The sequence below is a fragment of the Helicobacter valdiviensis genome (genome assembly GCF_003245365.1).
In the GTDB taxonomy this organism is placed as follows: Bacteria; Campylobacterota; Campylobacteria; order Campylobacterales; family Helicobacteraceae; genus Helicobacter_D; species Helicobacter_D valdiviensis.
Genome location: NZ_NBIU01000016.1, coordinates 1 through 42,704 on the forward strand (window position 1 = coordinate 1; position 42,704 = coordinate 42,704).

Genomic DNA, 42,704 nt, shown 5'->3' on the forward strand with positions numbered 1-42,704 from the left:
TAATTTCTCATACTCATACTCTTATTCATTCTAAAAGAAATCATTCTTTTAGAAAAACTCTTAGTATTAGTATAGTTACTTCTATACTTTTATCTAATCAAATGTTACTTGCTAATCCTAATTTACCAAGTGGAGGTAAATTTACAAATGGAAGTAGTGGAAGTATTAGTATAAGCAATGGAGCTAATTGTAAGAATTGTGTGATGAATATTAAAGGAGATAATAAAAATAATGTAATTGCTTGGGGTGGAGGATTTAATATAGGTAAAGGCTATGAAGTTCATTTTGAAAAAGGAAAGAATGGAGGCAATAATTATTTAAATTTAGATTATTCTAAAAATCCTTCTACAATTGCAGGATTATTACAAGGAAACAATAATAATGTCTTTATTGTTAATCCTAGTGGGGTAATAGTAACAGAGAGTGGAAGTATTAATGCTAATAAGTTTGGTATTTCTACATCTCCTATTGATACAGATACACTTAATGCTTTTAAAGAAGCTAATAAAGCTAATAATGGTGTAGGTGTATTAGTGCCTTTCTCTCCTGTGTTTAAAGCAAATAGCACTAGAGGAGATATTATAAACAAAGGAAGCATTCAAGCTAATGAAGTAGTAATGGTGGGGAATAGAGTAATCTTACAAGCCGGAGTAAATTTACAAGAAGATGGAAAAATAGGTGTTAATAAAATTAATGCAAATAATATTAATATAGAGGGAAATACTATTAATATTGATGTGGCTACACTAGAAAATAATCCTACTCTAAATCTAAAAGCAAATAAAGATGGAAATCTTTATCTAAGTGCTACAGGATATTATTATAATACAAATGCTTGGAATAATACATATAGCTCTTTTACAAATATTAAAGACACACATAACCAATACATTTCTATTGGTAGTGATGTAGATTGGTGGCATTTTGCAAAGGGGTGGAATGAAAATAAAGATGGTAATTTTAAAAATGCAACTGATTTTAAACTTACAAGCGATATAGATTTTCAAGGAAATAAAGGAATAGGAGTAGTAGGAAAAGATTGGCAAAACTATGCAGATTATTGCATTAATGGGCTTGGTTGCACGAGTATGATTGTGGGGGATGATTATGATAATGCTTTCACAGCCAACTTTGATGGACAAGGATATACACTAAAGAATATTAATATAGATACTACAATTACTGTGGGTTATAAACCTGAAAATGTTGGGATATTTGGATATATTAGGAAGTATAATGATAATGAAAATTCAACTATTAAAAATATCAATGTGGATTATATGGGTGGAGGGATAAAAGCTGATAATGCTAGGTTTGTAGGTAGCTTTGCTGGGTATATTGACAGTGGAATGTTTAGTAACATTGTTCTTCAAGATATTGGTGAAATGCTAGTTGAAACAACAAGTGAGAATTTTCAAAGGATATATGCTGGAGGATTTGCAGGATATATAACAAATGGAAAGTTTGATAAAATTTCTCTTAATAAAATAAAAAGTATTTTAGTGGATAATAGGCAAGGCACTTCTTTCGTTGGAGGTTTTACAGGAAGAGTTGTGAATAAGAAAAGAGATACAAAATTAACAAACATTACAATTAGAGATATAGACAGTATTATTGCTAAATCTGATTATGATGGGAATGGAGGTGATAGCAATGCGGGTGGATTTGTAGGATATATGGATGGAGCAGAACAAATAAAAAATATAGAGATAAGCAACATTGGGGAGATCAAGGCAGAAACTGAAGCAAAGGAAAGTTTAGCAGGAGGGTTTGCTGGAAGAATAGTAAATAGTGGAAGCAATGTATTTTCCAATATAGTGATTAACGATATTGGGAGTATTAGTTCATTAGGAAAAAGCAAGTCATTTGCAGGTGGATTTGTTGGGCTTCTTGATAGTGCAACTTTTTTAAATATAACTCTTAATAATATAGGAAATATTTTAAGTAGTGGCAACGGTCCTTATCAAGATAGTGATGCGGGTGGTTTTGTCGGGTATATTTGGTATGCCAATAAAGGAACTTTCTCAAACATCTATATTAATTTTAAAGATAATGCTACAATTATGGCTATTTCTGAATTATATCCAGATTATGCTTATGTAGGCAAGTTTTTTGGAAACGACAATGGTAATATTTCAAGCGATAAACTCTCCAACATCCACATCTATTACAATGGAAGTAAAGAAGCACTAGATAATCCAAACTCTATAGCTAATGCTACTAATGATAAAGAAAAACCTTTTTACAATAATGGAATTACATTACACCCTTATACAGATAAGCAAGAAGACTTTATAAATGATGTCTTAAACGATGAAGCACTAAAACAAGCAGGAATCTACAAGGATGAAAATGGTAATCTAAGTTTCTTTAAGCCTTTTGATAATAGTGGAGACAACGGAAACAATGAAGATTCCAACTTCATTGATAAAAATAAAGATGGCTTAAATGATGTAGAATTAAGCAGTGATGATTTCTCTAATAAATTAGTCAATAATATCATTCAAGATTTACTAGATGAAAAACTCATTCTTAGTTTAGATGCCAATAAACTCTTTATTATTGCAAATGGAAAAGCAACATTAAATACAAACTATCTTAAAGGACTTCTTAGTAAATATAAAGAAGATACTAAACTCTCACAATCTCTAAACTTCCTTTTAGCATTCTATGGAGAAGAAGTAGATAATAATGGATTAGGATTAGGAAATGAATTAGCAAACAAAGATAAAAATGGAGTATGGAACACTACTAAACAAAGAGTAGAAAAAATCAAACATTCTAAACAAGAATTAGAAAACTTTATAAAGGGTAATAATAATCCAAACTATACAGCAGGAGGATTATTAGGACTTATGAGTTTCTTTGCAGAATGGAAAGATAAATATGAGCTTTATACTTCAGGACTTGCTACAGAAGAACAAATGAAAAACTTAGAGAGTTGGTTTAAAAACAATGGAGCAAATCTAAAAGCTTACCAAGCATTATTAAAAGATAAAGTTCTAAAAGAATTTGCTTATGATGATATTGCTAATATAGATGTTAAAGGTTCATTAACATTTATAGGTGGAGAATGGATAGCTAATCTAAAAGAACCAGAATACAAAGATAATGGAGGAAGTGATCAAACTATCAATTCTCCTCTAAAAGATATTAATGCTTCTATGCTAGATAAACAACAAGTAGTCTTAATAAAACCAGCAGAAGAAGAAAAAGAAACACTAGATGAAGAAAAAGGAGTGTTAAACCAAAGAACTTGTGTGGTGAGTGAAAACTTTAAGACAAATAATCCTTGTATGGCACAAAGGATATAGAAGAAATTCGTATTGGAGTAAGCATTTAATAGATTTTAAAAATTTTATAGGGTTCGCAGATTATTTATCTAGCCTCACCCTAAAAATTTTTAAAAAACTCCTAAAGCCTTACTGCCACTACTAGAATTTAACTTTAATTCTTATAATCCTTTCAACCTCTTAAAATTTCATAAAAAGCTAAAGCTATATACCGTAACTACTGGAATTTATTACATCTTTTTTATTTTTCAATTTGGTTTTATCCTAAAAATTTTTAAAAAACTCCTAAAGTCTCACTGCTACTACTAGAATTTATTGAGTTCTTATAATCCTTTCAGCCTCTTAAAATTTCGTATTGTTTTTACTGTTTCTTAGGCTATTTGCTGTGCTTGTCGTATCAATGTATTACTAGGGGATAGCTACCTTTTTAAGCTTTATAGAAAAGCTATTTGTAGTATTTAAGACTTAGTGCTGTAGAGTTTTTGTATCTATAAATTTTTTATGTTACTAAAATATACATTTGAAAATCTTCTAAAACGCACTTGTATTTATCTTTGAATGCTTTTTGGGTTTAAAAAGTTTTAGAAAATACTTATTATTTCTTAATAAACTTGACTATTTTCTATAAAAGTTATAGATTTACAAAGTAAATATAAAAGTTAAATAAATTTTACGCATTAAAAATAGAAAGGAAAAAGATGAAAAAGCTTATTTTAGGAACACTTGTAAGTTTTGCTTTGAGTTCTGCACTTTTTGCAGGAGGGATTGACACTAAAAGTGCAAAGGTTGAGTTTGAGGGCTATAAAACTCCTGCTATGGTAGGCACAAAAGGTAGTTTTAAGAGTGCTAAATATACTTTTGGCAAAGATGCTTCTAGTCTAAAAGGACAGCTTGAGGGTGCTAAGGCTGTGATTTCTCCAAATGATGTAGATATGGGAGAAAATAACGAAATTATCACAACTAATATTATTGAAACCTTTTTTAAAACCTTAAACGATAAAGGTGATATTAAAGTGATGTTTAAAAATGTCGTAGAGGGCGATAATAAAGGTGTGATTTCTGCTAAAGTTACTATTAATAAACAAAGCACAACAATTCCTCTTATTTATACAGTAGAAGGGGATAAATTCATCGCTAAAGGACAGCTAGATTTGCACCATTTTAGCAATAGTGTAAAAGCTCTTAAAGCATTAAGTGATGTAGCACCTGGACACCAAAATATTAGTTGGTCGGTTGTGGATATTACATTTAGTGCAGATATGAAAAAATAGCTATCTCCCTTTTGGGAATAGCTAGAAATATGCTTTAACTTCTTCTAAAACAAACATAAAAAGTCCATAGGCGATAAAAAACATAACCCCCGCACTAAAAAGATTGACAATCACCCAACTTAAAGGCTTTTTGAAAAGTTCGCTTGCTTTAAATGAGGCAAATCCTAAGCATAAAAACCAAGCACAAGAAGCGCCAATAATTCCTAAAGAAAAAAAGATTTTTTCGCTAAAATCATAACGCAAAGAAGTTGCTCCTAAAATCACAATAGTATCCAAATAAACATGAGGATTAATAAGTGTGATGATGAGAGTTTGTAAAATTGTTTTTTGTAAAGAAGATTTTTTTTCTGCAAAGCTTAGATTTAAACTTGTAGTCTGAAAAGCAGATTTTAGAGATAAAAGCCCATAGAAAAATACAAATATAGCCCCTATAACTCCTAATAAAATCATAAAAATCTTATTTTGTGAAAGTAGTTCTCCCACTCCAAAAATTCCTAAATTTACAAGAATAATATCGCAGGCAATGCAACACAAGCACACCCATAAAATATGGTTTTTCATAATTCCTTGTTTTAAAACAAAGAGATTTTGAGCACCAATTCCTGCAAAAAGTGAAAAAGCTAATAAAAATCCAGTAATTGCAATATCCATTGAAGTATCCAGTTACTTTTTTAAACCTGAAAGAAGCAAGGCTAAAAATGAATCTTTATCTATCTTGTTTGTATTTTGAGTTTGCGAGTTTTCTAAATCTTCTAAAATTTCTAAATCTTGCTTTTCTTGAAGTTTTAAAAGATTGATAATGGCTTCTTGGCTAAGGTTAAATTCTTTTTCTAACCATTCACTTTTTGAAAGAAAAAGCGAGCTAAACGCACTATTAGAGCTAGGAGGAATGTAGGAGTTAATATCTCCTATGGGTTTTTTTAAAGGAGGATTTTTAGGCACAGAGGCTTCTATTTGTGTTTCTTGGTTTGGGTGTGGTGGTTTTGGTTTGTGTGTAACTGTTTCTTTATAGGCTTGTGTGTCAATTTTGAACGCCATTTTCTCGCTCCTTTTAAGGCAAAGTGTATTAAATGCTTATGCAATTTTACACCATAGAGGATTATATTATGCTATAATGCTAAGTTTTGATAGAAAAATAAGGGATAAAGCGTGATTTTAAGTCATGAAATACCAAAAGGCTCTAAGCTTTATTTTGGTAAGGAAGCAAAAAGAAAAAGAGAGCTAGAAAATCTTATAAGCAATCTTTTGTATCAAGATGGCTATGAGGAGATAAGCACCCCTAGCTTTGCATATTTAGAACACCAAAGAGATACGACAAGTAGGGAAGTTGTTAGGATTGTTAATCAATACAACCAACAAATTGCTTTAAGAAATGATTCTACCATTGATACTTTACGGCTTTTAAGCCCACATATTAAGGAAGAGAAGGTGGGTAAAAAGTGGTTTTATATCCAGCCAGTTTTTACTTATCCCACAACAGAAATTAACCAAATAGGTGTAGAAAATTTTGAAAGCGATTGTGTTTTGCCACATATTCAGCTATGTTTGGAGTTTTTAAAAAAACTTTCTCTTAGCCCACTTTTGCAAATTTCAAATGCAAAAATACCTAAACTTTGCACACAAGAATTTGATGTAGAGCTAGAAGATTTTGAAAAAATCAATTTAGCAAAAATTCAAGATACCCATCCTTTTTTAAAAGCACTTATGGGGGTGCAAACTTTAAAAGATTTGGAAGTTTTATTAAAAGAAGCTCCAAATGCTTTAAAAGAAGAGCTAAAAGAGCTTTTAGAACTTGCTAAAAGCCTAGAGTATGAAAGATTGATTTTAGCACCTCTTTTTTATGCACCTATGCCTTATTATGATGGAATGCTTTTTAGGTTTTTTATGTATAATAAAACTATAATTTTAGGCGGTAGTTATAAAATCAATGATGAAAAAGCTTGTGGCTTTGGAATCTATACAGATCATTTATTAAGTATAAAGGAGTAAGACTTGCAGACAAAAGCAGATTTGATTGTAGGAATCCAGTGGGGAGATGAGGGCAAAGGCAAAATGGTAGATTTGTTAGCTCAAGATTATGATTATGTTGTGCGTTATCAAGGAGGACATAACGCAGGACATACTATTGTAGTGGAGGGCAAAAAGTATGCCTTGCATTTAATCCCATCAGGTATTCTTTATCCAAAATGCAAAAATGTTATTGGTAATGGAGTGGTGATTAACCCAGAAGCTTTGATTGAAGAAATGAAACAATTTAACAATTTAGAAGGAAGATTGTTTATTAGCGAAAAAGCACATCTAATCTTACCTTACCATGAGATTTTAGATAGATTAAAAGAACAAAATTCACAAAAAGCTATAGGAACGACAGGTAAAGGCATAGGGCCTGCATACACTGACAAAGCTTCAAGAGTAGGCTTTAGAATGATAGAATTAAAAGATACTAAAGCTCTAAGTGCAAAAATTTTAGAGCATATTAAGGATGCAAGATTAGAGCTTTTTGGGATTACACAAGAGAGTTTGCAAAATTTAGAAAATAAGCTAGAAGAATATGCAAAAATACTTACACCCTTTTTGGCAAATACAACTTCTATGCTATGGAAAGCAATGGATGAGGGCAAAAAGATTTTATGCGAGGGTGCGCAAGGAAGTATGCTGGATATTGATCATGGGACATATCCTTTTGTAACAAGTTCTACAACAACTGCTTCAGGTGCTTGTAGTGGGAGTGGGATTTCTCCTAGAGAGTTAGGCGATGTGATAGGTATTACTAAAGCTTATTGCACAAGAGTGGGTAATGGACCTTTTCCAACAGAAGATTTGGATAAAATCGGTGAGCTTTTAAGAGAAAAGGGCGGAGAATTTGGTGTAACAACAGGAAGAGCAAGAAGATGTGGATGGCTAGATGCAGTAGCGGTAAAATATGCTTGTAGGCTAAATGGTGTAAATGCACTTGCTATGATGAAACTTGATGTTTTAGATGGTTTTGAAGAAGTTAAAGTATGTGTGGCTTATGAGAACCAAAAAGGCGAGATTTTAGAAACTTTCCCAAGTTGTATTGAAGGGATTAAACCTATTTATAAAAGTTTTAAAGGTTGGGATAAGAGTGCAAATATTAGAAAATTTGAAGATTTGCCTAAAAATGCACAAGACTATATTTTAGAGCTTGAAAAGTTTATCGGCGTGAAAATTAAGATGATTTCTACAAGTCCAGATAGAATGGATACAATTTTTCGCTAAGTAATGAAGACAAAATTCACGCAACTTGTCATTCTTAATAAACGCAAGGTAGAAGAAGTAGAAATGGAGCTTCAAAAGAATGCAAAGAGCATTGAAGTTAAGCAAGGTGAAATTGATGCTTTGGTGCGGGAATTTGCGACTTTACAAGAGCCAAGAAGCGGGATTTATCAAGAGTTTTTAACCTTTTGTCATCATAAAGAAGAATATAGAAATTATATTGATGATAAGATGAGAGAATTAGCATTTTTAAAGCAAGATCGCAAAAAGCTTCAAGAAGCCTTTAAGCTTGCAAATATTGAATATGAAAAGGCAAAATATTTAGATGAATTAGAGATTAAAAAAATGCTAGAAACTGCCAAAAGGCTTGAGGGGAAAAACCTTGATGAAATTTCTGTAATGCTTTATGCAAATAAGGGGTTATCATGAGAATTTTAATTTTAATGTTTTTTAGTATGGTGCTTAGTTTTGGTGCAGAAGTAATAGATTGTAATATTATTTTTGAGCAAAGAAAGGGAGAGATTTTAAAGGAGCTTGATAAGATTAATGAGCAACAACAAGCTTTACAAGCCTTGCAGAGTGCGACGCAAAATATCCTAGATCAAAAGGAAGCAGAACTTAAAAAACGCGAAGAAAAAGTAGCGCAAATAGAACAAGATATTAAAAACACAGAAGAAAAAATCAATAAAATGCTAAAGAAAAATGAAGAGATTTTAAAACAAATCCAAAATGCTACAAAAACAAAAATGGGTGAAGCTTATACAAGTATGAAAGATTCAAAGTCCGCAGCAATTTTGGAGAATTTACCAGAAGGAGAGGCTGCAAATATCCTTTTTGGGTTGGATACCAAAGTAGCAAGTAAAATTTTAGCCAAGATGAATCCGCAAAAGGCAGCAAGTCTTACGCAACTTATTGTCAAAGGACCTCCTTTTACACAAGAAGAAACCAAACAAGAGCAAAAGCCACAAGCTCCACAAGAAGTTCAGGCTATGCCCCAAGAAGCACCTACAAGCAATACATTATAGAGAAGAAAATGTTTGAAGCTACAATTAACGCTTGTAAAAATGAGAGCATTAATCTAAGCAAATCATTAATACAGCTATTAAAAGATGAGGGGATAAGTGCAAATTATGCGGAATTTTCCCTAGAAGATAGTGGGATTTATTTTATTTTGCCTAATGGAGATAAAATTAAGGTTTTGTTCTATCAAGCAAAAATCCAAGAGAGTGCATTTAAAAGCAAAGGCGATCCTTTTGTGCATCTTTTTTCTTGCGAGGAAGTGAGGGAAAATCTAGCCAATGAAGAGTTTAGAGCCATCTATAAAACAGAATTAAAGTTTTTTTTGGGGGTTTATTCTCATAGGGTGCAAACAAAGTTTTTTTACAATAAGCCTTTGGAGCTTTGTCCAAGTTGTAAGCAAAAGCTTTTAGGCAAAAGCCTAAAAGAGTTTATGGAGGGCTAAATTACCACAACAATCCTTTAAAGAAAAGTGTTAAAAAATATCCTGCAAATATAAGGATAAAACACAAGCTAAGAGCTAAACCAAATGCTTTACCACCAGTTTTAATAAACTTTTTAAAATCAATTTGCAAACCAAGTGCAGCCATTGCAAAAACAATACAAATAGAGCAAAGCAATTTTCCAAAATTAAGTAAAGATTCTATGCTAATGCCTAGAAAGATTATTTCTTTATGCTCGGATAAAAATGTATTTAACACAATCACACCTAAAAACATAAATGCAAAATAGGGGATTTGGATTTGTTTTTTTGCATGGGATTGTGTAGAGCTAAGGGTATTGCTTCTAGCTACATAATAAGAAACAATCAGTAAAAAAGGCACAAGCATAATCACACGCATCATTTTTAAAATCACAGCAGCATTTGCAGCATTTTGAGAAAATGTAGGCGTCATATCTTTTGCCATTTGTGCAGCACCTGCAACATTTGCTACTTCATGTAAGGTAGCACCCATATAAATTCCCATACCGCTTCCATTGATATTTGGGATTAATCCAGCACTAAAAGCTATGGGATATAAAAACATACAAATTAGCCCAAAAATCACTACAGTTCCTACTGCAACTACTCCTTTAAAGGTGTCAGATTTTAAAACAGATTCTAAGGCTAAAACCGCAGCGGCACCACATATCGCACTACCTGCTCCTACTAGCATAGAAGTTTCTTTATCTAGTTTGAAAACTTTTATTCCTAAAAATATTGCACTAAAAAAGATAAGGCAAATAATAATAATAGCTAGTAGAACTCCATAAATCCCAATATTTGCAAGTTCGCTAAAGGTTACATTAAAACCATAGAGGATAATTCCAAGTCTTAAAAGCTTTTTTGCACTAAGTTGCACTCCTGCTTGTAAAGTGTGCTGGTATTTAAAAAACCAAGGCGACATAAGTGCTCCAATTAAAATAGCAAACGCAGTAGCTGCTAAATGTGTGCTTTCATAAATGGTTTTAGAATTTGCGAGTAAAAAAGCAGCAATTACAATACAAGATACAAATGCTAAACCTCTTAAATTAGAAAGAAAAAATAATTTAAATGTGTGAAGTTTCATTGTGTTGTCCTAAAATTTTTTTATGATTATATAGGATTTGCTTTAATTAAAAAAATATATTTATTTTATTAAAATGATTAGAAAAATAAATTTATAGGGGTGAAGTTATGAAGATAAGGGATTTGGAGATTTTTTTGGATTTATTAAAAACTAAAAGTCCTACAATCACTGCACAAAATTTTAAAATCACACAGCCTAATGTATCTGTGATTATTAAAAATATTGAAAATATGATAGGCACTCCGTTATTTGAACGCTTAGGCAAGAAACTAATGCCAACGCCCAAAGCTTTATTTTTAGGAGGTATGTGGCTTGAGGTGGTGCAAAACTATTATAAAAGCTTAGAAGTGCTCTTAGAAGATGATTTGTGTTTAGGAGAGCTTAAAGTCGCTTCTACGCATACTATAGGGGAATATTTTTTGCCTAAAATTCTTTTTGATTTTGCCAAAAAGTATCCCAAAGTAAAGATTAATGCCCAAATTTATAATACGCAAGAATGTTTGAAGCTTTTAAAAATGGGGAATGTGGATTTAGCTATCATTGAGGGAGAAATCAGTAAAGAACAAGCAAAAAGTGAGGGTTTTAAACGCGAAGTTTTGTGTAAAGATGAGCTTGTTGTAGCAACGAGTGATTTTATTTTGGCCTCACGCGAACATTATATTGATGCATTGCTAGACAAAGCGTGGATTTTTAGGGAATATGGTTCAGGGCTTAGAGAGCGATTTTTGCGAGAACTTGGGAATATTGGAAGAGAAATTCCTATTTTTTTGGAGCTAGATAGAATTAGTGCAATTAAGGATTTGGTAATTTCTCGTGGGGCCTTGGCGGTTTTTTCTAAAATGGCAATTAAAAAGGAGCTTGAAGAGGGCATACTCTTTCCTTTGCAAATTATAAATTTAGATTTAGAAAGAGAATTCCTTATACTAGAGCGAGAGAGCCAAATTCCAAATGGAGCTTTGGAGCGTTTTAGAGAATTTTTGGAATCTTGGATATAAATTCTAAGATTAGGCTTGCAAAATTTATGAAATTTCACAATTTTCATTTTAGATTTTAGGCAATGGGTTTTAAAAAGCAAAATGTTTGAATGTTAAAATTTTAAAAGGAACTGCCAAAATTGTGATGATTTTAGAAAATAAATTTTAATGGCAAAAACAAAATATAAAACTAATTGCAAGAAAATTAAGGTTTTAAATTTTGGGAGTTTTGATTTATGGGGTGGCTTGTAAAAATACAGCAACTTTTTATCATGAATGTAAAATGATATTGTTAGAAAGGGTGTGGGTAAAGATTTTAATGGGGTTTAAATAAGCCCCATTTTTTCTTTTGCTTCTTTATAGGTTGCTTGTGCGATACTTCTTGCGTGTTCTGCACCTTCTTTTAGAATCTTTTGCAAATATTCTTTTTCGTTTGTGAGTTTTAGATAAGTTTCGCGAATGGGTTTTAAACCTTCAATCACAGCTTCAGCAACTTTTGTTTTTAAATCTCCATAGCCTTTACCTGCAAAATCGCTTTCAATTTTTTCTTTGCTTTCTTTAGTGAAGCATTGATAGATAGTAAGGAGATTATAAACCCCAGCTCTTTCTTTATCAAATGCGATAATTCCCTCGCTATCTGTAGTGGCTTTTTTGAATTTTTTTATAATTGTGTCGCTATCATCTAAAAGTGCGATGAGGTGATTTGGTTTATCTCCAGAGCTTTTACTCATTTTTTTAGTAGGATCATCTAGTCCCATAATCCTTGCACCCTCACTTTGAATGAGAGGTTCTGGAACGATAAAGAGTTCTCCATAATCGCGATTAAATTTAATTGCCGTATCCCGTGCTAACTCTATATGTTGTTTTTGATCCTCACCTACAGGAACAAGATGGCTTTTATAGAGTAGAATATCTGCACTCATTAAATTAGGATAATTAAACAATCCTGCAAAAATATTTTTTGGATTTTTTTGACTTTTGTCTTTAAATTGTGTCATACGGCTTAAATCCCCCATAGGAGTGATACAAGTTAGCAACCAAGCAAGCGAGGTGTGTTCTTGCACTTCAGATTGGATAAAAAGGGTGGATTTTTTAGGATCAATCCCACAAGCTAGGAGCATTGCACAAAGCTCATAGGTTTTTTCTTTTAAGATTTTTGGATCTTGAGGGATTGTGATTGCATGGGAATTTACTACACAGAAGATGTTTTCATATAAATCTTGACGATCCACCCAGTTTTTTACAGCACCTAGATAGTTTCCTAGATGGATATTGCCTGTTGGCTGTATGCCTGAAAATACTCTTAATTGTTCTTTTGACATTGCTTTACCTTGAAATTGAATGAATTTTTGCTAGGGATTATAACTAAATTTTATTGAAACAAAACGCAAAAATAAAATGGTTGCTTAATGGTTTAGGAAAATTTTGTATGATTTATGATTAATTTTTAAAAAGAGCAGAGCATGAAATCATATTTTTATAAAAAAGCAGATAAAAAAGAATTAACCAAAATTACACAAGAGAATATTTTTAACAAAAGGCGTGAATTTTTAAAACTGGGTGCTGGAAGTATGGCGGTTCTCTTAGGCTTAGAAGAACTTTTAGCAAAAACCCTAGATACTAAAAATATTATAAATCCTTTCCATTACGAAGCTTTTAGTGAGGCTGAAGCATTAAGGATTAATGGAGGGATTTTAGAGCCTACCTTAGAAGAGATTGCTACAAGCTACAATAATTTTTATGAATTTGGTTACTCTAAAAGTGATCCTAAAGAAAATTCTAAAGATTTTAAAAGCACTCCTTGGAAAATAGAAGTAACAGGCGAAGTTGAGAAGCCTTTTAGCATAGATTTAGAAGATTTGATAGCAAAAATGCATTTAAAAGAACGCATATATCGTTTTAGATGTGTAGAGGCTTGGAGTATGGTAATACCTTGGATTGGGTTTGAGCTAAGGGAATTTATTGAGTTTGCAAAGGTAAAAAGTAGTGCAAAATATATAAAATTTAGCACTAAATACGATCCTAGTATGTTTCCTATGCAAGGAAGTGTTTTGGGTGTGAGTAAGAGTTTTTTGCCTTTTCCTTATGAAGAAGCATTAAGATTAGATGAGGCAAAAATCCCATTAACACTTTTAGCAGTAGGTATGTATGGTAAGCCATTAAGTCCGCAAAATGGAGCACCTATAAGACTTGTTGTTCCTTGGAAATATGGCTATAAGATGATAAAATCTATTGATAAAATTGAGTTTTTAACCTCACAACCTCTTAGCACTTGGGAAGCACAAAATCCAAAAGAATATGGCTTTTATGGGAATGTAGATCCTAGTGTCTCTCACCCTAGATGGTCGCAAAGTAGCGAAAGAGTAATAGGTCAAAGAGGGCGTGTAAGAACGCTTTATCTAAATGGTTATGCAAAAGAAGTAGAGCATCTTTATGCGGGGCTTGATAGAAAAAAACTTTATTAAAAAGGTTGTAAATTGGCAATAAGAAAATGGGTGGAGATTTTTTTAATCATTGGTATTTGTTATCTTGCATGGCAGATAGTTTTGAAGCTAGAAGCACAAAATGCAACTTTGATAGATCCTTTAGCAAGTTTATATGTATATAGTGGTTGGATAGGTTTTATATTAATTGTGGCTTCTTTAATAGTATTTGCTCCTTTTAAGAAAAGCTTTGGAATTTTGGGGTTTGTTAGTGTTTTTATCCATTTTTTAATTTTTCTCTACCTAGATTTTAATTTTGATTTTGCCTTAATTTTGGAGGAATTAGGGGGTAAAACTTATCTTTATTTTGGGATTTTTAGCTTTTTATTTTTGTGTATTTGTATGGGGGCTACATTTTTTAAGGTTTTTAGATTTTATTATCTTGTTTATGGGGCAATTTTTTTAGCAAGTTTGCATATTGTTTTGATTCAAAAAGTGCTAAGCTTAAAAATTATAGGGATTTTTAGTTTTGTGGGAGTATTGCTCTTATACAAGATTTTAAAAGCTTACAAAAAGATAAATTCAAAAACATTTTAGACTTCTATTATAAAATTTTTGCTAGAATGGCAAGAATTTTTTTTAGAAGGTTATTGATGATTAGCATTTTATTGGTGTTGCAGTTTGTTTTAGCGGTAATTATTACTATTGTGGTTTTATTGCAAAAGAGTTCTAGTATTGGATTAGGTGCTTATAGTGGGAGCAATGAAAGTTTATTTGGAGCAAAAGGGCCTGCAGGGTTTTTAGCAAAGCTCACTTTTGTTTTAGGGGTTTTATTTGTGATAAATACAATAGCTTTAGGCTATTTATATACAAAAGATTCCAAAAGTTCTATTGTGGATAATATGGTTGTGCCTAGCACACAAGCACCTGTTGCACCAAGTGTGCCAAATGTGCCTGTAGCTAATGAAGGAAATACTACTAGCACACAAGCGCCTAGCACACCGAGTGTAGCTCCACAAAACCCATCACAAAATTAATTTTTAAGGAAAATAAATGAGTTTGCAAGAGATTTATACCCATACGCAAGATACGATGAATAAGAGCATTGAGGCTATGAAAAAAGAGTTTGGAACTCTTAGGAGTGGTAAAGTGTCTATTAGTATTTTAGATCATATTAGGATAGATTATTATGACACTCCAACACCTCTTAATCAAGTGGGATCAGTAATTGCACAAGATGCAAGCACGATTGTAATTACTCCATGGGAGAAAAATTTACTTAAAGATATTGAAAGAGCTATCCAAGAGGCAAATATTGGAGTAAATCCTAATAATGATGGTGAAACTATTAAATTATTTTTCCCTCCTATGACAAGTGAGCAAAGAAAAGAAATTGCAAAAGAAGCTAAAAATATCGGTGAGAAAGCAAAAGTAGCTATTAGAAATATTAGAAAAGATTCTAATGACAAGATAAAAAAGCTAGAAAAAGATAAAGCAATTAGCGAAGATGAATCCAAAAAAGGACAAGATGAAATCCAAAAATTTACCGATAATGCAGTCAAAAAAATTGATGAGCTTGTAAAACATAAAGAAGAAGAATTGCTAAAAATTTAAGGGGATATTATGGATATTGCAAAAATTTATAAAGATGCAAATGCACTTTTAGAAGGGCATTTTTTGCTTAGCAGTGGCAAGCATTCTCCTTTCTATCTACAGTCTGCAAAAGTATTAGAAAATCCACAAATTGCTGAAGTTTTAGCAAAAGAGCTTGCAACAATTATCCAAAAAAGTGGAATACAAATAGATTGTGTTTGCTCTCCAGCCCTTGGTGGAATTTTAGCAGGGTATGAGCTTGCGCGTGCTCTTAAAGTGCGTTTTATTTTCACAGAGCGTGTGAATGGTAAAATGTGTTTAAGAAGAGGATTTGAGGTTAAAAAGGGAGAAAAAATCTTAGTTTGTGAGGATATTATCACTACAGGAGGTTCTGCATTAGAGAGTGCAGAAGAGGTGAGTAAATTAGGAGCACAAGTGGTTGCTTATGCAGCTTTGGCAAATAGAGGGATTTGCACCCGTTATGAAGGAGAGAAAGGAAGTGGAGAGGGCTGTAAATTAGATTCTAATTTACCTCTTTTTGCTTTGGGTGATTTTGTCTTTGAAACTTATGAAGCAGATAATTGTCCTCTTTGTAAAGAAGGTAGTGAAGCATATAAGCCAGGAAGTCGCGGTAATTAATGCAAAACCTTAGATGGCGTGAGCTAAAGAATTCTAAAACCCTTAAAAACTCTAAAGAAGTGCAAAATAAAGATGATAGGAATTTTGCCACTTTTATAGAGAGAGGAAAAGCACAAGTTATTGATACTTTTATGATTTATCTTCCTCTTTTGTATTTTATGACTTATGTAGTTGTAGGAAGTGCTAAAGGGTTTAGGGACTCTCCTTGGGCGCCTTTAGCGGCAGTTTTGGTTTATGCACTCATTGCTTCTATACTTTTGGCTTATAAAGGGCAAACTCCAGGGAAAAAGGCTTATGATTTATGGGTTGTAAGAGAAGATGGTAAAAAAGTAACCTTTCTTTTTGCATTTCTTAGATTTATTGCTTTTTGCCTTTCTGGAATGAGTCTTATAGGGATTTTAATGCCTTTATGGCGTAAAGATAAAAAGGCATTGCACGATTTTTTGTTAAAAACTGTAGTAATTAAAAAAGGTTAATTTTTTATTAAAAGTTTTTAGGGCATAATGCCTATAACTTTTCACAAATTATTTGGAGATATGAATTATGGATGGTAGATTATTTACATTTGCTGGGCTAATAAGCCACGATCATGATTTTATTATTGCGATACACACGGTTTTGATTGCAATTATTGCATTAATTTTAGCTAAACTTGCCACTTCAAAAATGCAAGTTGTTCCAGGTGCTATCCAAAATGTATTTGAGACATTTTTGGGCGGTGTTATTTTTATGGCAAAAGATGTAATTGGTGAAGAAAAGGCTAGAAAATACTTGCCATTAACTGCTACTTTAGCGTTTTTTGTGTTTTTGGCTAATTTTATTGGTATTATTCCAGGTTTTGAAGCACCTTCATCAAGTCTTAGTTTCACCCTAACTTTAGCGGCTTTAGTTTTTGTGTATTACAATTTTGAGGGAATTAGAACTTTTGGTGTTGGAAAGTATTTTGCACATTTTGCAGGACCTGTAAAAATGTTAGCACCTTTGATGTTTCCTATTGAGATTATTTCACATTGCTCAAGATTAGTTTCGCTCTCTTTCCGTTTGTTTGGTAATATTAAGGGCGATGATATGTTCTTGCTTGTAATGTTAATGTTGGCTCCTTGGGTTGCCCCATTACCAGCATTTTTAATTCTTACATTTATGGCTTTTTTGCAAGCATTTATTTTTATGATTTTAACTTATGTATTTTTAGCAGGTGCTGTTTTAGAGAGTGAAGAGGCACATTAAAAGCTATCTTATTAGTGATCCAAATTTATATCCCAAAGAACAAAAGGAGTTTTGCTCCTTTTATAGTAAGATTTTAGATACTTACCAAATAGATTTTGCTTGCTATCGCGATAAAAGCGGGCAATACAATCTAAAACTTCTTGAAACCTTTTTAAAACTTAATGCAAAATACAAAATCCCCTCTTTGATAAATAGTGATTATGATTTAGCATTTAGGCTCGGTTTTGATGGGCTACATTGTAATTCTTTGCAAATAGATTTGATACCGCAAGCAAAAGCAAAAAATCTTTTAGTTTTTTTTAGCGCACATAATGAAAATGAGCTTAAAGAAGCCTTTAAAAAAGGAGCAGACGCCATTACTTTTAGTCCTATTTTTCATTCTCCAAATAAGGGGGAACCCTTAGGAGTGGAGGAGCTAGAAAGAATTGTCAAGAATAATCCTCATATAAATATTATAGCCTTAGGTGGTATTGTTAGCAAGGAGCAAATACAAAAAATCTCACATATTCCACTTTTTGCTTATGCTTCTATTAGATATTTTGTTTCTTAAAATTTTGTTTGTGTAGAGAGTAAATATTTAATGGAATATTTTGGTATAAAGATAATCGCATTTGTTTATTATTTTTGTATGGCACTATTTTGAAAATATTCCTCTAAAATTTTTATAATTTTTTGTATTTGCAGGGCTCTTGAATCATTTTTTATAATCCAATTTTCTAATTCTTTTGGCTTGTCTAGCAAGTCTTTGGGAAGATTTTCATTAGGATAATCTAATAAATCTTGCACATAGGCTTTAAAATCTTCTTTGGCTTTTGTAATGTCTTCTTTTCTAAGTTCCACCCCATTTTGTAAAAGTTTTTTTAAATCTTGCATAAAATCTTCATTAAGCCCAAAACATATTACAATCTCCTCATCGCAATCTTGTGCTTGGATGTATAGAGGTGCTATTTGTCCTAAAAGTTTTTCTAATTTTTCTCTTTTGGATTTAAAGAGATTTTTTAGTTTTTGTATCATGTTTTATCCTATGATATGATTTTTAACATTTTAAAATTATCTTTGCTAATATTCATTGTAAAGTGCTTTACAACTTTCTAGATTTTATGATATTGGCAATATTTTACATTGCTATCCTTATATCTTTTATTTTTTGTAGAAAATTATATCAAAAAACAACATGATAACCTATGCAAACTATTTTTATTTTTTCTTTTGTGTGCTGTGATAATCATATGGCTAGTAATAATGTAATTTGTGTATGTTGTTTAGTATGCTAGATTTCTATCGCTTTGGCAGTAAGTTTAGGTGTGTATATGTGTGAAAACTAGAATATTTTCAATTTTGGCAGAATAAAGACATTTGCGTTTTGATGGCACAAAGATTTTTCCTCAAATCCCGTAAGTCACAATCCTCCCCTAGGTCTCTAGGAAATAGGCTTTTTAGAATTAGATTTTGCAAAATTGGATCTTTTAAAATCATGATTTTTAGAATCAAGTCCTTTGGAATCTTGATGGGCTATCTCGCACTCTTTTTCACCATGTTTGCCCCCGCGGAATTTTGCTTTTCTTGCAGGATGTGGGCGATGCCTACACAGCCAAAAGTATCATCAATAAACACTCTGCTTTAAGTCAGCCATTTTTAGGGCAAATCAAACATGTCCTAAAACCTGCATCACTCAAGTCCTATTTCTTCTTAAAAAGTGCTAAAACTTCTTCTTTACATGGGCTTTTTTCTAGAATCTCATAAAAATTTTTATTTTCATAAGTCCCAAGCTTTTCTACATCGACATTATGACTTGCAAATTCTTTCAAAATATCTTGCATTGGAAATTCTTCATCGTTAAGATTTAATTTATCCTTAAATAGCGATAGAAAAATAAGCAGTGCAGGAGCTTTAACCGCAGCATATTCCACAATAGTATCAGCACGTACTGATAAATTATGCCCTAAAAGCTGCAAAAATCTTGATAATTTCCCTTTTGGCTCATAACGATAGCCATATGGGCTTAAATAATGCTTGCCAATGATTTTAGGATTATAGGGCACATCTTTTAAATCCACTTCCACCCCATGCTTAAACAGCAAGTAAATCAAATCAAGATTGACAAAAAGGCTTAATAGCTTCTTATCAGTCATTTCTTTTGGATAACGCTTTAAGAGCCCTTGAAAGAAAAAATCAAGCGATTCTTCATTGAAATCATTAAATCTACCACGAATATATGGATCTTCAAGATTAAGATAGCTAAAAAATGCGATATTAATTGTATTATCAAGATGATCAAGCGTAAATTCTAAAATCTCTTTAATTTCTTCGCTCAATTCTGAACCAAGTGCGACGCTTACGCCAAAGTTATTTTGCTCATCAATAGTTACTTTGTAACCTAGTGTGGTGAGGAATTTTGCATATTCTAGCCGATTAAAACGCAAGCAAGTTTGCATAACTTTATTGCTGATAGGGACATGAAAGCCTTGCGATTTTGCACTTTCTACAAAAGCGCTAAAAAACTCTTCATCAGGCATTGCATTGCTCACGGTGCCACTTGGCACATAAAAGCAAAGCTTTGAGATATTCTCATATTGCTCATTTTGCAAGGGCGCTATTTTTTCTAAAATAATCTTAGCTTGTTTGTAATCGCGTGCTTGAACAAGCTTGCATAATAGCTCATAGCTTGGATTGTCCATATCAAATACCGCTTTATACCACAATGGCGGATTGTTTTGCAAAGGGCAGTCTATAAAGATACATTTTGATTGCTCTATAAGCTCACTTGGCAAATCCCAAGCATTAAGATCGCTACTAAAAGACTTGCAACCCTCAAACATAGAATTGATATTTTCAGCCTTCTTTGGCTTCCATTTAGAAAGATCGCCATTAAAAGATTCACAGCCGCTAAACATGGATTCAAAATCTTTTACGCTTGTAACTTTCCACTTGCTCAAATTTGCATTAAAATCTTTAAGCCCCGCAAAAAGATTGTTCATTTCTTTAATCTTGCTTGTATCCCAAGATTCTATCCCGCTAAAATCCTTTCTATTGGTGCGAAAATGAATGAGGCCACCCATAGAATAGTTAGCAAAAAGAGAACTTAGGCTTTTTATAAAGCTTAGATCAATCTGCCCTAGAGAGATAGAATCTAACTCCACTAATATTTTTAGCTCAAAAAGACTAAAGGGAATATAGCAAAGGTTTGGATATTTTGGTTTGAATTTTCCTTTTTTATCATAAAAGGCAGATTCTTGCAGGGCGGATTCTATACTTTTGCCTTTTATGATAGATTCTAAAATCTTTCTTAGCTCATCAAGGCTACTCTTTTTAAGCTCTTTTCTCACCTCTTTGCTATAGTCTTTAAACCCATCGGCGTTATAATCCACATCAATAAACTCGCTAAATTCTGTATGGATACCTTCCCCGCTACTCTTGCCGCCCTTAGAATCTACCACAACCTTATCAACTAGCGTATCTATGGCATTATAATAGGTTGTCAAAATATCTTTGCCAATATTTTTTATCGTGCCACTTTGCAAAAGTGCCAAAGCCTTTAAGACTTCAAAATTTTGCACAGCATTTTTAAGCTCTTGTGGTGTTTGTGATGAATTTGTCTTATTTTCTTGCGACAAGGCTTTGCTGAAGTCTCTTGCCTTTAAAAGCGATTGAATGGTTGTATAAATTGTGCTTAGCTCATCGCCTAAAATTGCCTTGTGAATGAGCCATTGATCAAACTCATTGCTACTAGCTTCAGCATAAGGAATGCCAGTGTCAACTTCATACTCTAGCTCATATTCTTCTGGATCAATCTTTTCGTATTTCTCATTAATGTAAGCATCCATATGACCTTTTAGCGTTTTTAAGTCCTCTTTGCTAGGATTTGTTTGTAAGAATGCCTGAAAACTCTCTAGATTTTTTATATCAGCAATATTTTGCATAGCTATCCTTAAAATATATTTCTTACTTTTTTATTAAAGATGGTGCATAATTATATCAAAAATAAAAATGACACAATAAACTGTGAGAATGTTTTTTCTAACTGTATGACTAGTGATAATATAATTTTGCGTATATAGTTCAAGTTAGATTTACTATTGCTTGGTGAATAAGTTTAAGGGTGCATTTTATAGAATTTAGAAAACTATCATATTGTAAAAATAAAAATTTATGTCATTATTGAAGTATTAGCAAAACTTCTAGTCTTTCCCTTATTTTATTTTTCTTAGGCTCTGTGGTGCGGAGTTTATCTCTATTTGCAAGCAATATTCCTTTTGGTTTCAAGTTTTAAGATGCCTACACTACATCATTATGCAGGGCATATTTTAAGATTTCAAAAATCTCCATTGCTTCATCTTCTTCATATTTTACGAATATTTCTCGCTCATTTTCTAAGTCCCTATTATCTTGTTCTAAAAGTCTTAGTGCTTCCTTTTTATCCCCAAGCTCGATTAAAAGTAAAACTTGCATTAAATGCTTGTTATACCATACTACATCTGCATTTTCTTCATATTTGTAGATAAAGTCATAAAGCCCCTTAATCTCGTTATTTGTATCAACCTTAAAGGCAGTGAAAAGATCTTGCATACTCCTTTCATAGGCTTTTAGAATGTCTTTGCAGGATTGTTTTGACATATTAGTTAAATCAAATTCTTGCAATTCTTGCAGGCTTTCAAATTCCATACTTTTAAAAGAAAATGGAAAAGATCGCAAAGAAAATTCTTTATTTAATGCCCTAAATTCTAAGTCTGGAAAATCTAAACCTATGGCTTTGCACAAAATCTCATCGCCTTTAAGGGATTTTACGCGAAAAGAAATATCAAAAGAAATAACAGAATCTTCACAATCTAAATAATGCTCAAAACTAAAAAATAACCCCTCCATTGTCCCAAAAGTCGCATATTCTTTTGTTTGTAGATAAAAATCTGGGGCAAATTTGGCTATATTTTTACCAAAACCTTTGATTGCAGAATCTAGATAAGTTTGCATGGATAATAGTCCTTAAGAATTATTATATAATTAGACTAATTGTAAAACATAAAGGTTTATACATGCAAAATTATTATCAAGAATTTGATGCACTAATCACTGAAAATAAGGCGACTTTAAAGTATTTTGAAAATAATTTTAGCGCGATTAAAAAGCAGGTAGAAACTTGTAAAACGCATGAAATCTATAGCACAAAGGCTGATGGTTTAGGGATTTTAAGCCCAAGTCTTATCACAGATAAAATCTGCAAAGGGTATCGCAAGGGCAAAAGGCTAAAAAATAAGCCAATGGCGAAAGATTATTGCATTTATGAGCTAGATTCTAATCATAAGCCTTTGCGTATTTGCCATGTAGGTGATGTGAGCTTTTATTTTATCGCGCATAATAATGCGACCTTTGCGCTACCTTGTATGGATGATGAGGGGTATAACTTCTACCCCACATATTCTCACAAGATAGAATACAAAAATGATAAGTTATATAAATATTCAAAGATTGATAGCAATTCATTGTGGCAAGAGGTGTATGAGTTTAAAAATGAGAATGTAGCAGTATGCTATCAGTATTATTATGTCCAAAATCTAGCAGGAAGTAATCAGGCGATCCCGCCAGGAGAAAAGGGCTCTCCAGCAAAAGCTTTTAGATTAGAGCTTTCTTTGGATAGAGATAAAGTTACTAAGATTTTGATGTATGAGTTCCCGTGTAATAAGCTTGTTTATACATGGGAGAAGTAGTAAGAGATTTTGTAAATCAAAAAGATTTTACAAAATGATTAAGCTTTCTAAATTTTTAATTGATGATATTGTGTTAGCTTTTTACCATTTTGTCTATATTCGCGCAAAAAGGAATTTAAAGGATTCCTTTTTCTCCGATATTTTCTAAAATTGCCTTATAGTCTTCAAGATAATCTTGTATAATCTGGCTATCTTTATTTTCTTTGATATAGTCCGTGATAACCTTTTTTTCTTCTTGACTTAAAGGTGTAGAGGTAAGATAGGTAAGCCATTTAAGACGCTGCCATGGCTCGTAGCACTTGATAACCTCCTTTAATAAAGGTCCTTTCAGCTCTTTTTCCATCTCTTCTTTGCTAAAGATTTTATGCTCTAGTGCTAAGATATACAAGCCACTATGCTTCAAATCAATATCCGTTTCTTTTAGCCCATATGCTTTATACAGACGCAACATCTCTGCCATACTTTCATCGCTGATTTTCCTATCATTGCTAAAACTATACATGCTCCTTAAACCATGAAGGCTTTCAATGCACTCTCCTGCTTCAAATAAAAACTTTACAATATCTACGCGTCCCACCTCTGTGGCATTGTCTAAAAAGCTCATCTTTCTTTTTTTATCTTTTTCTCCGATTTTTAGTGCGATTTTGTAATCTTTAGCATTGTCTTTTATAAGCTCCAAAAGCTCTAGTGGGCAGTTTCCTATCGTGTCTTCTTTATAAAATTCTCTCTCACCCATAGCCACTCCATAGATTCTAGCTAAATCTTTATCACTCACTTTTTTCTTTTCAAGCAATGCTTTTAGTCCTTGTAGTGCTAAGTTATAGTAGTTTGTGAAATACGCCTTTCCCTTTTTATAGCCACCCTCACACATTTCTTTTAAGAGATCGCAGATTTCTTTCACGCTTTCTGGGATTTTTTGTGTTTCTTTAAGCCATTTTGGGAAATTATTTTCTAGTTTTGTCCTATGAAAGATATTGTTTTTATTTTCTATGGCATTTTTAAGCCCAGCCTCGCTAAGTTTCCAAGAATCTAGATTTTGATTAAAATTCTTGCAATCATAAAACATATCTTCAAAATTCTCAACCCTAGAAACATCCCATTTATCTAAAGGCTGATTGAAAATTTCAGCACCATAAAACATTCCTTCCATATTTTTTACTTTGCTTACATTCCAAGATTCTATATTGTGGTTAAAATAAGGCGAGCAACCAAACATAGAGCTCATATCCACGACATTTGAAGTATCCCATGATTCAATCCCGCTAAAATCTTTTCGCTTAACCTCTCCGGTAAATAAACGCGACATATCAGTAATAAGGCTTGTATCAATATCACTAAGTTTTATATTCTCTTGCTTACATAAAGCTTTAAGTTCGGCATTGCTTTTTGGGAGATATTTGGCGTTATTCGCACTTTGTGAAATGCTATCGCGTTGCTTTTTATTCCACACTTCAAGCATATTTGTAGGACATTGATAAAAAATCTCTTCACAATTAAGCAATGCTTTAGCACTTACATTCCATTTGCTTAAATCTTGGCGGAAGTTTTCACAATATCTAAACATACCCCGCATATCTGTTACATTACTCACATCCCAGTTGCTTATATCGCGGTTAAAGTTTTTGCACTCATAAAACATATGGAACATTTTTGTTACATTGCTTACATTCCAAGATTCTATGCCGCTAAAGCGTTCGTTATCCCAAGAGGCGAATTTAAACAACTCACTCATATCTGTAATTTCGCTTGTATCAATCTTAGCAGGGCTAATCCCGCTATTTATAAGCTCTTCTAAAAAAGCTTTATGTTTTGGTATGTATTTGCCATTTTCACAGACGCAAGACCAGCTTGGATAAGCTTCATCTTCATGGATTTTTGAAAACCAAAACATCTTCTCACAATCAATGCCATTGTCTAAATCAATCTTTTTGCCCCAAGATTCTAAATTTTGATCAAAGCTTTTTGCATGTGCAAACATTTCTCTAAAACTCTCTACATTTGCAATATTCCAAGCATTAAGTGGTTGGTTAAAACTTACTGCTTCATAAAACATTCGCTCCATATTTTTCACTTTGCTGACATCCCAAGCTTCTATATTATGGTTAAAAAACTCCGCTTCTTCAAAGCAAGATTCCATTGTGGTGACTTTACTTACATCCCAAGTTTCTATCCCGCCAAAATCCCTGCGTCTGCTATTTTTAAATAAATCTTTAAAATTTGTGATCTTGCTTACATCAATATCGCCCAAATAAATATTTCTATCTTTGATAAGTTTTTTAAGTTCGGTTTTATTTTTTGGCGTAAGTGTAACGCCTTTACTTTTAGTCACTTTAAAAAGTGCGTTTAAGGATTTTTTCTTATCTTTTGCATTGTTGAGTTTTGAAAGGATATTAAAAAGCTCGTATTCATCACTGCTATGAATGCTTCTCCCTGCATAAACTGCTTTATCGTCCCAATGCTCTTGCTCTAAATCGCCTAGATAAGATTCTAGATTTTCTATGATATGTGGTGGGATATTTGCACCTTTACTAAAAAGCTCTAAAACAACTGCTTTTTTAGCTTCCCATTCTGTCGTGGGTGATTTTCTTAAGTCTTCTATCGCGTCTAAAAGTTGTGTATCTAAATCTTGTGCCATAATTTCTCCTTAACTTAAAATTATTTAAAAATCTTATTTAAAAAAGCCCTTGCAAAGCCACTTTCTTTAGAACCCAAAAACTCCTTTATAAGCTCCTTGCCATTTGCTTGTGTGTTAAGATTTACTAGCTTATCGTTTAAATCTTCTTTGTCATAGATAATAAATGGAATTTGTCTGCCAAATTTTTGCTCCATAAAGCCACTATTTTGGATATAGTTAAGTGCTTGGGTTACAAGCTTAAAATAATGCTTAAGATCAGTTGTGCGGCATTCTGCCCATTCCTCTTCAAATTCTAACTTTTTTGCTTGAATCTCTTTGATATCAGGTTCTGTTATTTTTTGAAAAGTGTTATCAGCCTCATATAGCTCTATGGTTTCTATCATATTATCTAGGAAGTTTTTATATTCCCATTTTGCTTTTTGCAAGGGGATTTGTTTGGATTCTGCTACCTTTTGTGCGTTAGAGAGTGTGTTAAATCTAAGCTTTAAAGTAAAGCAAGGGGATTTGTAATTATGAATTAGCCCAAAGGCGTAAATATCGCTAAATTCCTGTGTGTCAATGTCTTCAAGCGCTTGGATTAAATACAATACATAATTTTTAAAGACAAGATAAAAAGGATTTTGCAAGTCATTATTCTCCCTTGCTTCCTCTTCTAGCTCATGTTGTATTTGTAGTGTAAGCTCTCCTTTGCATTCATCATATACTTTTATATTTTTAGCCTTAGCAAGCTCATACACTTTTTCTATTACAAGATTTTCTGATGCCCTCTCATCTAAATCATAATATGTTTTTCTGCCATTCTTTTCTTCTTCATATATCATGGCTGGCAAATCTATTTCTAAAAAGAGATTGCAAAGATGAAGTGGTGGTTCAAAGCTAATGCAAGGCTTTCCTGGTGTGTAATTTCGCTCCTTTTGATACAAATGCAAGGCTAGAGGGAAATTCTCTTCTTTTGGTAATTCTATCTTATAAGCCTCATCTCCCCAAGCATAACGCATAAGATTCCATAATGCAAGAGCTTTAAAATCCATACTTGTTTTAAAAATATCTGTGCCATATTCTTTGCTTTTCTTTGCATTTTTACAGAGTAAGTCAAGCCCTAGTGAGATTGCCTCAAAGTCTTTATTGATCATAGCAATATATAAGGCACATTCATCTCTATAAGTTTTGGAGTTTGATTTTACATTCAAGTTGTGCGTTAGTTCATCTAATGCTTTGTTTTTATGTGTAAAATCATTATAAAAAATCATAGATCGTGTAAGATAGAAGCTACTTAAATAAGCCGTGTAGTTTCCCATATATTCTTTAGGATAGACTTTAGGGAAAAGTGCGAAATTATTAGCGCACAATATCTCCTCCCATTTCAATTCCTCCCTTCCAAAAGAGTGTTTTATACTCTCTGTATAAAGCACATCATCTAAAAATTCTACATTCTTTTGCGTATAGCCATCTTTTATAATATTATACATAGCTATGTATTTAAAATCTATCGTATCACAAAAATCATATTTGCATAAACGCTCTATTTGTTCTTTTAGACTTTTATGTTTAAGCTTACGCTCATAATCTTCTAATAACTCTTTCTTATACTGCTCTATGGAGAGTATTTTATAGTTTTGCCTATCTTCGCAAAGCTCTAAAATCTTTGCTCTTTTCTTGCTATCAATTTTCTTTTGTGCGCTTAATTCTTTCTCAAAATCCAAGTTTGGCTCCTTGTATAATTTTGCTAACTTATTATGGCCAACATTATATAAAAAAAGTTATAATTTATGTTTTAATTTGCAAAGAAAACTTGTAGTAAGGAAAACCATGAATTTAACAGAAGAAAAAGTAAAATCACTAGGGCTTGATACTAAAGAAGAGGTAGTGATCCCAAAGGATATTAAAGTCATTGAAAAGGATACATTTAAATACAATACAAAGATACGCAAAGTCATTCTAAATGAGGGATTAGAAGTTATAGAAAAGCATGCTTTCCGCAAGTGTGAATCCTTAGAAGAGATAAGCTTCCCAAATAGTTTAAAGAGTATCGGAGAATATGCGTTTTATGATTGCTGTCTTAAAAAACTAAAATTGAATGAGGGATTGGAGGTTATAAAAGCTTGTGCTTTTTTGGGTTGTAAATCCCTAGAAGAGGTGAGCTTCCCAAATAGTTTAAAGAGGATCGGAGAATTGGCATTTAGTGAGTGCTCTAGCCTTAAAAGTTTAAAATTAAATGAAGGTTTAGAAAACATAGGATCTCAGGCTTTTCTTGGGTGTGAATCCTTAGAAGAGATAAGTTTGCCAGATAGTTTAAAAGAGATGTGGGCAAGTGCGTTTTTGAAAGTCTATACTCTCAAACGCATTCATATTTCTAAAAACCATAAATATTTTGGCTATGAAAATAATGTGCTTTATAATAAGGAAGGCAAATTTGTTATTGCTGTTGCTAATATGCAAGAGAGTATGAGTTTTCCAGAGTGTATAAAGAGAATTGGATACGAGGCATTTATCGAATGCTCTAGTCTTAAAAAACTGCATTTTAATGAAGGATTAGAAATTATAGGAGGGAATGCCTTTTATAAATGTAAATCCTTAAAAGAGATAAATTTCCCAACAAGCTTAAAAACGATTGAAAGAACCGCATTTGATAAATGCTCCAGCCTTAAAAAACTAAATTTTAATGAGGGATTGGAAGTTATAGAAAAGCATGCTTTCCGTAATTGTGAATCTTTAGAAGAGATAAGTTTGCCAGATAGTTTAAAAGAGATTGAAGAAGGTGCGTTTTTAAGAGCATATAAGCTAAAACACATTCATATTTCTAAAAATCACGAATATTTTGGCTATGAAAATAATATACTTTATAGTAAGAAAAAAAGGAAGGCTGTTATTGCTATTACAAACGCAAATGAGGGCATTACATTCCCAGAGTATATCACCGCAATCCCAGAAGATATTTTTAAAAATCCAAATCTTCCAAAAGTAGCTTTTGAAAATAAAAATTATAAAATTAGCGAGAAAGATTGCTATTCAAAAGGGGTGAATGAAGCGATAAGCGCACATTTAAAAGGCTATATGTTTAAAAAGGCTAAAAAAGAAAAAGTAGCTGAAATTATGAGTGTGAGCTTTGAAGGTATTTTACAAGAGATTGCTAAAAACTATGGGGTAGAATGCAAAATAGAAACTAAAAAATGCGATCAGGAAAAAATCGTTTGTGTTTTGCAGTTTCAAGAACGCACAAAGTTTCTTGCCACGATAAAAATCAAAAATCCTACTTTTAAAGAGCAATTTGAAAGCTTTATAAAGCTTATAGTAGATAAAGAAAGCACTTTTGAGAGTTTGCAAGATTTCACTAAAAAGAATAAAGATATACGCCATAGCAGGGCTTTTGCGCTAAATCATTGTATCCCTTATGTGAAATTTTCAAAACTAGAGAAAGCATTTTTATCATCAGACTTAAAAGATCTTAGAGTGCAAATCCCACAAGGTGTAGAAGTGATACTAGAAGAGACATTTAAAAGTATCAGTTCTTTAGTATCTGTTAAGATAAGTGAGGGTGTAGTAAGGATTGAAAAGAGCGCCTTTAGGTTTTGTAGCAGGCTTAAAGAAGTTGAGCTTCCAAGCACTCTTGCTTACATAGGCAACCATGCTTTTTCCTTCTGTGATGATTTAGGGCAAATCAACATTCCAAATAGCGTTACACAGATAGGTGAAGAGGCGTTTTATGGATGCAAATCGCTTAAGAGTGTGGTATTGCCAAACAAGCTAAAAGTGATAGAAGAAGGAGTATTTAGATACGCCGGTTTAGAGAGTATCACAATCCCTGCAAGTGTAGAACCTCTAAAAAAAGCTAGTAAGTCTTTTTATGAATGTCCTTTGAAAGTCATCTATGGCACAAAAGATTCTGTTGCAAAGCAAGTGGCCAAAGATTTAAATACACAATATATAGAAATACAAGAATAAAGGATAGCAATGGGAGTAAAGATTAATACAACCGAGTTAAAAAAGATTTTAGAAATCACGCCAAGTGAGCAAAATATCATGCTAGTAGGGAAGCACGGCATTGGCAAATCTCAAATTATCCAAGAGCATTTTACAAAAGAGGGATTAAAGGTTGTTATATTATTCTTAGGGCAGATGAGTGATCCGGGTGATCTTATCGGCTTACCGCATAAAAATGAAAAAAGTGGACATACAGAGTTTATCCCACCCTTTTGGTTTCCGCTTGATGATACACCTATCGTGCTTTTTTTAGATGAGCTTAATCGCGCAAGGCCAGAGATTTTGCAAAGTGTTATGGATCTCACACTTAATAAACGCCTAGCGGGTAGATCACTCCCAAAGGGTTCGCGTGTGATAAGTGCGGTAAATTTTGGTGATGAATATCAGCTAAGCGATCTTGATCCAGCACTGACAAGTCGTTTTAATATTTATGAATTTGTTCCAAGCATAGAAGAATGGCTTTTATGGGCTGATAGTGCCAAGATTGATTCTAGAATCATTGCTTTTATTACAGAAAATCCAGATTTACTGGATACACAAGAAGGAATAGAGGATTTTGGGCTTGATAAATTCCCTGATCGTAGAGCGTGGGTGAGAGTTTCTAGCATTATTAAAGATGTAGAGGATATAAGTAGCGATATTTATAAAAAAGCAATTTGTGGTATTGTAGGTGTAAAAGTGGGTGTGAAATTTACAGAAACTTATAAGGATAGTAAGCTTATAAGTGCAAGTGAGATTTTATTGCATTTTGCTAAAGCACAAAAAAAGCTAAGCAAATACAAAACGCCAGATTTTGCAAAAATCAATGACTCGCTATTTCGCTATATTGAAAACAAAAACTACCAAGATAGCGAGGTTCAAGAGATAGCCAAAAATTTTGAACTTTATTTTGATTATTTACAAGAAAAAAAGGCAAATGAAGTGTTAGGACATTTTACTAATCTTTTTATTAGTCACACTTATCCTAAAGTAGTGAGTTTTGTTATGAGCTATGCTCTAAGCTTACAGCAAAAAATCATTGGCTTTGTAAGCTCACTATAAATGAAAGCAAAATAATGGATTTAAAACAAAAATTTCAAAAAATTATCGATTCGTGGTTTTTGAATGAGCCCTTTTTGTTTGAGATTTATTGCACGCATACGCTTAAAGCTTCTAGCCTTGAAGCTCCTATGCGAAGCGGTAAAGGCTTAATAGAATATGATAAAGATTTATGCCAAGATCTAAGCCAAAATGCACTAGAAGAGTTTTTAAAGCTAGAAGTGTTTCGCATAGCGCTAAACCACCCCTATCAAAGACAACCTATCAATGCTAATAGAGTGGCACTCTATCTTGCAAGCACCATTACAATTACTGATAATTGCGATTTGAAACTTAATTTGCCTATGCCAGAAGATTTTGGATTAGAAGAAAATTATGCGTTTGAAGTGTATTATAGAAAGCTTTTTGAGATTTTAGCAAAAGAAGAGAGCGAAAGCATTAGCGATGATGAGGATACAGATGAAAAACAAGATTTACAAGGCTTTGGATCTGCAGGTCCTAGCGATGGCACAAATGAAAATCAAGATATACAATCTATGGATTTTAAATCTGCAAACCTTATGGATTTAAATCTCTCTGAAATTGCCCAATCTTGCACGCAAAATTGGCAAGATGATGAGGTGAGATCTGAACTTATACAATCCATTGTAGAAAATGCTTTAGATAATCCAAAGTCATTTGGCACGATTCCTGGCGATTTTATAGGATTATTAGAGCTTTCTTTAAAGGCCAAGATGGATTATCGGCGATATTTACGAGCCTTTAGGCATTCTATCCTTTCAAATAGGCGTCGCCTTGTGAGAAATAAGCCAAGTCGCCGTTATGGCTTTGCATATTTTGGTAGCACTTATGAATTTAGCACAAAGCTTTTAGTTGCAGTAGATGTGAGCGGTTCTATTAGCAATGAAGCTTTGCAAAAATTCTTTTATATCATCAATAGATTTTTTAAATACGGCATAGAAAGGCTTGATGTCTTGCAGTTTGATACAGAAATACAAGGCGAGATAGTAACTTTAAAAAAGGCACAAAAAAGTGTAGAAGTGCAAGGGGATGGTGGGACTAACTTTGAGCCTGTGATACAATATTATGAAGCACATAAAGAATATGATGGGCTTATTATCTTTAGCGATGGATATGCACCTCCTGTGAAAGCAAAGAATTCGCGCCCAAAACTTTTTGTTCTTGAAAATTCTGAGCAATATAGTGATTTTTTAGAAAATCCTTTGCCAAAGGGCTCTAAATGCACTTATCTTACATAGAGTGTAAAATTTTAAAACATATCTGTTTCTAATATTTTTAGAATTTAAAGTGTTTTAAAATTTTTCCATAAAATTTTATAGAAATAAAACTTAGAATTTTAAAGCAAATTTGTTTAAATGGGTTTAAATGTTTAGCATAGACAAAAGTGTATTCAAAACAAGGTTGCATACGCCTAGAAGTTTTAAAAAAACTTGCTCCACTGCTTTTATTTAAAAATTTATTTTTTCTTTTGGCGGTTTCTAAAATAAAGGCTTGTAAAATTCTATATAAAGGTTTTTTATTGTTTAAATCATATCCTATAAACGGTATGGTTAAGCTAACTTCATTTTCTAAAAAACTTAAAAAGCCCACAATATTTTCTTCTTCATATAAAATATAAATTTCTATTAAATTATTCTCACACATTTTTTGGATATAGTGAGCTTGAAATTGTATATTGTGTGTAGAATATTTTTGTAAATAAAGCATATCATAAAGCTCTTTTATACGGTTAAAATCACTATTTTTATCTGCTTTTTTAAAATAAAATTCTTTTTGCTCTAGTAATTTTTTATCTTTTTTATAGTCTCTGCTTTGCTCTAAAAGCGAAAAATCATTCATATAATAAATTTGTCTTGTTATAATAGGATAAAAATCTTGCTTTTTTAAAAAGTTAAATAGTCTTGGATTTTGTATTGCATTTACTGAGCGAAATGCTATAGCTTCTTTGCTTGTTTTTAGTTGCGCGAGGAGATTTTCTAAACAAGTATGTAAAAATTCTTCATCTTCATAGTAATTTTCAAATAAATTTGTGCTAAAAAAATAATTATCAATAAAAATGAGCCTATCAATATAACGCACAATAGGGGTAAAAAAATAAATAAGCATAAACGAAATAAAACGCAAAAATTTAGAATTTAGCTTATTAATTTCATCTTTTGCGTATTGAATAATAAGCCCATACAAAGATGCATTAAAAGTATTAGGAGTATTTTTAGTATTTTTGCTAAGCAAAAAGGTTATGGTGTGATTTTTATAAACTTGCTTATATGTTTTAAAATCTACATAAAGATTTCGGATGCAAGTCTCACTGGGTATGCTAAAACTTTGGATAAATTTTTGACTAAAAGTTTGAGTGTAGCAAAAATCTAAATTTCTCTCATCCAATCTACCATTAAACTCTATATCAAAAGTGCTAGCATCACTTAATTTAATTTTATGTTTAAATGCAGTATAAAAAAGCCCAAAAAGACTTATAAAGCTGGCCTTTATAGGAATTTTATCTAAAATGTCTTTGGCATTTTGATAATCTTTTAAAAGTTTTAAAAATTTCCCTTCTTTGAGTGATTTTAGACTAAAAAATACAAATAAACTTATACCAATTCTATAATTTGGATTAGAAATCTTAGTGTTTATTGTTTGAAAATCTTTTTCAAATTTAATATTTTTTGCGACAAGATGTAGCCCACTTGTAGCTCTAGGATTGCATTCTAATACATGCAAACAATTATTTTGCAATATAAAATCAAAAGCAAATTGTCCGTTAAGATTATGCATTTCTCCAAATTTAACCATAAAATCAAAAGAAATTTTTAATAAATTTTCATCTTTAATGGGTGTAAAATAACTTCCAGCAGAATTATTAATAAGATATTTTGGTATATAAAGGCTATGGACTAAGAGTTTTCCTTGATGGAAAATACCATAATTGCATAAATTTAAACCTTTTAGTTTTTCTTGCAATACATAGGGATAAAGTGAGTTTAATTCCAAATTTTCTATATCTTTTTTGCCGATTTCTCTTATTACTTTTGCTCCAAACCGCGAGAAAACAGGTTTTAAAATATAAGCATCTAGGTTCTTTATTTTGGTTAATTCAAATTTATTTTGGATAATTTTGGTTTTTGGAAAACAAATATTAGTGGTTTGGGGTAAAAAAGAAAAAAATTGATATTTATTATGCAAATTAAATAAAAGCTTACTCTCGCAAAAGAAAAATTGTATTTTAGAATTTGGAAAATGTCTTAAAAAATCATCCCTTGCCATAGCAAAATAAAATATTTCCTCACAATTTGCAATCACAAAATCCATTTCTAAAAAAAGCTTAAAAATTTCATTTTTAAAATGATAAAAATCAAGTTTTGGCGATGGTAAGATAAGTTTTTTTAAATTTTTATGAGAATGAAAACACAAGGCAAAGAGTGAAAAATCAAGTAAAATAATTTCATGGTTTTTAAAGATCTCTATCCATTCTAAGACAACAGGACTCCTAGCACCACTTAATAATATTTTCATTCAATCCTCTAAGATTAAAATTCTTTTTCTTTTTTGTGTGAAATCTTCCCTTTTGTAAGGAGAGAATTTTAAATTAAAAGGTTTTAGATTGAAATTTTCACACATTAAATTTAATTCTTCTTGCACTTTTTTTTGAAACTCTAAAGGTTCTAAAAAAACTTCTAAAATCATACTTTTTTTATGATAGATAACGGTATAATTTTTTATTCTAATATCAACACTTAAAATGCAACGCCTTAAAAAATCAGGAAAAAGCAAGAAATTCTTATTATCTTTATCTAGTAGGTGTAAAATTTCATCGGCACGCCCTTCAATAAAGCTAAGATGTGTGAAAGCACTTTTACAAGGGCAGGATTTTTCACTCAATACCAAAATATCATCGAGTCTATAACGGATGATGTTTTGGGTTTGTCTTTTAAAATCTGTAATAATAGGAACAAAGCGATTTTTACCTATCCATTCTTTTTCAATAAAAACCAAATCCTCATTTAAATGTAAATTTCCATATTCGCAAGTGTGAGCTAAAAATCCTTCAGTGCATTGATAGATTTGATGAATAGGTTGTTTGAAGTATTTTTGTAATTTTTCTTTCACTTCTAACTCTAGCGTCTCTGCAACGGAAATAATTTTTTCAGGATTTTTTTCTAGCTTGATATTGTCTGCTATGTATTCAAGCACAGAAGCAGGAGCTATAAGTATATCTGCTTTAAATTCTTGTAATTTTTGCAAAAGTAAATAAAGCGGCTTACTTAAATCAAAATAGCAAAAATCAATCAAGGAGCTTTTCGTCCCTTCATAAAGATTATTATTAGAGCGTAGAAAAAAGGCAATCTTCCTTTTTTTATAATAGGGTTTTGGTAGCATTCTTTTTAGAATATAACCGCTCCAAAGTGCAATTTCTTTATCACTTAAAAGAAAAATTCCTCTGTTGCCACTTGTGCCAGAACTTAAACCTACACTTAAATTTGCTTTTAGCTTTGTGCTAAAATTCCTTGTATTTTCAGCATTTAATGCAAGAGTAAAAGCCTCATCTTGTGAGATATGAAAACAATTTGTTTGGCTAAAATTTTGCATAAAAATGCTTTTATTGATAATGGGAAAATCCTCTAATTTTAAAGATTTTGGATAAAAGTCGCTTTTTAGCTTCTTTAGCATTTTTAAAATTTGCTTTTTTTGGTATTTTTCTAGTGTATTTTTATCATAAAAATTTTTAGTTTCCAAAAAACTTTTTAAGGTATAAAATAGTTTAAACATTTTGCGCCTTCAAAAAATTTTGTAATTTTTCTATACTTGTTTTACAATGGCTTGGCACAAAAAGCACTTTAGGGTTAGAGTGTTGCATATTTTGTAAGCATTTTATGGTGTGGTAAAATTCTTGCGTATCAGAAAGCAAAAAATGTGTAAGTTTTGAAGGTAGGGCATTATCCATTAAGCTTTTATAATCCCAAATAGAATCGGCTATGAGAAAAATTTCTTGATTTTTATAAGTAAAAAATAATCCATATTGCCCTAAAGCATGCCCAAAAAGTGGAACAATAAAAAAGCAATCTAACCATAAATAAGCTTCTTGGAAATCCTTATTGAATGCACTTTTTTGTAAAGTTTTAATATCTATTAGTCTTTCTTTAAAATCTTTTGGTAAGAGATTTGGCAAAACCCCTTGTCTTAAATTGCTCCATTTATTTTTATGGATAAAACTTTCATAAGCTTCTTTAGAAGCAATAAAAGATACTTTTTCAAAGTCTTTTAAACCTCCTATATGATCGGCATGAAAATGTGAAATAAAAATAAAATCAATTTTTGTGATATTGTGTAATTTTAATTGTGATTTTAGCGTAGAGTTAAGACTAACAGGTGTGCTTAAAGCATAAAGCTTTTCAGGAAAATTTGTAGTGGCTTTAAAAAAATGTTCGCTATAGCCACTATCAAATAAAATATTGATTTCTTGATTGTTATGCAAAACTTTAAAAAATACACAAAGTGCAGGAAAATCTACTTTTTTAAACGCACCGCCCTTAAAGGCTAAACATTCAAGATTTTTACAACTCCCTGCTATAAAGACTTTCATATCAAGAATTAAAGACATAGCGTTTTAACCCTTCATCAATAGAGTAAATAGGCTTATAACCTAAAATCTCTTTTGCTTTGTTTGTGTCTAGCGTTTGAGAATAGCTTATAAGCCCTAAAGCGTAATGAGTAAGAAGTGGCTCTTTGCATAATTTTAGCTTGGCACTAAGCTCACTTAAGGTTGCAAAGAATCTTAAAGTATTTAGAGAAAATGCTTTAAATTTGATATCTAAATTTAAAATCAGCCCTATTTTTTCATAAATTTGTTTTATATTTAAGGGTTCATTATTGGTAATATTAAAAATATTGTTTTCTTTAAGATTAGCATTTAGAGCTAAAAATATAGCGTGTGCGACATTTTGAGAATAAGTCACATCACATAATATCTCTTTGTTTTTTATTAGTGGTAAAAAACCTTTTTTTGCAATACGAGCAATCCTTGGAATAAGCACACTATCATATTCTCCAAATATTCCCCTAGGACGCAAGATAATGCACTTTAAAGAAGAGTTTAAGCATTCAAGTTCGGCTAGAAATTTGGTTTTTGCATAAAAATTAACAAAATTTTTTGGGATAAAATCTTCTTTAATATTAAAACGATCGCAAAAATCAAAATACACGCTAGAGCTTGAAATAAAAATAATCTTTGGGATTTTATAATATTTACAAGCTTTGATAATATTTTGCGTGGCTTTTACATTGTGGATATAAAAATCATTATATGCCCCCCAAGGAGAACTTAAAGCAGCACAATGCACCACGCAATCTGCACTCTCAAAACTCTCCATAACACTTTTTTCATCACTTAATTCGCAAAATCTAAAAGAATGGATATTTTTACCAATATCTTTATTTCTTCCTAAATTTATAGTTTGGATATTATTTTTATCTTTTAAATAATCCAAAAGACTTCTTCCAAGCCCCCCTGTTGCACCTGTAATGATAATTTTCATGGCTTTTCCCATATAATTAAGCCAAGTCCTAGACCCGCAGAAGTGCCAATTAGCATAATTTTATCCTTACTTTTTAAAACATTTTTATTAAAAAGTTCTTTAAGTGCAAAAGGAATAGAGGAGGCAATTTGGTTACCATGATTCTGAAAGATATTAATAATTTTTTCAGGATTGATTTTTAGCATTTTTGTCGCATGAGCTAGAGAGGAAAAACTTGCTTGATGTGGGATAATATAGGAAATTTCATTGATATTTATTTTTGCTTTTTTTAGACTTTGGGTGATAAATTTTGGCAATACTTGCATAGTAAGTTTAAAAAGTTCTTTGCCTTTCATCTCAAAAAACCCAAGTTTTTGATAGTCTTTTGTGTGTTGAGGCGGATAAAGATAACCACCTGCTTTAATTTGGCACAAATCATAACCACAAGAGTGTGTTTGAAAATCTGAAAAAACTATTCCTCCAGTTTCACTTTGTGAGATAATCATTGCACTAATGCCATCTCCGAAAATTCCAGCGGTATGGACTTTTTCCCAATCAAGTCCTAAAGAAGCTATGTCTATGCTTACAAGTAAAATATGTTTATGTATATCTAAAAGTCTAGCACCTATATCAAAAGCACGCAACATAGAAAGACAAGTCATATTAATATCAAAAGTTTGTATAATAGGATTTGCGTTTAAAATTTTATGGATATAGGCTGCATTGTAAGGGATTGCTACTCGGTTAATAGCACTGGCACAAATAATGCATGAAATATCATTAAGGTTTAGTTTGGCAACTTGCAAAGCTTGGTTTATAGCTTTGAGTATATGGGGTTCTAAATCCTCATCTTGTTTGAAAAAATATCTTGTTTGAAGTTTGGTTGTTTTTTCTATAATTCCTGATTTAAGATTGAAATCTTTTTCTATTTTAGCATTTGTAATATTTTCTCCTAATGCAGTTCCAATTCCAGAGATATTGGCTTTAATCATTATGAAAGTCCCTTAGAGTTTTTGCAATTATATATTTTTTTATAAAAATTTGAAAGTCAATATGTATATAGGTTGTTGCTTTAAGATTTTACGATTAAAGAGGGTAGGTGGGCTTTTCTAGCTTTTAGTAGCATAGCAGATATTTATAAAGACTAATTCTTCAAGGCTTTGTGGGTTGTTTCTCAAAGCTCTATTTAATGCAATAACTTGTTTTCTTCTTTCTATATTGTCTATATCAAAATAAAATTTTAAAGATTTAGCAAACATTTCTAAAAATATTCTTGAAACTCTACCATTACCCTCGCGAAATGGATGTAAAAAATTAAGTTTATTCCAAAGATTTGCTAGAAGTTTTGCAGATGTTTTAATATCAATTGGAGAAGAGCTAGATAGGCAAAAGTCGTTTATGGATTTTAGCTCTTTTGTGAATATAGATTCTGCAAGACTTGAAATCTTATCACCTCGGCAAAATTGAATGATAAATTTGCTAAAATTACCAGACAATCCTAAATCATACCTATCCTTGCCAGCCCACTCAAAAATATCTTGAAAGAGATAAAAATGTATCTCTTTGTAGTTGCTATAATTAAACTTTTTAAAATCCCAAAAGCCAATATCGCTTTTTAGCTCTTTGGCTCTAAGCTTGGTTAGCTCTCGCATTTTAATTTCTAAATTTTTGCCAGATAATCCAAGCTTATTTTGGGCTATAAAATCATAAAAATGCTTATTTGTTTGCATAAGCACGCATTTGCTCTTTTAACTCCTCCCATTGATCAAGGGGCATTATTTCTCGTATCCACTCATCAGGATCGGTTTCATAGCGATAGTCCTCTTCGCCATCCTCATTTGTGCTAGTATAGACTCCTGGCTCGTCCCAAATCTCATTTTCCCACTGCTCCATATGATTATCAAAGCCTTCTATTAGCGTCTCTACATCTCCATCGGCTTTATCAATAAGGATTTCAACTACAGGAGGCATTTCCCCATCAATAAAGCTAAGATTCCAAGCATTTAAAACAGATTGTAATATTACCATTCCATCACCATAACAAGTATCCAAAAGGCTCTCATCATCAATGTTTTCTTCAAATTGTTCTAAAATAGATTCTTTACTATCAGTTAAATAAAATGGAATATCCATTTCGCTTTCATCTTCTTCATATTCGCCATGCTCTTCTTGCCATCTCTCTTTAATACGATCAATCATTGTAGCTATATAAGCATTATCGTTATCATGGGCTATACTAAAGGCAGTTTCACCATCATTGTTACGGATAAAAGGATTGCAATTAATGAGCATTGCCACACCTCCATCACTGCCTAATCTTGCCGCGTGGTGAAGCAGTGTATTACCCTCTTCATCTTGCATATTTATAAATTCTTCATCATCAACAGCTAAAAAGATTTGAAGCTCTCCAATGTTGCCATTTTCCATTGCGTTTAAATAATAGCTAAAGTCTTTTTTGTCCATAGTAATTCTCTCCCTATTTATTTAAAGTGTTAAATATAAATTTGTTTTTAAAAAACACTTTATTTTACTATAAAGTTGTATTGAAAAAAATAAAGATAACCAAAAATATTAATATTAAAATATAATCAATAATTTATATTTATGGCACTTTTAGTGTTTTATTATTTAGTTTTTAGGTATTTATTGAAGATTTTTAGTGTTTATTTAGGATGATAATATTTTTATTAAGAGATTTTCAATAATCTAAAAATTTTGTAAATCCTAACTTGAGTTCTTCTTTATTAAAATAATAAGAAATTATTGTGTTTTTTACTAGCTTATATCGCAAGTAATTTTAAGTCTTTGCATATTTTTGCTTGTTTTATGCACTCTTTATTACTTTTTTAAATGTATTTAAATTATAATTGTGATACTTTGGCTTTGATAGAAACATTTATTGTTTCCTTTAATTATGAAACATTTATACAAAGCTAATTCTATTTTGTTTAATCATTCTGGCACGATTGATAAGAGCATAAAGGGCTATATCTTCATCATTATATATTTTTCCTTCAAATTCTTCATCCCCATCAAACTCAATACTTTTCCATTCTATAATCTCTGCTTTAGCATTAGTAATAAAAGAAATATATTTATCTCTTTGTTTATCGTGTTTAATACCTGCTCGCATTGGTTTAAGTGCTTCATCATACCAAATCACTTCTAGATTTTCTTCTTTGATGATTCTTAGTGCTACTTCTTTTGTTAGATATTCTTTGATGTCTTTTCCATCGTATTTTTTTCGCATATAATTCATTTGCAACATTTTATCAATGGCTTCTTTTTCACTATCAAAAGAATAGTCAAGTTCAACACCTCCCCTTTCTCCAATATAAACAGCTTCGTATTTATTATTGTTAGGATTAAACCAAATTGTAAAATGATATTCTCCTGCTGTATAATCATAATCACGCCAAGTTACATAAAACAACTTTTCTTCTTTTATAATTAATTCTGCTTGTTCTCTTGTCATTGTTTTTCCTTTGTTTAGTCTATAAAATCTATATTAAAATACTTACAAGTTAAAGTAATATATTCTAAATCATTATCAAAATATATGCTTATCAACATCTCTTCTTCTTTTTCAATATAGCCTATTATATCATCCCAATTATTTCTTATCAAATCGATAAAATTAGCTTCTAATTGATTAAAATTTTTACAATATGATTTTGAATGTAGTAACTTATAATCATAAAAAATAATTTGCAAATCTTGTATATCTTTTTTTTCTGATTTAAAAAATATTTCTAAAGTTTTTTCATTCATTGCGATAGAATAAACAAAAAAGTCATTTTTTAAATCTATTTTTACATCCTTAAGATAAAATTCTCTTTTAAATAAGCTTCCATGCTTTAAATTCTCAAATTTCATTATTTTGCCTTTTTAAATAATTTTCTACAATATCTAAATCTTTGATGTCTTCTTACAATGTGGTTTACCATCTAAATCATATCTGGTGAGTTTATCTTTTGTCTTTATAGAAACACTATTATATCCCTTATTTAAAGTATTTTTTATTTCCATGGCTCTTTACCTCCAAGCAAGCATATTAAAGTATTATCTTCTAAGATAGGATGCATACAAGACGCATCAGGAGTTGCATTAATATCTTTTATTCTAGGAATAGTGATTGTTCTTTTTTTAGCCATGAAAAGCCTTGTGGGTTTTTTAAGTATGTTTTCTAGTTGCTCATCTTTAGCATAAAGAAGCTTTTCTTCTAAAGAGCAATCAAAATTTAAAGGAAAGGGTTTTAGGGTGTTTTTACTTAGAAATTTTTACCAAAGTATAAATTATTTTAAAAACTTTTAATGGTAAGGTTAGCTTTTTCATTGTCAGCTAGTTGTAAGACCTTTTTAAAGAGTTCTATAAAATCATTACCATTGCTTGTTACAAAATAATTTGATAGGTCTGTAATATCACTACTGATATTATCACCCCAAGGTGGCATAAGCGATAAATTTTCAATATCCCAAATTATTTGTTTTGGGGTAAAATTTTTAAATTCTTTTTGTATATTTTCTAGTTCATTTAACGCTAAAGAAGCTTTTGAAAAATTTAATTTACCTTGATATACTTCATTCATTAATATAGGGAATCTACTTCCCCGGTTTCCTTTTTCAAGATGATAAGCCACATTGCTAAAAAATGCATGTAAAAAATCACCACTGCCTATTTCATACCAAAAATCATTTATGCTAAAACCCACCATCAATCTTCCTAAATTTACTTAGTTTTAAATTGAATAAGTATATCACAATTTTTTAATGCGAATTTTTTGTTTTATTTTTCTTGTATTTCTTTAGAAATATTTTGTCCTCTAAAGTCTATAATGAAGATTTGTTCAGTTTTTGGTGGCAAATGTTGCAATCTTTGTTGATATTGTTTGGTAATAATATTAATTAAATTGTTTGCACTGGATGTTTTATCAAGATTATAGTTTTTAATTTCAATGCTAGAACCATTTTTGTATAAGTCTGGACGAACAGAATGTTTTGTTCCGTATGGAACTTCATTGCCATTAAGAAAAGATTTCTGTTTTTCATAATCATGGTATAACTTTGATATATCTTCTTCAGATTCTCGCCAATGAGGTTTTTTAGGTATATTTGATATAGATATTTGTTTTATTTTGCTATCGTTTTTATTTTCATTTTCCAAATATAAAAGCATTTTTGCTTTCTCTTTAATTTTTTCTATTTATCTCTTCTTTATTCTTTTCCCTCTTAATTCACTCTTATTTTTTTACTTTATCCTTTTTCTTAACTTCTCTTTCTTTTCATTTCTCCCATTATCTTTGCTTTTTTCACTCTTCTTTTCCTTTATCTATCTAATCTCTTTATCTCTTTATCTCTTTATCTCTTTATCTCTTTATCTCTTTATCTCTTTATCTCTTTAACCCCCCCTGTTTTTTTATTTATTTTTTTATTTATCTTGCTTTGTTTATCCTCTAATCCTCTAATCCTCTAATCCTTTCTCCCTTTCTCCCTTTCTCCCTTTCTCCCTTTCTCCCTTTCTATCTTTCTATCTTTCTATCTTTCTATCTTTCTATCTTTCTATGTCCCCCTTTCCTTTTCTCCTTTTTACTC

Annotated in this window: 41 protein-coding genes; 20 read left to right on the top strand and 21 right to left on the bottom strand. The window is 31.5% G+C overall.

Going from position 1 to position 42,704, the window contains the following annotated elements; translation table 11 throughout:
* Both B6S12_RS06180 and B6S12_RS06185 read left to right on the top strand, forming a co-directional pair.
* The coding region (locus B6S12_RS06180) for a filamentous hemagglutinin N-terminal domain-containing protein (RefSeq protein ID WP_111229932.1) at positions 1–3,314 on the top strand (3,314 nt) is incomplete at its 5' end.
* Between the two features lie 677 nt (positions 3,315–3,991).
* A complete protein-coding gene (locus B6S12_RS06185; protein ID WP_111229933.1) occupies positions 3,992–4,564 on the top strand; it encodes a hypothetical protein in 573 nt (190 codons plus the stop codon).
* Positions 4,565–4,585: 21 nt separating this feature from the next.
* Here the strand turns inward: B6S12_RS06185 and B6S12_RS06190 are convergent, their stop codons facing one another.
* Both B6S12_RS06190 and B6S12_RS06195 read right to left on the bottom strand, forming a co-directional pair.
* Positions 4,586–5,215, bottom strand: a complete 630-nt coding sequence (locus B6S12_RS06190; RefSeq protein WP_111229934.1) for a LysE/ArgO family amino acid transporter — start codon at positions 5,213–5,215, stop codon at positions 4,586–4,588.
* 12 nt (positions 5,216–5,227) lie between these two features.
* On the bottom strand, positions 5,228–5,602 hold the full coding sequence (locus B6S12_RS06195; protein ID WP_111229935.1) for a hypothetical protein: 375 nt from the start codon (positions 5,600–5,602) through the stop codon (positions 5,228–5,230).
* 111 nt (positions 5,603–5,713) lie between these two features.
* On the opposite strand from B6S12_RS06195, the gene B6S12_RS06200 reads away from it, so the two are divergent.
* From B6S12_RS06200 to B6S12_RS06220, 5 genes are all read left to right on the top strand, one after another.
* Positions 5,714–6,553 carry an ATP phosphoribosyltransferase regulatory subunit gene (locus B6S12_RS06200; RefSeq protein WP_111229936.1) on the top strand — a complete coding sequence of 280 codons (840 nt, stop codon included), beginning with the start codon at positions 5,714–5,716 and terminating at the stop codon, positions 6,551–6,553.
* 63 nt (positions 6,554–6,616) lie between these two features.
* Positions 6,617–7,804: an adenylosuccinate synthase gene (locus tag B6S12_RS06205; protein ID WP_245892563.1), complete on the top strand. Its 1,188-nt coding sequence runs from the start codon at positions 6,617–6,619 to the stop codon at positions 7,802–7,804.
* A gap of 3 nt (positions 7,805–7,807) precedes the next feature.
* Complete coding sequence (locus tag B6S12_RS06210; RefSeq protein ID WP_111229938.1) at positions 7,808–8,230, top strand: flagellar export protein FliJ; 423 nt, start codon at positions 7,808–7,810, stop codon at positions 8,228–8,230.
* On the top strand, positions 8,227–8,826 hold the full coding sequence (locus tag B6S12_RS06215; RefSeq protein WP_111229939.1) for a MotE family protein: 600 nt from the start codon (positions 8,227–8,229) through the stop codon (positions 8,824–8,826). Before B6S12_RS06210 ends, B6S12_RS06215 begins: the two co-directional genes overlap by 4 nt.
* A gap of 8 nt (positions 8,827–8,834) precedes the next feature.
* Positions 8,835–9,263 (top strand): hypothetical protein, encoded by a 429-nt coding sequence (locus B6S12_RS06220; RefSeq protein WP_111229940.1) that lies wholly within the window; start codon positions 8,835–8,837, stop codon positions 9,261–9,263.
* Between the two features lies 1 nt (position 9,264).
* Here B6S12_RS06220 and B6S12_RS06225 read toward each other — a convergent pair whose 3' ends face one another.
* Positions 9,265–10,368 (bottom strand): YeiH family protein, encoded by a 1,104-nt coding sequence (locus tag B6S12_RS06225; RefSeq protein ID WP_111229941.1) that lies wholly within the window; start codon positions 10,366–10,368, stop codon positions 9,265–9,267.
* Between the two features lie 107 nt (positions 10,369–10,475).
* Here B6S12_RS06225 and B6S12_RS06230 point away from each other — a divergent pair, with 107 nt between their 5' ends.
* Positions 10,476–11,363: a LysR substrate-binding domain-containing protein gene (locus tag B6S12_RS06230; RefSeq protein ID WP_111229942.1), complete on the top strand. Its 888-nt coding sequence runs from the start codon at positions 10,476–10,478 to the stop codon at positions 11,361–11,363.
* A gap of 305 nt (positions 11,364–11,668) precedes the next feature.
* On the opposite strand, the gene trpS is transcribed toward B6S12_RS06230, so the two are convergent.
* On the bottom strand, positions 11,669–12,664 hold the full coding sequence (gene trpS, locus B6S12_RS06235; RefSeq protein ID WP_111229943.1) for a tryptophan--tRNA ligase: 996 nt from the start codon (positions 12,662–12,664) through the stop codon (positions 11,669–11,671).
* Between the two features lie 141 nt (positions 12,665–12,805).
* Here trpS and msrP point away from each other — a divergent pair, with 141 nt between their 5' ends.
* The 8 genes from msrP to B6S12_RS06275 all read left to right on the top strand — a co-directional run bounded on the left by msrP (position 12,806) and on the right by B6S12_RS06275 (position 17,774).
* A complete protein-coding gene (gene msrP / locus B6S12_RS06240; RefSeq protein ID WP_111229944.1) occupies positions 12,806–13,807 on the top strand; it encodes a protein-methionine-sulfoxide reductase catalytic subunit MsrP in 1,002 nt (333 codons plus the stop codon).
* Between the two features lie 12 nt (positions 13,808–13,819).
* A complete protein-coding gene (locus tag B6S12_RS06245) occupies positions 13,820–14,362 on the top strand; it encodes a hypothetical protein (protein ID WP_111229945.1) in 543 nt (180 codons plus the stop codon).
* 56 nt (positions 14,363–14,418) lie between these two features.
* Positions 14,419–14,802 (top strand): preprotein translocase subunit SecG, encoded by a 384-nt coding sequence (gene secG, locus B6S12_RS06250; RefSeq protein WP_111229946.1) that lies wholly within the window; start codon positions 14,419–14,421, stop codon positions 14,800–14,802.
* 16 nt (positions 14,803–14,818) lie between these two features.
* A complete protein-coding gene (gene frr, locus B6S12_RS06255; RefSeq protein WP_111229947.1) occupies positions 14,819–15,379 on the top strand; it encodes a ribosome recycling factor in 561 nt (186 codons plus the stop codon).
* Positions 15,380–15,388: 9 nt separating this feature from the next.
* Positions 15,389–15,997 carry an orotate phosphoribosyltransferase gene (gene pyrE, locus B6S12_RS06260; RefSeq protein ID WP_111229948.1) on the top strand — a complete coding sequence of 203 codons (609 nt, stop codon included), beginning with the start codon at positions 15,389–15,391 and terminating at the stop codon, positions 15,995–15,997.
* Positions 15,997–16,473 (top strand): RDD family protein, encoded by a 477-nt coding sequence (locus tag B6S12_RS06265; RefSeq protein ID WP_111229949.1) that lies wholly within the window; start codon positions 15,997–15,999, stop codon positions 16,471–16,473. Before pyrE ends, B6S12_RS06265 begins: the two co-directional genes overlap by 1 nt.
* 67 nt (positions 16,474–16,540) lie before the next feature.
* Positions 16,541–17,224, top strand: a complete 684-nt coding sequence (locus tag B6S12_RS06270; protein WP_111229950.1) for a F0F1 ATP synthase subunit A — start codon at positions 16,541–16,543, stop codon at positions 17,222–17,224.
* Positions 17,208–17,774, top strand: a complete 567-nt coding sequence (locus tag B6S12_RS06275; protein WP_111229951.1) for a thiamine phosphate synthase — start codon at positions 17,208–17,210, stop codon at positions 17,772–17,774. Before B6S12_RS06270 ends, B6S12_RS06275 begins: the two co-directional genes overlap by 17 nt.
* Positions 17,775–17,842: 68 nt before the next feature.
* Here B6S12_RS06275 and B6S12_RS06280 read toward each other — a convergent pair whose 3' ends face one another.
* From B6S12_RS06280 to B6S12_RS06290, 3 genes are all read right to left on the bottom strand, one after another.
* Positions 17,843–18,238 (bottom strand): hypothetical protein, encoded by a 396-nt coding sequence (locus B6S12_RS06280; RefSeq protein WP_111229952.1) that lies wholly within the window; start codon positions 18,236–18,238, stop codon positions 17,843–17,845.
* Positions 18,239–18,903: 665 nt separating this feature from the next.
* The gene (locus tag B6S12_RS06285; protein WP_111229953.1) at positions 18,904–21,144 is read right to left on the bottom strand and encodes a BspA family leucine-rich repeat surface protein; all 2,241 of its coding nucleotides are present in this window, start codon (positions 21,142–21,144) and stop codon (positions 18,904–18,906) included.
* 355 nt (positions 21,145–21,499) lie between these two features.
* Complete coding sequence (locus B6S12_RS06290) at positions 21,500–22,192, bottom strand: hypothetical protein (protein ID WP_111229954.1); 693 nt, start codon at positions 22,190–22,192, stop codon at positions 21,500–21,502.
* Between the two features lie 62 nt (positions 22,193–22,254).
* Here B6S12_RS06290 and B6S12_RS06295 point away from each other — a divergent pair, with 62 nt between their 5' ends.
* The gene (locus B6S12_RS06295; protein WP_111229955.1) at positions 22,255–22,926 is read left to right on the top strand and encodes a hypothetical protein; all 672 of its coding nucleotides are present in this window, start codon (positions 22,255–22,257) and stop codon (positions 22,924–22,926) included.
* A 115-nt stretch (positions 22,927–23,041) separates the two neighbouring features.
* Here B6S12_RS06295 and B6S12_RS06300 read toward each other — a convergent pair whose 3' ends face one another.
* The gene (locus B6S12_RS06300; protein WP_111229956.1) at positions 23,042–25,561 is read right to left on the bottom strand and encodes a BspA family leucine-rich repeat surface protein; all 2,520 of its coding nucleotides are present in this window, start codon (positions 25,559–25,561) and stop codon (positions 23,042–23,044) included.
* A gap of 20 nt (positions 25,562–25,581) precedes the next feature.
* A complete protein-coding gene (locus tag B6S12_RS06305) occupies positions 25,582–27,264 on the bottom strand; it encodes a hypothetical protein (protein ID WP_111229957.1) in 1,683 nt (560 codons plus the stop codon).
* 106 nt (positions 27,265–27,370) lie between these two features.
* On the opposite strand from B6S12_RS06305, the gene B6S12_RS06310 reads away from it, so the two are divergent.
* From B6S12_RS06310 to B6S12_RS06320, 3 genes are read left to right on the top strand one after another with little or no spacing between them, the layout of a single operon-like run.
* Complete coding sequence (locus tag B6S12_RS06310) at positions 27,371–29,503, top strand: leucine-rich repeat domain-containing protein (RefSeq protein ID WP_111229958.1); 2,133 nt, start codon at positions 27,371–27,373, stop codon at positions 29,501–29,503.
* Between the two features lie 9 nt (positions 29,504–29,512).
* A complete protein-coding gene (locus tag B6S12_RS06315; protein WP_111229959.1) occupies positions 29,513–30,583 on the top strand; it encodes an AAA family ATPase in 1,071 nt (356 codons plus the stop codon).
* Positions 30,584–30,597: 14 nt separating this feature from the next.
* Entirely contained in the window at positions 30,598–31,839 is a 1,242-nt protein-coding gene (locus B6S12_RS06320) for a VWA-like domain-containing protein (protein ID WP_111229960.1), read from the top strand.
* A 37-nt stretch (positions 31,840–31,876) separates the two neighbouring features.
* Here the strand turns inward: B6S12_RS06320 and B6S12_RS06325 are convergent, their stop codons facing one another.
* The 12 genes from B6S12_RS06325 to B6S12_RS06375 form a co-directional block, all read right to left on the bottom strand.
* On the bottom strand, positions 31,877–34,114 hold the full coding sequence (locus B6S12_RS06325) for an ATP-grasp domain-containing protein (RefSeq protein WP_111229961.1): 2,238 nt from the start codon (positions 34,112–34,114) through the stop codon (positions 31,877–31,879).
* Positions 34,115–35,368 (bottom strand): F390 synthetase-related protein, encoded by a 1,254-nt coding sequence (locus B6S12_RS06330; protein WP_111229962.1) that lies wholly within the window; start codon positions 35,366–35,368, stop codon positions 34,115–34,117. It lies immediately after the preceding gene.
* Positions 35,361–36,200, bottom strand: a complete 840-nt coding sequence (locus tag B6S12_RS06335; protein ID WP_087725890.1) for an MBL fold metallo-hydrolase — start codon at positions 36,198–36,200, stop codon at positions 35,361–35,363. Before B6S12_RS06335 ends, B6S12_RS06330 begins: the two co-directional genes overlap by 8 nt.
* Entirely contained in the window at positions 36,184–37,134 is a 951-nt protein-coding gene (locus tag B6S12_RS06340; RefSeq protein ID WP_111229963.1) for an NAD-dependent epimerase/dehydratase family protein, read from the bottom strand. The genes B6S12_RS06335 and B6S12_RS06340 overlap by 17 nt, the downstream gene beginning before the upstream one ends.
* Positions 37,131–38,105: a 3-oxoacyl-[acyl-carrier-protein] synthase III C-terminal domain-containing protein gene (locus tag B6S12_RS06345; RefSeq protein WP_111229964.1), complete on the bottom strand. Its 975-nt coding sequence runs from the start codon at positions 38,103–38,105 to the stop codon at positions 37,131–37,133. The genes B6S12_RS06340 and B6S12_RS06345 overlap by 4 nt, the downstream gene beginning before the upstream one ends.
* A gap of 117 nt (positions 38,106–38,222) precedes the next feature.
* A complete protein-coding gene (locus B6S12_RS06350) occupies positions 38,223–38,843 on the bottom strand; it encodes a Fic family protein (protein WP_111229965.1) in 621 nt (206 codons plus the stop codon).
* A complete protein-coding gene (locus B6S12_RS06355; protein WP_111229966.1) occupies positions 38,830–39,576 on the bottom strand; it encodes an ankyrin repeat domain-containing protein in 747 nt (248 codons plus the stop codon). Before B6S12_RS06355 ends, B6S12_RS06350 begins: the two co-directional genes overlap by 14 nt.
* 460 nt (positions 39,577–40,036) lie before the next feature.
* Positions 40,037–40,588 carry a hypothetical protein gene (locus B6S12_RS06360; RefSeq protein ID WP_111229967.1) on the bottom strand — a complete coding sequence of 184 codons (552 nt, stop codon included), beginning with the start codon at positions 40,586–40,588 and terminating at the stop codon, positions 40,037–40,039.
* Between the two features lie 14 nt (positions 40,589–40,602).
* Positions 40,603–40,989 carry a hypothetical protein gene (locus B6S12_RS06365; protein ID WP_111229968.1) on the bottom strand — a complete coding sequence of 129 codons (387 nt, stop codon included), beginning with the start codon at positions 40,987–40,989 and terminating at the stop codon, positions 40,603–40,605.
* Between the two features lie 143 nt (positions 40,990–41,132).
* Positions 41,133–41,267 carry a hypothetical protein gene (locus tag B6S12_RS11675; RefSeq protein WP_281267885.1) on the bottom strand — a complete coding sequence of 45 codons (135 nt, stop codon included), beginning with the start codon at positions 41,265–41,267 and terminating at the stop codon, positions 41,133–41,135.
* 146 nt (positions 41,268–41,413) lie between these two features.
* Complete coding sequence (locus B6S12_RS06370; RefSeq protein ID WP_111229969.1) at positions 41,414–41,827, bottom strand: immunity 70 family protein; 414 nt, start codon at positions 41,825–41,827, stop codon at positions 41,414–41,416.
* A 71-nt stretch (positions 41,828–41,898) separates the two neighbouring features.
* A complete protein-coding gene (locus B6S12_RS06375) occupies positions 41,899–42,276 on the bottom strand; it encodes a hypothetical protein (protein ID WP_146239348.1) in 378 nt (125 codons plus the stop codon).
* Between the last annotated feature and the right edge of the window lie 428 nt (positions 42,277–42,704).

Coding starts and splice junctions, on each gene's coding strand:
- B6S12_RS06185 (WP_111229933.1), top strand. CDS start 3,992: ATGAAAAAGCTTATTTTAGGAACACTTGTAAGTTTTGCTTTGAGTTCT.
- B6S12_RS06190 (WP_111229934.1), bottom strand. CDS start 5,215: ATGGATATTGCAATTACTGGATTTTTATTAGCTTTTTCACTTTTTGCA.
- B6S12_RS06195 (WP_111229935.1), bottom strand. CDS start 5,602: ATGGCGTTCAAAATTGACACACAAGCCTATAAAGAAACAGTTACACAC.
- B6S12_RS06205 (WP_245892563.1), top strand. CDS start 6,617: ATGGTAGATTTGTTAGCTCAAGATTATGATTATGTTGTGCGTTATCAA.
- B6S12_RS06210 (WP_111229938.1), top strand. CDS start 7,808: ATGAAGACAAAATTCACGCAACTTGTCATTCTTAATAAACGCAAGGTA.
- B6S12_RS06215 (WP_111229939.1), top strand. CDS start 8,227: ATGAGAATTTTAATTTTAATGTTTTTTAGTATGGTGCTTAGTTTTGGT.
- B6S12_RS06220 (WP_111229940.1), top strand. CDS start 8,835: ATGTTTGAAGCTACAATTAACGCTTGTAAAAATGAGAGCATTAATCTA.
- B6S12_RS06225 (WP_111229941.1), bottom strand. CDS start 10,368: ATGAAACTTCACACATTTAAATTATTTTTTCTTTCTAATTTAAGAGGT.
- B6S12_RS06230 (WP_111229942.1), top strand. CDS start 10,476: ATGAAGATAAGGGATTTGGAGATTTTTTTGGATTTATTAAAAACTAAA.
- trpS (WP_111229943.1), bottom strand. CDS start 12,664: ATGTCAAAAGAACAATTAAGAGTATTTTCAGGCATACAGCCAACAGGC.
- msrP (WP_111229944.1), top strand. CDS start 12,806: ATGAAATCATATTTTTATAAAAAAGCAGATAAAAAAGAATTAACCAAA.
- secG (WP_111229946.1), top strand. CDS start 14,419: ATGATTAGCATTTTATTGGTGTTGCAGTTTGTTTTAGCGGTAATTATT.
- frr (WP_111229947.1), top strand. CDS start 14,819: ATGAGTTTGCAAGAGATTTATACCCATACGCAAGATACGATGAATAAG.
- pyrE (WP_111229948.1), top strand. CDS start 15,389: ATGGATATTGCAAAAATTTATAAAGATGCAAATGCACTTTTAGAAGGG.
- B6S12_RS06265 (WP_111229949.1), top strand. CDS start 15,997: ATGCAAAACCTTAGATGGCGTGAGCTAAAGAATTCTAAAACCCTTAAA.
- B6S12_RS06270 (WP_111229950.1), top strand. CDS start 16,541: ATGGATGGTAGATTATTTACATTTGCTGGGCTAATAAGCCACGATCAT.
- B6S12_RS06280 (WP_111229952.1), bottom strand. CDS start 18,238: ATGATACAAAAACTAAAAAATCTCTTTAAATCCAAAAGAGAAAAATTA.
- B6S12_RS06285 (WP_111229953.1), bottom strand. CDS start 21,144: ATGCAAAATATTGCTGATATAAAAAATCTAGAGAGTTTTCAGGCATTC.
- B6S12_RS06290 (WP_111229954.1), bottom strand. CDS start 22,192: ATGCAAACTTATCTAGATTCTGCAATCAAAGGTTTTGGTAAAAATATA.
- B6S12_RS06295 (WP_111229955.1), top strand. CDS start 22,255: ATGCAAAATTATTATCAAGAATTTGATGCACTAATCACTGAAAATAAG.
- B6S12_RS06300 (WP_111229956.1), bottom strand. CDS start 25,561: ATGGCACAAGATTTAGATACACAACTTTTAGACGCGATAGAAGACTTA.
- B6S12_RS06310 (WP_111229958.1), top strand. CDS start 27,371: ATGAATTTAACAGAAGAAAAAGTAAAATCACTAGGGCTTGATACTAAA.
- B6S12_RS06315 (WP_111229959.1), top strand. CDS start 29,513: ATGGGAGTAAAGATTAATACAACCGAGTTAAAAAAGATTTTAGAAATC.
- B6S12_RS06320 (WP_111229960.1), top strand. CDS start 30,598: ATGGATTTAAAACAAAAATTTCAAAAAATTATCGATTCGTGGTTTTTG.
- B6S12_RS06325 (WP_111229961.1), bottom strand. CDS start 34,114: ATGAAAATATTATTAAGTGGTGCTAGGAGTCCTGTTGTCTTAGAATGG.
- B6S12_RS06330 (WP_111229962.1), bottom strand. CDS start 35,368: ATGTTTAAACTATTTTATACCTTAAAAAGTTTTTTGGAAACTAAAAAT.
- B6S12_RS06335 (WP_087725890.1), bottom strand. CDS start 36,200: ATGTCTTTAATTCTTGATATGAAAGTCTTTATAGCAGGGAGTTGTAAA.
- B6S12_RS06340 (WP_111229963.1), bottom strand. CDS start 37,134: ATGAAAATTATCATTACAGGTGCAACAGGGGGGCTTGGAAGAAGTCTT.
- B6S12_RS06345 (WP_111229964.1), bottom strand. CDS start 38,105: ATGATTAAAGCCAATATCTCTGGAATTGGAACTGCATTAGGAGAAAAT.
- B6S12_RS06350 (WP_111229965.1), bottom strand. CDS start 38,843: ATGCAAACAAATAAGCATTTTTATGATTTTATAGCCCAAAATAAGCTT.
- B6S12_RS06355 (WP_111229966.1), bottom strand. CDS start 39,576: ATGGACAAAAAAGACTTTAGCTATTATTTAAACGCAATGGAAAATGGC.
- B6S12_RS06360 (WP_111229967.1), bottom strand. CDS start 40,588: ATGACAAGAGAACAAGCAGAATTAATTATAAAAGAAGAAAAGTTGTTT.
- B6S12_RS06365 (WP_111229968.1), bottom strand. CDS start 40,989: ATGAAATTTGAGAATTTAAAGCATGGAAGCTTATTTAAAAGAGAATTT.
- B6S12_RS11675 (WP_281267885.1), bottom strand. CDS start 41,267: ATGGCTAAAAAAAGAACAATCACTATTCCTAGAATAAAAGATATTAAT.
- B6S12_RS06370 (WP_111229969.1), bottom strand. CDS start 41,827: ATGGTGGGTTTTAGCATAAATGATTTTTGGTATGAAATAGGCAGTGGT.